We start from the raw sequence: 55,800 nt of genomic DNA, 5'->3' as shown, positions 1-55,800 counted from the left end.
CGGGTGCCTTGATGGAAGGCGTAATTGCGCAGCTGGGAGACGAAGGCGCGCGCGACATGCTCGTGAGTCTCGGTCAGGGACTTGGCCGGGCCGAACCGGCACCGGATCCGCATGCCTCGCGAGAAGAGGTCGCCAACGCGCTCGCGCAGCGCATGGACCAGCTCGGTTACGAAGCGGTCGCCACCGAGCGCGGCGGCGAAGCGCAGGTCGAGGCCTACAACTGTGTCTTCCATGCGCTGGCGCGCTCGCATCCCGACGTGTGCCGCTTCGATCTGGCCTTCATGGAGGCCGCGTCGGGACATCGCATCCATCACATGGAATGCATGGTTCGCGGCGGGCATGTATGCCGGTTCCGCATCGGCGACGCCAAGCCGCAGCCGCCGCAGGCCGATGGCGGAGACAATTGACGGAGCCGACAACCGATCATCACCCGATTGGGTGAGTGTCGACGCAGAGCGCTTGAAACCGGCCAGCGCGTAACCGCCAGCCGATTGCTTCAGCGCAGGCTACAGCGTAGAACCGATGCCCTCGGGAATGGGGGTGTCGCCATGAAGCGTCTCGTCGTCTCGTTGCTGGCCGTGGCCATCGCCGCCAGCGTGTCCTGCCGCAAGTCCGAAACACCATCGGCCGAAACGGCGCCGGCAAGCGCGCCGGAAACGCCACAACTCGTCGGCGCCACGCTGCTGGAAGGGCTGGGAAACTACCACTTCGCCGTCACCACGAAGCCGGAAGCGCAGCGCTGGTTCGATCAGGCGCTGATGCTCACCTACGGCTTCAATCACGACGCGGCCGAGCGCTCGTACCTGCGCGCGACCGAGCTCGACCCCGACTGCGCGATGTGCTGGTGGGGATCCGCGCTGGTGCTGGGGCCGCACGTCAACGCCGCGATGGATCCGGCCAACAACCCGATCGCCTGGCAGCGCTTGCAGAAAGCCATCGCGCTCGCGCCCAAGGCGACGCCGCGCGAGCAGGCCTACATTCGCGCCTTGTCGGCGCGCTATGCGCAGAACCCGCCGCAGGATCGCAAGCCGTTGGATGCCGCGTATGTCGAGGCGATGCGCAAACTGGTCGCCGATTTCCCCGACGACATCGACGCAGCCACCATGTACGCGGAAGCGATGATGGACACGCAGCCGTGGGACTACTACGACGCGAAGCTGCAGCCCAAGGGCCATACCGCCGACATCGTGTCCACGCTCGAATCGGTGATCAAGCGCAATCCCGATCACGCTGGCGCGCTGCATCTGTACGTGCACGCGGTGGAAGCCTCGGCCGATCCGCAGCGCGGCGCGGCGGCGGCCGATCACTTGCGCACGCTGATTCCCGGTTCCGGGCATCTGGTGCATATGCCGGCGCACATCTATTCGCGGGTCGGCCGCTGGCACGATGCCGTGTTGGCCAATCAGATCGCGATCAAGGCCGACGACGCCTATCTGGCGATCTGCCGCGGCAACACCAAGGGCGTGTACCCGCTGGGCTATGTGCCGCACAACCATCACTTCCTGTGGTTCGCCGCGAGCATGGAGGGCACGCAGGCACTGGCGAAATCCGCCGCCGAGCACACCGCCGAGCGCACGAACCTGCCCGACCTCATGCGCAAGCCCGGCTTCTCCGGTTTGCAGCAGTACTGGATGACGCCGTGGTTCTATCGCGTCCGCTTCGGGCGCTGGGACGAAATCGCCGGCGTGGCCAATCCGGCGCCCGACCTGCCTTACGTCACCGCGATCTGGCATTACGCCGAGGGCATGGCGGCCGTGCGGCAGAAGCGCCTGGACGAGGCCGACCAGCACCTCAAGGAACTGCAGAAGGGCGCGGCCGATCCGGTGATGGAGACGCTCACGATGTGGGATCGCTATCCCTTGTCGCACGCCGCGCATATCGCCGAACGCACGCTGGCCGGCGAACTCGCCAATGCCCGCGGCGACCACGACGCCGCGATCAAGGCACTGCGCGAAGCGGCCGCGATCGAAGACCGCATTCCCTACGACGAGCCGCCCGGCTGGCATGCACCGACGCGGCAAACGCTGGGCGCGCTGCTGCTCGAAGCCGGCAAGCCGGCGGAGGCAGAGAAAGCCTATCGCGAGGAACTGCAGCGCAACCCGGACAATGGCTGGTCGCTCTATGGCCTGGCGCAAAGCCTGCGCGCGCAAAAGCGCGAGGCCGAAGCGCGCGAGGTCGACGCGCGCTACACCAAGGCGTGGCAGAACGCGGATATCAAGCTGACCGCGTCGCGCATGTGAAGCCGGTTCGCAGCGAGGTCACGTGGCGACCTCGCTGCGATGATCGCCGCTGCTCAACGCAGGCCGAACTTCACCAGCTCCGCGCCTCCGTTGCTGGAAGGCGCGTCCACGCGTACTGAACCGAGATTGGGGCAGTAGTACTTGTACTCGACCACGCCGGGCTCCAGCGGCGTCGACTCGCCGGTCTTGATGCAGCCCTTGAAGCGCCCGAGGCTGGTGGCAACCACGATATCGACGGCGCGGATGATGGCTTCGTCCTCGGCTTCGCCCGGCGAATATTCCTGGCGATAGCGCTTGCCCACCTCGGGCCGCGCGAACATCACGATGCCCGCCTCGGCATTATGCCCGGCTACCCACGAGCCTTCGCGGCTGCTGCCGATGCGATGGCCGTTGTCGTCGTACTCGTACTCGACCGTGTCTTCGCCCAGGTACCAGACGTTGCCGCCGTTGTCCTGCGCGTACCAGTCGGAGGTGTATTCGAGGACCAGGCCGCGCTGACCCTTGCAGTCTTCGTCGAGGTACACGATGTCGCGCACCTCGCGTGCGGCCAGTCCGGCGTAGGCGCCGGTGAAGTCGCGCTTGGCACGGTCGGTCACGATGACGTCGTTGACCTTGCAGTCGCCGTCCTCCAGCTCGTAGAACACGGTGAAGGTATTCGGCTTCATCGGTAGCAGCCAGTTGTCGATGCGCAACGGCGTGCTGAAATTCTCGATGCGGAACTGCGGCTTGATGAGTTCGGCGGACATTGCAGGCAGGGCGGCACTGAGGGCGAGCACAGCGGCCGCCGCGCGCGGGATGACGTTCACGTCAGGAGCCTCCGGACGGGGAGTCGAACGTAGTCCTAGGGCTGCTAGGGGGTTGCGAAAACGTCGTAAAGCCCCTCGTCACCCATTTGAAGCTCTACAGCAACGGCAGAATGCGCCGGTGTGGCGAGCGCGACGCTAATGCCGCGCATCCTGGCGGCTGGAGCCGGAGCTCTCGTCCGCCGGAGCGGGCGACGAAAGCCGGCTATCGACATCCACCACGCCACGCATCGCCGCTACCACCGCGATCACTTCGTCGATTTCGTCGTCGTGCGCGTGGCCGGTCAACAGGACATGCCCGTCGCGCACCTGCACCTCGATCTGGCCGGGATGATCGAGCACATGGCCAAGCTTGGAACGAATCCGCTCGCGCAGGACCTCGTCGTCGATGGGTTCGCTGGACATCGCATCGCGCGTCCGCGCCGCCGCGCCGCGTACGCGATCCGCGGCGCGCTTGGCCTGCGCTGCGGCGAAATCCTCGAAGTGGTGCGCTCGGGCGACCCGCTGGTCCCGCGCCAGCGCACGGCGCCGGCGTCCGGCGACCGGGTCGAAGTAGTACATGGCGGCCGCGCCCGCGGCGAAGGCGACGACGATCTTGAGGGCGGCGTTCATGGGAGGTCCTCCGGTGAATGATCGGGGAAGGGTGTCACGGCATACGCAAAGTTCGCGCGAACACCGTGGCAACAGCACCATGGGCTTGGAGTACGCGGTTGCGGGCCCCATTTAGCGATCAGCCCGATTCATGCCGTGCCGGACCTCATTCCGAGGGCCGGACGCACAGGAGTCCCCCATGAGCGAATACCGCAAGACCCCCGAAGCCGTTGCCCGCCTGACCCCGGAGCAGTACGCCGTCACCCAGGACAGCGCCACCGAGCGCCCGGGCACCGGCGCCTACCTGCACAACAAGCAGCCGGGCATCTATGTCGACATCGTTTCCGGTGAGCCGCTGTTCGCTTCTTCGTCGAAGTACGAGTCCGGCTGCGGCTGGCCCAGCTTCACCAAGCCGATCGCGCCGGCCCACATCCAGGAAGTGCGCGACACCTCGCACGGCATGATCCGTATCGAGGTGCGCTCGACCCACGGCGACAGCCATCTCGGCCACGTCTTCAACGACGGGCCCGCCGACCAGGGCGGGCTGCGCTACTGCATCAATTCGGCGTCGCTGCGCTTCATCCCGCGCGAGGAGATGGAGGCGGCCGGCTACGGCGACTATCTCGACCAGGTGGAGGACGTGCGATGAGCAACGAACTGAGAGGACTGGAGCGCGCGATCCTCGCCGGCGGCTGCTTCTGGGGCGTGCAGGACCTGCTGCGCAAGATGAACGGCGTGGTATCCACGCGGGTGGGCTACAGCGGCGGGGACGTGGCCAATGCGACCTACCGCAACCACGGCACGCATGCCGAGGCGGTGGAGATCGTCTTCGATCCGGCGCGCATCGGCTATCGCGACCTGCTGGAGTTCTTCTTCCAGATCCACGACCCGACCACGCGCAATCGCCAGGGCAACGACATGGGCACCTCCTACCGGTCGGCGATCTTCTATACGACGCCCGAGCAGGAGCGGACCGCCTTCGACACCATCGCCGACGTGGACGCCTCCGGCCTCTGGCCCGGCAAGGTCGTCACCGAAGTCGCGCCCGCCGGCGATTTCTGGGAGGCCGAACCCGAGCACCAGGATTACCTGTTGCGCTACCCCGAGGGCTACACCTGCCATTTCGTGCGGCCGGGGTGGAAGCTGCCGCGGCGAGCGACGGCGGGCTGACTGGGTCCCGGGCGGGAAGGTGGGCTCGATTTCCGCCTGCCCGGGCGCCGCGAGCAGGCCCGCCCTGGGATCAGTGGTTGCTGAGACTGAACGCCCCTGCTTAGGGGATTTGCGCTTCTGGCCCGCAGCCGGTACCTTTCGCGCGCTGAGTTCGTAAGGGTCACCCTGAATCGTGGCCCGATGCTGTAGGCCCCGGCTTCCGCCGGATGCTCGCTACAACGTTGTACCCGCTTCTCCTTGCAACCAGCTTCCTGTCGCCCGTCATTCGGCTGGCGGCTCATTTCATCCGTTCAAGGAGTAGCAACATGTCCGACCGTGAATTCGGTACCGTCAAGTGGTTCAACGATGCCAAGGGCTTCGGCTTCATCAGCCGTGAGAACGGCGAAGACGTCTTCGTCCATTTCCGTTCCATCCAGGGCTCGGGTTTCAAGAGCCTGCAGGAAGGCCAGAAGGTGAGCTTCACCGTGGTCAAGGGCCAGAAGGGCCTGCAGGCCGACGCCGTCCAGGCGGTCTGAACCCTCTCCAGCGCAGCTTCGGTTGCGCGGATCAAAAAGCCCGGCTTCGGCCGGGCTTTTTTGTTGCCGCAATTCTGCGCGCTTGAGTCAGTCCGCCTTGCGCAGGTGATGCTGCGGCTGCGCGCACACCAGCACGGCATCGGGCGCGATCACCGTGCCGGCGGCGTGGATGCGATCGTGCGGCTGCAGCGACTGCACGTCGCCGAGCGGCTCGGCTTTGCAGCGGTTCCAGCGCGCCGGCAACTGCACCTGCACGGTGCCTTGCGTGGCCGTGGCGACGCGGACGATGGCGTTGCCGTCGTAGGCCCAGGGGGCGGTATCGACGGCGAGGATTTCGCCTTCGATCGTGGCTTCTTCGCCGAGGGTCCAGGCATACGGCGCGGCCGTGGTCGCACAACCTGCCGATGCGAGGGTGATGGCGAGCAGGGCGGTGCGGCCGAATGTTGCGATGCGATCTGACATGGAAAGCTTTGCGGTAGGAGGTGGCGCGTACTTTACGGGTGGCCGGCCGCCGCGAGCCGCGGCGTGTTCGGAAATGGGACGTGCGTTGACAAGCCCGCCGAAGTGCTCCGATCATCCGGCCACGGGTAGCTCACTGGACTGAGAGGGCGCATATGCGCAGTCCCACGGACGGTCCCGCTTTTGACGTGCCTGACTTTCGCGTTCTCTTCGAGCGCGCACCAGGTCTGTTCCTGGTGCTGCGGCCCGACGCCGGCTTCACCATCCTGGCCGCCAGCGACGCCTACCTGCGCGCCACGCTCACTCAGCGCGAGCAGATCGTAGGGCGCGGATTGTTCGACGTCTTTCCGGACAATCCCGACGATCAATCGGCCAACGCCACGCATAACCTGCGCACCTCGCTGCAGCGCGCGCTGCAGCAGCGCGCGCCCGACACCATGGCGGTGCAGAAATACGACATCCGTCGTCCGGACAGCGAAGGCGGTGGATTCGAGGCGCGTTACTGGAGCCCGGTGAACACGCCGATCTTCGCGCCTACCGGCGAGCCGCAGTACGTGATCCACCGCGTCGAGGATGTCACCGGCTACGTGCAACTCTCGCAACAGGGCGCGGCCATGGAGCGCGAGATCGTCGAGCGCAGCCGCGAGCTGGCGGCCGCAAACGTGCAACTGCGCGAAGCGAACGAACGCCAGGCCGAACTGGATCGGGCGAAGACGGCGTTCTTCGACAACATCAGCCACGAATTTCGTACGCCGCTCACGCTGATCCTGGGCCCGATCGAAGACGCGATCGGTCAACCGGCAAGGACGCTGCGCGGCCGCGAACTGGAGGCCGTGCATCGCAATACCTTGCGACTGCTGCGGCTGGTCAACAGCCTGCTCGACTTCGCCCGGCTCGAGGCCGGCCGTTTGCGCTCCACGTTCGAGCCTACCGACCTGGCCGTGCTGACGGCGGGACTGGCCGGCTCCTTCCAGTCGTTGCTGGCGTCTGCCGGCCTGGTTCTTGCCGTCGATTGCCCACCGCTGCCCGAGCCGATCCACGTCGATCGCGGGCAGTGGGAAAAGATCGTGCTCAATCTGATGTCGAACGCGTACAAGTTCACCTTCGCCGGCGGCATCGCCGTGCGCCTGCGTTCCACCCCGACGCACGTCGTGCTGACGGTCAGCGACACCGGTACGGGCATTCCGGAGCACGAGTTGCCGCGCGTGTTCGAGCGCTTCCATCGCGTCGAAGGCGCGCGCGGACGCAGCTTCGAAGGCTCCGGCATCGGCCTGGCCTTGGTGCAGGAACTGGTGCACCTGCATGGCGGCACGGTGCGCGCGCACAGCATCGTCGGCGAAGGCACGACCTTTACGGTAGAGGTGCCACGCGGCAGTGCGCATCTGCCCGCCGAAAGGATCGGGTCCGGCGATGCATTCACCCTTAGTGCGTCCGCGGGTATTGCGGCGTATGAGGCGTCGCAATGGACGGCCGCCGCGCTGACAGAAGTACCGGCGTTCGACATCGCGCACCAGGCGGCGCCGGGTCGTCGCGCGCGCGTGCTCGTCGCCGACGACAACGCCGACATGCGCGAATACCTGATGCGCCTGTTGTCGCCGCGCTGGGACGTCGAAATGGTCACCGATGGCGCGGAGGCGCTCGCCGCTGCGCTGCGTCGGCCGCCCGACCTCGTGCTCAGCGACGTGATGATGCCGCGCATGGACGGCGTGGCCCTCCTTGGCGCGTTGCGCGCGGACGCGCGGACCGAGACGATTCCGGTCGTGCTGCTGTCGGCGCGTGCCGGCGAGGACGCGATCGTGGCCGGCATGGAAACCGGCGCCGACGACTACCTGGTCAAGCCGTTCTCCGCGCGCGAACTGATTAGCCGCGTAGGCACGCACCTGGAACTGTCGCGCATGCGCCGCGCTGCGGTGGAAGCGGCGCGCGAGCTGGCCGACACGCGCGCCGGGCTGCTGGACGACCTGCGCTACAAGAACCAGGAGCTGGAAGCCTTCGGCTATTCGGTCTCGCACGACCTGCGCGGCCCGGTCCGGGCGATCGACGGCTTCAGCAAGATGCTGCTGGCGGATTATGGCGAGGTGCTGCCGCAGGACGCGAAGGAGATGCTGGGGTTCGTCGGTGCCGCGGCGCAGCGGATGAATGCCCTGATCAACGACCTGCTCGCTTTGACGCGCGTGTCGCAGGGGCATCTCAGCGTGGGTCCGGTGGATCTCACGGCGATGGCGCAGCTGATCGCGACGACCTTGCAGCAACGCGAACCCGAGCGTTCGGTCGAATTCGACATCGCGCCGGGTTTGGTCGCCTCCGGCGATATGCGCCTGCTGGAAATCGTGCTGGAGAATCTGCTCGGCAATGCCTGGAAGTTCTCCTCGCGATGCAGCGCGGCGCGGATCGAGGTGGGCACGGAGTTGGTGGAAGGAGAAACCGTATTCTTCGTGCGCGACAACGGTGCCGGCTTCGATATGGACAAGGCGCCGAATCTGTTCGTGCCGTTCCAGCGCCTGCACTCCGAGGCGGAGTTCCATGGCACGGGGTTGGGCCTGTCGATCGTGCATCGCGCCATCGCGCGGCACGGCGGACGAATCTGGGCGACGGCCGCGATCGATCAGGGCGCGACGATGCGCTTCACGTTGGGGACGCAACCGGCGCCCGAGGCGCACGAGCCCAACGGATCCCGGCTCGCGCTGGGATGAGCAGTCGGCGAGCTGAATAGCAGTGGCCTATCGCTGCTGAGTCCCGCACCCACGCGGCGGCCTGCCGGGTGTGCGACCGGCGGCACACTCATCTCCCGATCGAGGCATTCGTGCGCGCGCCGATACGCACTACCATGGCGCCGTAGCCGGTGGAGGAGCCATGGTCGCAAAAGTAGTTTCGTGCCGTGCGGGTGTCGCGCTGGCGTTTGCCGCCCTGCTGGGCTTGCAGGCACATGCGGCGGAGCCGGCGAAGCCAAAGCTTTCCACCAGCGCCGCCAAGGAATCCGCCGCCGATGATTACGCGTCGGAAGCCAAGACGCGACAAATGCGTGAGGCTTCCATCGCGATCCAGCAGCGTTTACGCGCGGAGCAACGCAAGCGCGAGCAGGCGCAGCGCGAGCAGACGCGCAACGAGCGTTGCGTCGGAGGGCAACGCATGCGGCGCGTCGCCAATGGCTGGGTGGGTGTGGGCAACTGCTGAGTCCGTTGCCGGATTTCAGGCGCCGGAAATCCCCATCGTGCCGCTGCCCACGTCCACTTCGTTGAGCGAGCCCAGGCGACGCGTCTGGCGTGCGCGCTCCAGTGCTTCGTCGATCTGATCGCGGTGGGGGTTGGCTTCCCAACGCTCGACCTTGAACACGTCAGCGCGCGGGTTCTGCCGGATGATGTCGGCATCCTGCAGCCACTTCCAATCGCCGGGCATGAACTCGTGGTGCATGGCGAAGGAGCGCGCACTGGCGTAGCTGTGCGAATAGATCAGGTTCATCGGGTGCCTCGGCGGTAAGGATTCGGATCTATTCCGACCGTCCGCCGGTGGCGCTGTCATTCCCCCGCTCGGGGGAGGCCCGCAAGGCGGCTGGATACGCTGGTCAATTTCGTTGTACGCGCAGCGAAGGCCCCGATAAGGGGCCTTCGCTCTTACCCCTCGCCCCGCTTGCGGGGAGAGGGACAGCGCTGCGCAGCAGCGCAGGGTGAGGGGACGTATATAGCTCGCGGGCGTCAGTAACCCAGCGCCTGCACGATCAAACCGGTCGCGACATCGACCAGCAGATAGCGATCATCCATCGGACGCACCCAGCGATACCCCGGCGGCGGCGCGGTCAGGCGATAGACGCGGTAGTCGTCGACGTAATAGCGCGGATCGACATCGACCCAGACGATACGGTCGCCGCGTTTCCAGGCCTTCTTCTCCCAGCCCTCGTGGCGGCCGTTGTCGTGGCGGCCTTCCGCCTTGGGGCCGTGGCCCCGGTGGCCTTCATGGCCGTGGCCCTTGTCGGCGAAGGCCGGAGTGCAGAAGGCGGCCGCCAGTGCGGCGGCGATCACGGCGCGCTTCATGTGCGTGGTGTTCATGCGATTGCTCCTGGGTAGGTACCCGCCGGAACTTTAGGGCGGCGACGGTGAACGCGAGGGCAGGCGGCACTGAATGGTGTGCAACGGTTCAACGATGCGTACGCGGCGTGAACGTCCGCGCCGTACGCGTCGTCAGAGCTGCATTCACGATGGAATCGGCATCGCATTGACCGGCGCGGCACGGATACCGCGTCAAACCGAATACCACCACGAACTATGGCCGCCGCCCCGCGGCGCGTCAGGAGGCAGCCGCGATGGATGCACGAGTGCCGCTGGCGGTCGCTTCGTTCCGGTCCGTTTTCATGCCGCGGCATAAGCGGGCTTGGTGGCTGACCTTTTTGCTCTGCCTGGCGTGGATGTCGCCGCTGCCCTGTCTCGCGCAGGGCTCGCTCGTCGCCTGGGGCCTGAGCCTCGATGGCCAGACCACGCTGCCCGATAACGGCGCCGATTTCATCGCCATTTCAGCCGGACACCTGCATAGCCTGGCGGTGCGCGCGGACGGCACGGTCGTGGCCTTCGGCGCCAACACGTTTGGACAATCCACGGTGCCACCCGGATTGAATGGCGTGACCGCGGTATCCGGGGGGCTGTTGCACAGCCTCGCGCTGCGCGCCGATGGCACGGTGGTCGCGTGGGGCAACAACGCGCTGATGCAGGCGCAAGTACCGCCGGGCTTGAGCGACGTAATCGCGATCGCTGCCGGTGGCCAACACAACCTGGCATTGAAGTCGGACGGAACCGTCGTCGCCTGGGGCAACGATCTGGAAGGACAATCGACGGTGCCGCCCGACCTGAACAATGTCGTTGCGATCGCAGCCGGGCTTTTCCACAGTCTCGCGCTCAAGTCCGACGGCACCATGGTGGCGTGGGGCAGCGACATGGACGGCGAGACCGATGTGCCGCCCGGCTTGAACAACGTCGTCGCGATCGCGACCGGCCGGACGCGCAGCATCGCGCTGCGCGCGGACGGCACCGTGGTGACGTGGGGCGCTATCGACGAACCGTATCCGGTGCCCGATGGCCTGACCGACGTGATCGCGATCGCCGGAGGCGTCCATCACGTCCTGGCATTGCGCGCGGATGGCACGGTGGTGGCGTGGGGATTCGACAGCGACGGACAGGTCACGATCCCGCCCGGCTTATCCGGAGTCACCCGCATCGCCGCGGGCAGTTATCACAACCTCGTGCTGCGCGACGCGCGCTCGCCCGAGGCCGCTGTGCGCGCGCTGCGTGCCGACGTGGATGCGCTGCAGGAGGTGCCGATCATGCCGGCGCTGCGGACCAGGCTCGACCATGTCGCGGCGGCGCTCGCCACCGACAACGCGCGCAAGGCTTGCCAGGCGCTGCAGAGCTTCGCGAGCTTCGTGCAGATGCAGTCCGGCAAGCAGCTCAGCGGCGCACAGGTGGACTACTTCAGTGCGCAGGCCGGCGACATCCGCGGCCTGGTCGGTTGTCAGTGAGCGTGTAGCGGATCAAAGATCTTCGTCGTCCCCGCCGCCGGAGAGCACCTTGCGCTGCATCATGTCGAGGTAAGCATCGGCCTCGGCCATGCTGGTGAAGATCTCGCTGAGCGGCACGGCCTTGACCACGTCGAAGACCTTCTGGATCTGCGGCTGCGGATTGACCACTAGCACCTTGCCCTGGCGCGCGGCCAGCGCCTTGCGCGCCAGCAGGATCGAACGGATGCCGGCCGAGCTGATGTATTCGAGCTGGGCCAGGTCGAGCACCAGCGAGGGCACGTTCGACGCCAGCAAGGGTTTGAGCTGGCGGTCGAACTCGGCATAGGTGTTCGTATCCAGGCGTCCGCTCAGCGAGACGCGCTGGCAGCCGCTGGACGGCGGGTCGATGCGGAGGGTGAGGTCCATGGCGTTCTCCTTCCTGTGATGTGGCTTCAGTCGTTCGATGGGTTGCGCAACAACACCACGCGCAGCACGTTGTGGCGGGCTTCGCGCAAGTAGCTGATCTCGTCGGCGAGTGTGCGGACCAGATGCACGCCGAGGCCGCCGATCCGGCGCTCCTCGATGCAGCATTCCAGGTCCGGCGAGGGGTGTTCGAGTGGATCGAAGGGATCGCCGTCGTCGCGGAAGTGCAGGGTGATGCGGTGCGCGTCGATGTCGATCTCGACCATGACTTCGTGCTCGCTGCCGGGCGGGCGGCCATGGTCGATGGCGTTGCATACGACTTCTTCGCTGATCAGCAGGACGTCGTGCGCCGTGGCGCGCGGGGTGCCGGCGCGCATCAGCGCCTGGTCGATGGCGGCGAACAGGCTGGGCAGCAGCTCGCGGTCCTGGGGGGCGCGCAATCGGATCTGCATACGGCTATCCCTTTCGCGGCGGAGTGGCGGTCCAGCGCAGGGCCAGGACCGTGATGTCGTCCGACTGCGGCGCGCCGGCGGCGAACCGGTGCACGTCGGCGACCAGGTTCGCGCACAGCGCGCCGGCATCGGCGTCGGGTTGCAGCGACGCGCGCAATCGCTGCGCGCCGAAGGGCTGGTTGTGCGTATCCAGGGCTTCGGTGATGCCGTCGGTATAGGCCACCAGCGTATCGCCGGAGTGCAGGCGTCCGTGCCACAGCGCGTAGTGCTCGGGCGCGTCGATGCCGAGCGGCGGGCCGTTGTCGAGTTCGACGAACTCGCAACCGCCCGCGGCGCGCAGCAGCAGCGGCGGATCATGGCCGGCGCTGGCGAGCGAGAGTTCGCCCGTGCGCGCGTCGATCACGCCGCACAGCACGGTCGCGAACATGCACGCGTCGTTGCCATCGATCAGCCGGCGCGCGGCCCTGGTCAGCGCGTCGGCGGGCGAGCCGCCCAGGGCCGCGGCGGTTTCCAGCACGGTCGTCGTGCGTGCCATGAACAAGGCGGCGGGCACGCCTTTGTCGGAGACATCGCCGATTGCGAACCACAGCGTCTGGCTGTCGCGTTCGAAGAAGCTGTAGAAGTCGCCGCCCACGGCCGTGGCCGGTTCCAGCAGCGCATTGGCCTGCAGATGCCAGTCGTCGCTGCCCATGCGGCGCGCGCCGGGCAGCATCGCCAGTTGAATGTGGCGCGCGATGCCGAGTTCGCTTTCCAGCTTTTGCCGCGCCGCGCTCATGTCCTGGATCTCGACGATTTGCTTTTTTATCGAGCCGCGCGCGTTGTCGAAGGCGCGCGCCATCACCCCGACTTCGTCGCGGCGTTCGGTCTGGCGCAGCGGATAGTCGAATTCGCCGGCGGCGAAGTGGCTGGCCGAGCCGGTGAGATCGCGCAGTGGCGTGGTGATGCGCCGGGCCATGCGCCGCACCGCGAGCGTGGCCAGGCCGAGCACGATCAGCGCTATCGCCGCCAGCAGGGAAGTGGTGCGCTTGAGGTGGCTGAGGATGACCTGATGCGACAGCGCCAGCTGCAGGCTCCAGCCGGTGTCGCCGATCGGCTGCAGTACCGAGAAGCGCGTATCGCTGCCGTCGGGCAACTCATGCGTGAATTCGATGCGCTGCTGCGCCTGGCGCGCGGCTTCCATCGGCTGCAGGTCGCGGCGGTTGCGTTCGGCGATGTAGCGCGCGAGCGTCATCTTCAGCGCGACGCCCGGATCCGGATGCAGTACCACCGTGCCTTGCGGCGCGAACAGTGCGGGGCGCTGTCCCTGGATGCGCCGTAGCGGTTCGATCAGCTCTTCCCAGCGCGCGACGGGCACGTCCAGGCTGACCATGCCCAGACGCGTGCCGTCGCGGCCGCGCAGGGGCAGGTTGAGCGTGGTCATCCAGCGCCCGCCCGCGGTTTCGTTGTAGTACGGCTCCGACCACCACGGCGCGTCGGCGGCGAGCGTGCGTCGATACCAGGCTTGCGCGCGTACGTCGTAACCGGTCGCGAGCAGGTCGCGGTCGCCGACGCCGCGTTTCGCCACGCCGGCGTAATAGGCCATGGGCGCGCCGTCGGGCAGGACGCCGGGCTCGACCGCGATCAGGCCGCCCACGGCGCTGGCGTCGGCTTCGAGCATGGCTTCGAGCAGGCGAACCGTGGCTTCGCGGTTCGGGCCCAGGCTGTTGAACAGACCGATGATGCCGTCGCCGGTGATCCGTACCGAGGTCATCGACGCGCGCACACGGTCTGCGGCCTGCGCGGCTTCGTAACGCGTGCGTTCCTGCGCGTTATGCACGATCTGCTGCTGCGCGATGGCGAAGGCCGCGACGAATCCGACCGCGAGCAGCGCCCCGACCAGCGCGCCGAACCACAGCATCATCCGGGTGCGCAGGCTGTCCTGCCACGGCACGGCCGGCAGTTCGTCGGCCTGCGCGTGCGACGGCCCGAGCACGGGGCTGTGCGAGATCCGATCCATCGGCGACTCCCCAGGAGACGGCCCGAGCATACGCCCGCCGTGCGGCCCGAGTACGGGCTCAGCGGCACATTCCACGCTGGGCCGCGCGCGGATCGGACGGCGCCGGGAACGTCCCGCCAGCGGGATTTTCATTCCCCCAATCGGGGCCTTTTCCACGCGCTGGGCATACCCACCCTTTTATGCGCGATGGCTGCGAAGCATGCCGTCGTCCCCACTCCTCACCCACGAAATATTCAGGAACCCCCATGAGCAAGCTTGCAGGCAAAGTCGCCGTCGTCACCGGCGCATCCAAAGGCATCGGCGCCGCCATCGCTTCGGCGCTCGCCGCCGAAGGCGCCGCCGTCGTCGTCAACTACGCGTCCAGCAAGGAAGGCGCCGAAGCGGTCGTGGACCGCATCAAGGCCGCGGGTGGACGCGCGGTCGCGGTGCGCGGCGACGTGTCGCGGCAGGCCGAGGCCGAAGCCATCATCGACACCGCTGTGCGCGAATTCGGCGCCATCGACATCCTGGTCAACAACTCCGGCGTGTACGGCTTCGCGCCGCTGGAAGCCATAACCGAAGAAGATTTCCACCGCCACTTCAACATCAACGTGCTCGGCCTGCTGCTGACCACGCAAGCGGCCGCCAAGCACATGCGCGAAGGCAGCAGCATCATCAACATCGGCTCGGTCGTTACGCGCATCACGCCGCCTGGCAGTGCGGTGTACACCGGCACCAAGGGCGCCGTCGATGCGATCACCGGCGTGCTCTCGCGCGAACTGGGACCGCGTGGCATCCGCGTCAACGCGCTCAACCCCGGCATGATCGAAACCGAGGGTACGCACAGCGCCGGCTTCATCGGCTCGGACTTCGAGAAGGGCACCGTCGCGCAGACTCCGCTGGGCCGCATCGGTCAGCCGAACGATATCGCTTCCATCGCGGTATTCCTGGCGTCGAACGATTCCTACTGGCTCACCGGCGAGCAACTGCTGGCGAGCGGCGGCGTGCGCTGACCGTCCGCTGCACTCCCTTCTCCCCGCTTGCGGGGAGAAGGTGCCGAAGGCGGATGAGGGGGGCGAGCGCAGTAGCTGCTTTGCGCCGGCAACCGCCACCCGCGCGGGGGATGGCCCCGACCCTGTCGGCGGGCCTACAACGGCCCACCCCACAGACGAGGAGTTGCCATGAACCGCCTTCACGTGTTCGCCGGTTTCCTGCTGGTAGCGGCACCGCTCGCCGGGACCGCCCAGGACCTGGCCGTCACCGCCGGTAAGAACGCGAAAGTGGTGATCGACAACGACAAAGTGCGTGTCATCGAACTGCAGATGCCCCCTGGCACCAGCACCGGCATGCACTCGCACGGCGACAACCTGGTGGTGTTCCTGTCGGGCGGGTCGGCAACGCAGACCATGGCGGACGGCTCGACCAAGCAACTGAATCGCAAGCCGGGCGAGGTGCTGTGGAGCGATCCGGTGACGCACGACACCAAGAACACCGGCAAGACGACGGTGAAGACGCTCATCATCGAGCTGAAGGAACCGGCGGCGAAGTAACGGAGCGCCCGGCGCCGCCTGCGTCTCAAACCGCGGCGGCGCTCTCCGGCCGGCTGCGCACGTGCAGGACGACGCGGTTGCGCCCTTCGTTCTTGGCGCGGTACAGCGCTTCGTCGCAACGTTTGAGCACGCCATCCAGATCGAGATCGAGGGCGTCCATCATCGCCACGCCGATGGAGGCGGTGAACTGGATGCTTTGGCCGTCGGGTGCGGCAACGCGCGTGGCCTGCACCGTGCTGAGCAGCAGTTGCGCGACGGTCAGTGCGGCGGCCTGCGAGGTGTCGGGCAAAGCGATCGCGAATTCCTCGCCGCCCAGGCGGCCGAAGATCGCAGCGGCAGGCAGTTGCGCCTGGCACATGTTCGCGAACGCCTTGAGCGCCGTGTCGCCGACGGCGTGGCCGTAACTGTCGTTGATGCGTTTGAAGTGGTCGATGTCGACCATCATCAGCGCCAGGGGCGTGCCATCGCGCGTGGCGCGCACGGTTTCGCGATCGGTGCAGTCGTAGAAGTGGCGCCGGCTGAGCACGCCGGTCAGATGATCGGTGTTGGCCAGCCGCAGGATCGCGTCGCGCTGCGCCTCCAGGTCTTCGGTGCGCACGGCGACCAGCTCTTCCAGGCGCTCGCGATGGGCGCGCAGTTCGCCCTCGTGCACACGCCGGATCGCGAACTCGCCGACGAGGGTCTGGCGCATGCGATTGATCGAGTCGGCGACTTCGTCGATCTCGTCGGGCGGCCCGCCCGTGCCTTTGTCCAGCACCAGCGGTTGCTCCAGTGTGTCCAGATGCAGGCTGCGCGCGTATTCGGCCATATTCGCGAGGTGGCGCGTGACCCAATAGCGGAAGAGAAATAGCATCAGCAGAGCGCCGACGGCCAGGGCCGTGGTCACCGTCAGCGCGCGCGACAGCGCGCGGGATTTCAGTTCCGCGAGGATGGCGCGATCGTCCATCTCGACTTCCAGTGTGCCCATGGGATAAGCATGGTCGCCGCGCTTCACCAGCGTGTAGCTGCGCCGCGCCACGGCCTTCGCGGGGCGCTGGCCGCGTTCGCGGACCTGGCCGCCGTCGTCCTGCAGGCGTACCCAGGCGACGCTTTCGGTATGCGCGATGCCGTCGAGCAGCAGATCGATGCGCGCCGAATCCACCTGCCAGACGCTGTCGGTCAGACTGGGCACGATGTTGCTGCCGATCTCGTCCAGGCGCTCGTTCAGGTGCGCGACTTCGGTCTGGTAGACGGAGCGCAACTGCGCCGCTGTCATCAGCAGCGCCAGCGCCAGCGCAACGGCGCCCGCAGCCATGACCAGGCGGCGACTGACCGACCGGCGCGCACGGACTTCGTGGCCCGATACGTTCATGGCGCCCGTCCCGGCTGCGCTTCCGCGGGCTGCCACCAGCTGGCGCCCGGCACGGGCGTAGCAGGCGACAGCAGCGGATTGGCGAGTTCCAACACGCGCCGCTGCGACAGTTGCAGAGAGGCCAGCCGTTCGCCATAGGCCTGTTCGAACAGACGCTGCAGACTGCCGTCGCGCTCACTGAGCTGCAGGCCGGTGGCCAGCGCGTCGGCCAGCTCGATGTTGTCCGGGTGCACGAAGAAATACAGCGCCGAGGGATAGTGCAGCAGCAGCGTCGGCTCGACCGCCAGGCCCAGGTCCGGGCGCGCGGCAAGTTCGTCGCCGACTTCCGCGACCGAGCGCGGCAGATAGTCGATGTGGCCGCGCGAAAGCATCGCGAACAGGCCGTCATAGCTGCTGCCGGGCGTGACCTGCAGCCCGTTGCTGCGCAGGATGGACAGATCGGGCCAGTCGTGGCCCTGGACACCGAGCCTGCGCGCCAGGTCCTGCACGCTGCGCACTTGTGCGAACGACGCGGCGGCGTCGCGGCGCACCAGCAGAACGCGCCAGCCGATCAGGCCGCGATCGATGGGGAAGCGAACCGGCCGCAGCTCCTGTTCCCGCTCCCGGGTCAGCACCGACCATGCGACATCCAACGTACCGTCGCCGACCAGCCGCAGCACGCGCAGCTGCGAAGCCTGGGTGTTGGCGGCCTCCAAAGTGTAGCGCCGTCCGCTGCGCTCCAGCGCCAGTTGCAGCACCGCGATGGGATAGCCGCGACGCGCATCGGTCACGGATTCCTGCGCCGGATAGCGCACCCGAATCGGTGCAGTCGAGGAGGCGGGCGCCGCTAGCGCAGGCCAAGCCGCCAGCAGCAGTGCGAGCGACACGGCCCGCGCCGCGGCGAGCGCGTGTGAACGAGCGCAATGGCCGATCCTTCGCATTCCCGTACTGACCTCGATGCACGGGCCGACGCAACAAGGGTAATGCAAAAAGCGGCTGGGGCGATTGCGCGTCCGGCCCAGCTTCGAGCGTCCGTGGCCGCGATGGCAACCGCTCCCGCGCAGGCGTAGATTCGGCGCATCGAAGCGGGACTTCGGGCATGGCCAGCGGCGATCGCAATTCCGTGCTGTCATCGGCGGCGGAGTCCGCCAGCGCCGACGCGCGGGGCGACTCGGCGTCGCTGGCGGAGATCCTCGCCCAGGTGTCGCGCGAGGCACTGCAGGGCGAGGATCTCGATGCGGTGCTGCGCGGCATCGTCGATTGCATCGCGCAACGGCTGCCCGTGGCGATCGCCAGCATCATCCTTCTCAACGACGTAGGCACGCACTTCGAGCGCGAGGTCTACGCCGGCGATCTGTTGCTCACCCAGCCCGGCCTCGGCGAGGACTGGCCGGTGACGATCGGCGCCGCCGGACGTTGCGTGCGCACCGGCGAATCCTTGCTGGTCACCGACGTCGACAGCGATCCGGATTACATCTCCGGCAACCCTTCCGTTCGCGCCGAATACATGGTGCCGATCCGGCATCGCGCGCGCCTGCATGGTGTGCTCAACATCGAAAGCCGGGACGCCAGTTTCTTCACCGCCGATATCTGCGCCGTGTTCGACGCGGTGGCCGATCAGATCGCCGGTGCGATCCATCTGGCGCGCATGGCCGAGCAGCTGGAGGCGGCCAACCGCAAGCTGCAGCAGTTGTCGCTGATCGATGGACTGACCGACATCGCCAACCGGCGGCGTTTCGACGAGCAACTGGAAGCGTATTGGACGCGGTTCGCGCGGGAGCGTCAGCCGCTCGCGCTGCTGCTGGTCGATGCGGACCGCTTCAAGGCCTTGAACGATGCCTGCGGGCATCTGTACGGCGACGAATGCCTGCGCCAGCTCGCGCGGCTTTGCGCGCAGTTCGCCGAGGGGCAGGGGGATCTGGTCGCGCGCTACGGCGGCGAGGAACTGGTCCTGCTGTTGCCTTACCGCGACCAGGCCGCGGCAGAAGCCATCGCCGAGCAACTGCGCGCGCAGGTCGAGCAGGAGGGCATGGCGCACCCCGGTTCCACCGTGGCGCCGGTGGTCACCGTGAGCATCGGCGTGGCGGCGCTGATACCGCAGCCATCGCGCTCGCCGCAGCAGTTGATCGCGACCGCCGACGCCGCGTTGTATCGGGCGAAAGCGGGCGGGCGCAATCGAGTGGAAGGCCCGCCGGTATCTTGCGAAGACTGAAGCGCAAAAGGATCCGGGCTTCTGCCGGATCCACGCTTCTATGCGATCTGCTCGTGCCCCACCGCGTGCTGCGGCTTGTCCGCGCCGACGCGTTGACGCACCGCGTCCATGTCGCGGATCGGACGAACTTCGATGGCGCCGGTGCGCGACCAGGGGAACTCCGAGGCGATGCGCACGGCGTCCTCCAGGCTATCGGCCTCGATGATGTTGAAGCCGGCGAGCATTTCCTTGGTTTCGGCGAACGGCCCATCGACCACCGTGGTGCGGCCACTGCGGGTGCGGATGGTGCGCGCGGTCGCCGGCGCTTCGAGCTGGCGCGAACCCACGAGCTTGCCTTCGGCGTGCAGTTCGTCGGCGTGCTCGAAGCAGCCGCGCATCATCGTGTCGTATTCGCCCTGGGGGACCGCGTCGAGTAGGGCCGTATCGGCATAGACCAGCATCAGGTATTGCATGGGGGACCTCGGCTCGAAGGGTGGGGCCCGCGAAGGGGTAGCGGATGCGGGTATTGTGTGCGCAGGGCGTGACAGAGCGCACGATACCGCCCTCGGGGACCGCCGCGCATGGGACTACCGGCACACGTGGCCGGGCCAGGCGCCGTGAATACTCGTCCGCTGCCTCCTTGGGCCAGGAGCCAATAATGATCAACAGGATATTCCCCAGCCGGGTCGACAACCGCTTTCGCGGCAACCCGCTGGCGCTGTGGCTGTTCGTTCCCCTCGCGCTGATGAAGGTCGTGCTGGGCACGGTGCACATCCTGCGCGCCGATGGCGGCGCCCAGTCCGTATCGACCATGCCGCTGGACACCTATCCCGCCGGTGCCGCGCAAAACATCATCGCGCTGATGGCGCGCATGGGCGTCGAGCAGATCCTGTTGGGCTTGATCTTCCTTATCGTGCTGTTTCGCTACCGTGCGCTGATTCCATTGATGTATCTCATCGCGGTCACGCACTTCGCCCTGTCCGAAGTCGTCGCGTCCATGAAGCCGTTGGCGCTCGCCGGCGTTTCCGGCGCGAGCACGATGCACCTGATCATCGGCGTGGCCAGCATCGTCGGCCTGCTGCTGTCGTTGTGGGGACGCGGCTATCGCCGCGCGCTCCTGTCGTGATGTCTGTGTATCACCCATGCGCCGATCGGCGTATCCACCGAGGACTTTCAATGCGTATTGCGATACTCGCCGCGGCTCTGCTCGCCAGTTCCAGCGCCGTCGCTGCCGACAACCCGTGGCACGCCAAGGCGCGGGAGCTGCTGGGGCATTCCGTCGGCATTCCCACGGTCGCCGGGCGCGGCAAGGTGCCCGAACTCGCGCAGTACCTGGCCGGCCAGTACAAGGCGGCGGGCTGGGCGGATAGCGACGTGCAGGTAATGCCCTACGACGCGACGCCGGAAAACAAGACCGCCGCGCTGATCGTGCGCTGGCCCGCGGCCGCCAAGACCACCGCCAAGCCCATTCTGCTGATGGCGCACATGGACGTGGTGGAAGCGCGCGCGGAAGACTGGTCGATGGATCCGTTCACGATGGTCGAGAAGGACGGTTACTTCTACGGCCGCGGCACCAGCGACGACAAGATGGGCGTGGTGTCGGTGACCACCGCGCTGCTGCAGCTCAAGGCCAAGGGCTTCAAGCCCAAGCGCGACATCGTCGTGCTGTTCACCGGCGACGAGGAAACCACCGGCCAAGGCGCGCTGTTGGGCGCGACAAAATGGCGCTCGATGCTCGATGCCGAATACGGCCTCAACGCCGACGGCGGCGGTGGTGGCTTCGCGCCGGACAAGAAGCCGATCGGCTTCACCTTCCAGACCGCGGAGAAGACCTACGCGGACTACACCTTCACCACGCACAACGCGGGCGGCCACAGTTCCAAGCCGCGCAAGGACAACGCCATCTACGAGTTGTCCGATGCGCTCACGCGCCTGGCCGGCTACCGCTTCGAACCCAAACTCAACGACACCACCCGCGCCTACTTCACCGAAAGGCAGAAGGGCGAAAAGGGCGCGCTGGGCGATGCGATGCGCGCCTGGCTGAAGAATCCGGCCGACGGCGCCGCCGCCGATGCGATCGAAGCCGATGCCGGCGAAGTCGGCCTGACCCGCACGCGCTGCGTCGCGACCATGCTCACTGGTGGACATGCGCCCAATGCGTTGCCGCAGATGGCCAAGGCGACGGTCAACTGCCGCATCCTCCCGGGCGTGTCGCCCGATGCGATTCGCGACGAGCTGCAGAAGATCGCCGGCGAAAAGGTCGAAGTCGCGCGCCTGGACAACTACAAGACCTCGCTGGATTCGCCGCTGCGCGCGGACGTGCTGAAGGCATACACCGACAGCGTGCACGCGATGTTCCCGAAGTCGCCGGTGATTCCGGAGATGAGTACCGGCGCCAGCGACGCGCGGCCGTTCCGCGAGAACGGCATTCCGGTGTACGGCGTCGACGGCTCGTGGGGCATCGTGCCGGACGACATGCGCGCCCATGGCCGCGACGAACGCCTGCCGGTGAAGGCGCTCGACGACGATGTCGATCATTGGGTGCGGATGTTGAAGGCGCTGGCGGGCTGATCCGCGCTTCCCCTCATCTGCCCTTCGGGCATCTTCTCCCCGCACGCGGGGAGAAGAGGTTTTATCCAGCCCCGGGGCGCACGTGCAGCCCGAGCGCGGTCGCCACCACCGGCAGCGACTCGTCGTCGCGCTGGTGGGTAATGAAGCCGGCGTGGTGTTCGCCGCCGGCTTCGTAGGTCCATAGCGTGTAGTGGTGTTCGCGCAGCCGGTCGAAGGCGGTGGCGATCAGCGCCGGCACTTCCGCGTCGGACAGGAAATCCTCGTCGCCGGGGTCTTCAACGCCCCAGTCGATGCGCAGGTTGAAGCGCGAAGCCAGCTCGTCGAGCACCTCGATCAGACCGCCGGGATCCTCGTTCTCGACGAAGAAGCCGGCCTTCCAGTCGATCACGTCGCGCAGGGCCTCGGCGGCCTCGGTCCCTTCATCGAGTGCGTCGCGGCAAGCAGCGAACTGCTGCATTGCCGAGGATTCGTCGTCCGGGTTGATCAGCAGCAGCAACTGCCACGCCAGCGATTCGATCGCGGCGTCCTCGTCGATGTCGGCTTCCGGGTCGAAGGCGCGGGCGAAGTTGTCGTCCGGGTCGTATTCGCGTTGGGTGCTCATGATCACGCCCTCCAGGCGCCGACAGCATAGGCCTTTCCGCAAGCGCCGGTGCCTCGACCGGGCAGAAACCGACACACGGTACGTCGCGTCGGGCCGGTATGCTGCAGGCGACATCCCTTCACATGCCCGCCGATGAACTGGATCGACCTGCGCAGCGACACCGTCACCCGTCCCACGCTCGCGATGCGCGAGGCGATGCTGCGCGCCGAGGTCGGCGACGACGTGTACGGTGAAGATCCGACCGTCAACGCACTGCAACAGCGGCTGGCGGACGAGCTGGGCTTCGAGGCCGGACTGTTCGCGCCCAGCGGCACCCAGGCCAACCTGTTGGCGCTGCTCGCGCACTGCCAGCGCGGCGACGAATACATCGTCGGCATGGATGCGCACACCTACAAGTACGAAGGTGGCGGCGCGGCGGTGTTCGGTTCGATCCAGCCGCAGCCGATCGTGCATGCCGGCGACGGCACGCTGCCGCTGGAGACGATCGAGCAGGTGATCAAGCCGCGCGATCCGCACTTCGCGCGCACGCGTCTGCTGTGCCTGGAGAACACCTGGCACGGCCGCCCGCTGCCGCATGCCTACCTGGGCGACGCGCGCGCGCTGTGCGACCGGCACGGACTCGCGCTGCACCTCGACGGCGCGCGCCTGTACAACGCCGCTGTCGCCGACGGCGTGGCGCCGCGCGAGATCGCGCGCCATTTCGACAGCGTGTCGGTGTGCCTGTCGAAAGGCCTGGGCGCTCCGGTGGGTTCGGTGCTGCTCGGCACACGCGTCCTGATCGACGAAGCGCGGCGTTGGCGCAAGGTCGCCGGCGGTGGCATGCGCCAGGCGGGCCTGCTGGCCGCGGCGGGTCTGTATGCGCTCGAGCACAACGTCGCGCGCCTCGCCGACGACCATCGTCGTGCGGCCGTATTGGCCGCGGGGCTGGGTGAGGTGCAGGGGATCGTCGTCGCCGCGCAGCACACCAACATGGTGTTCATCGATGTGCCGGCGTCGCGGCTCGCGGAACTGAAGCAGCGGATGGACGCGGCGTCGATCCGCCTGTCGATCGGGTACGCGCCGCGGGTGCGCCTGGTGACGCATCTGGACATCGGCGATGCCGATATCGCGCGGACCGTCGAGGCGTTCCGGGGATTCGGACAGGCGATCGCGTAGCCGCAGCGATGATGCGGTGCGGCGCGGCTATGCGCCGGAGAGTGGCGGTCGTTGGCCTGCGATTTGTCTGAGATCACGCCCGGCTTTGCCCGATTGTTGCAGGCGTAACGGAGTTTTCCCGGCACTTTCCGTCGCCGGCCCGTGCAGCTGGGCCGGCTAGTCATACTGCGCAATACCAGTGTGCCCCCCGAACCGGGGGGGCGCATACCTGTCGGGGCATTGGTTCACTTGGGCTGTCGAACGGCTGCGGGGGGCGCAGTCGGGCGTTTTGCGCTCCAGCGCGATTCTTCAGTCCAGAGGGGCCGGTCTGCATGTATATGAAGCAAGGGTTGCTGCCGTTGGCAGTGTTGGTGGCGCTGGGGATCGGCGAAGCAGGTGCGGCGGGAAGCCAGACGTCGGTCCAGCGCGCCATGGATCACATCCGCAACAACCGCAGCGCGGCCCGTGTTTCGGCCAATGACCAGTTCCTCGCGCGCGATGTCGTCGTCGATGCCGACGGCGGCGAGCACGTGCGCTTCGACCGCACCTACGCCGGTCTGCCGGTGATCGGCGGCGACCTGGTCGTGCATTCGCGCCAGGGCTCGTACAAGTCCACGAGCGTGGGCCAGGGCGCGGCGCTCAATCTCTCCATCAAGCCGACGCTGCAGGGCGACGACGCCGTGGTCGCGGCTGGCGTGGAGTTCGGCAGCCGCTTCCTCGGCACGCCGGAGCGCACGCTGGTGGTCTACGCGCGCGGCAAGCAAGGCGCGCAGCTCGCGTACCGGGTGCGCCTGTACAACGCGGGCGCCGACATGACCTACATCGTCAGCGCGCGCAACGGCGCGATCCTGGATCGCTGGAGCAATCTCGAAACCGCGGCGGCTACCGGTTCGGCGCGTACGCTGTACTCGGGCAACGTCGGCATCGGCACCAATTCCGTCCTCATCGGCGGCTACGAGCTGCGCGATCCGCTGCGCGGCAAGAGCTACACCATCGATGCGTCCAACAGCCGCACCTCCGGCCAGGTCTACAAGGACGCGGACAACACCTGGGGCGACAACAGCAACAACGACCCGGCCACCGCTGCGACCGATGCCCACTACGGCACCGCGGTCACGTGGGACTACTACCTCAACGTGCATGGCCGCAACGGCATCGCCAACGACGGCAAGGGCGCCTACAACCGCGTGCACTACGGCATCACCTACAGCAACGCGTACTGGAGCGACGGCTGCTTCTGCATGACCTACGGCGACGGCGACGGCGTCAACATCGGGCCGCTGGTCTCGCTCGACATCGCCGGCCATGAGATGAGCCACGGCGTCACCGCGCGCACCGCCGCCCTGATCTATTCCGGCGAATCCGGCGGCTTGAACGAAGCGACTTCGGACATCCTCGGCACGATGGTGGAGTTCTACGCCAACAACCCGCAGGACACGCCCGACTACATGATCGGCGAGCGCATCTTCAAGGCGTACGTGCCCGGAAGTCCCAATCCGCGCGTGCTGCGGGCGATGTTCAATCCCGCCGCCGACGGCCGCTCGCCGAACTGCTATGTGAGCACTATCGGCACGCTGGACGTGCACTACTCCTCTGGCGTCGCCAACCACTTCTACTACCTGCTGGCCGAAGGCAGCGGCGCGAAGACCTACAGCGGCGTCAATCACACCTCGCCGACCTGCAACAGCTCGAGCCTGGCCGGGATCGGCCGCGACAAGGCACAGCGCATCTGGTACCGCGCGTTGTCGGTGTACTTCACGTCCACCACGGACTACGCCGGGGCACGCGCGGCCACGATCAGCGCGGCCAAGGACCTGTTCGGCATCAGCTCGGCCGAAGCCAGCGCCGTCGCCGCGACCTGGTCCGCGGTCGGGGTCAACTAAGACTGCCTGCAACCCACGGACGGGGCCGATCGCCGGCCCCGTCCTCGCTGTCATTCCTATAATCAAAAAGCGCCAGGGGAAGAAATGATCGGTTCCGTCCGGTACGCCGGCACGCGCGGCAAGCGCCATGCGACTCCCGTAGTCGCGCCCATGACTCGAGCGATTCGCAGTGCCATGGCCGTATCGGTCGCGGTGCTGGCGTTTTCGGCCCCCCAGGCCGTATTGGCCGCTGGCGTCTGCAGCCACGATGCTTTCAGCAGGACGCATCTGTGCGGTGGGGAGATGTTCCGCGCGGACGCCGCTAACGGCGCGGCAGCCCCCGTCGATCTGACCCAGGTCGTCGACCGGCAGATGCCGGCCAGCGTGTATGCGGGCGATGTTCTGTCCGGCGCGGGCGGCGTGAGCGGGGTATCGCCGACGGCGCCGGGTTTCGCCACCGTCATGACGCTCGCGGAATCGGTGGACGATCCGACCTGGGTCGACAACGGCGGCGCCTTCGCGGAGCCGACGCTCGCCGCGCACCCGTTCTCCAGCGCGGGCGACATCGCTACCGCGAGCGCGGCACCGACGGCCTCAGCTGCGATGTCGAACTCCACCGACATTTTCGTCAGTGGGAATCCGGCGATCGGTCTGGATCTTGCCGACGACGCGACCGCGATCGACAACACCGCGACGATCTTCGCTGACGCGTACGGCAGCTACACCTCGACCTATGCGACCGGCATCCGCGCGCGCGCCGGTCTGTACGACAGCGATGTCGCCAACAGCGGCCTGATCATGGCGCAGGCCAACCCGGCCGGCTTCCTCAGCTACGCCACGGGCGTGTTCAACCACGCGCCGGAAGGCGATGCGCACCTGAGCAACGACGGCGACATCCACGCACACGCCAGCGGCGCGGAGTGGGTGTTCGCATTCGGCGTGTACAACATCGCTTCGACCTACAACGACGAATCGACCGTCGACAACGCCGGCATGATTCACGCGTCGGCGAACGCCACGGGCGGGGCGGACTTCCAGCGCGCCTGGTCGGCGGGCGTCCGCGCCTCCAGCGGCTACGCGTATAGCGGCTATTACGGGCCTTCCGCGCCGTCCGGCAACGACTATGTGCGCATCACCAACAACGGCTACATCATCGCCGACGCCAGCATCGACGGCAGCGGCAGCAATGCGTTGGCCTGGGGTGCGGTGGCGCAGTCGCTGAATGCCGACGGTGTCGCGCTGGTCGAAAACAACGGCACGATCGACGCCTACGTACACGCGACCTCGGTCGGCGGCGCGTATGCGACCTTCGCCGATGCGATGGGCGCCTACGCCACTGCCGACGAGGGCATGGCGGCCATCAGCAACTATGGCGACGTCTTCGCCACCGCCATCGTCGATGGCTTCGGCTACGCCCGTTCGATCGCGGCGAAAGCCGGATACCTCAGCTCCTACAACGAGCAGGCCAGCATCGAGAACCAGGGCCGTCTGTTCGCCCGCTCGCAGGCCAACGCCGGCTATGCCAGCGCCATCGGCGCCTCCACGGGCGAGCTTGACGGCTCCGACTACATCCAGATCCACAACGCGTACGGCGCGGGCGTCTACGCCAGCGCGGGCGTCGATGCCTACGGCATCGCCAAGACGACCGGCATCAGCGGGCGCAGCGATCAGGGTGCCTATGTCGTCAACGAAGGTGCCGTCGTCGCGTTCGCGAGTCTGAGCAACACCGCGAGCACTTACAGCCGCAGCTACGCGCTGTCCACGGGCGTGCTGGCGACGAGCAATCAATCGGGGGAGGCCCGGGTGGCGAACCTGGGCGATGTGGCCGCGATCGCGATCGCGGGCGGTACCTATGCGAATAGCACCGTCCAAGCCATCGGTGTCGAGGCCAATGGCTACGATGTCGCGGCGCTCGACAATGCGAACTTCATCCAGGCGTATGCGTCCAGCCTGGGCGACGCCTATTCCTACGGCGCCATCAGCAGCTCGCAGCACGTGAGCTATCTGAACAACACCGTCGACGGCACGATAGTCGCCGTGTCCGATGCCGGCGGCTACTCCGTCGCCGTGGGCGCCTTGGCCAGCGGTCACGATTCCACGACGCTGACGAACTACGGCGACCTCATCGCGCAAGCCATCAGCGACTATGGCGATGCGCAGGCCTTCGCGGGCATCGCCTACGGCAGCTACAACGGCATCGGCCTGCTCATCAACGGCGGCGATCTCAACGCGCGGGCCATCTCGGGCGATGGCGGCACGGCGCAGGCCACCGGCGCCTATGCGGCGGCCAACGTCGCCAGTGTGTTCAACGACGCCAGCAGCTTCGCCATGGCCATTGCCGGCGCGGGCGGCACGGCCGAGGCCCATGGCGCGCGCGCCTACGGCATGTACTCGGCGGTCTCCAACTACGGCGACGCGACCGCAATCGCCAGCGCCGATACGGGTGGGTCCGCGAGCGCCCGAGGTACGGAGGCTTTCGGCTATTACGGTTCGACCGTCTACAACGCCGGCACCGTCCTGGCCAATGCCAGCGCGACCGGCGGCGTCGCCGAGGCGATCGGTTCCTATTCGATCGGGGCGATCTTCAGCGCCTACACCACCAACACCAGCTCGATCACCGCGGTCGCGAGCGGCGACGTCGCCAGTGCCGACGGTGTGCTGAACGCGTCGACGTACATCGGCAATGCGGTCACGATCAACTCGGGCGACATCACCGCGGTGGCCCAGGGCGGCATCGCGCCGTATGGCGAACGCGAAGCCGTCGCCTTCGGCGTGTACAACTTCGCCTTCGTCTACGACTCGATCGTAGACAACCAGGGAACCATCTCCGCCGCCGCGATCGCCACGGCGGACATCGCCGGTACTTATGGCTTCCTCAGCGCGAGCGCGGTCGGTGCGATGGCGCTGAACCAGTACGCGTACGGCACGACGGCGGTCTACAACTCGGGCACGATCAGTGCGGCGGCGCTGACCAGCCAGGGCTATGCGTCCTCCTGGGGTGCGGTCGCGCAGGCCGCCCAGATGTATGGCGCGGTGGCGATCGAGAACGACGGGCTGATCACCAGCTACGCGCATTCCGACATCGGCGTGGGCGTGGCCATCGGTGCCTACGCCAACACGCTGGCCGGCACCTCGGAAATCGTGAACCACGGCGACGTCATCGCCGTATCGCGCGCCGAGCGCGGCATCGTCAACGTAGTGGTCGACTACTCCTACGCGACCGGTGTGCAGGCCAACAGCATCGCCTATGGCGCCGGCGAGTCGATCGTCAACAACTACGGCAACATCGAAGCGCACGCGTCCTCGTTCGGCGGCATCAGCGGCGCCAGGGGCATCCAGGCCTACGGTATGGAGGCGCTGGTCAACAACGCCGACGGCGCAACCATCGTTGCCACCGGTCGCGCCGATCTGTTCGGCGGCGGCTTCGCCACCGGCATCGAGGCGGCCGCCGTCACCAACGTGGAAGTCGTCAACGACGGTGACATCCTGGCCTACGGCCACGCCAACGCCTACAGCGACAGCCTCTACGGCTTCTATGGCGCCAGCAGGGCCATGGGCATCTATGCCACGGCCAACTTCCAGGGCGATGCCTCGATCACCAACAACGGCGACATCAACGCGATAGCGATTGCCGACCACAGCGTCAGCTTCTATCAGGGCGGCGCCGGTGCGACGGGCATGAGCGCCTACGCCAAGTACGATGCGAACGTCGTCAACAACGGCGACATCAACGCCATCGCCATCTCGGAGCTGGGCGTCGCCGCCGCTTACGGGGCCGTCTCGCAGGGCAAGTACACGGCGAACCTGATCAACGCCGCCGGCGCCAGCATCTTTGCCTACGCGTCGGTCGGCAGCCTCGCCAGCGACAACACCGGCGGGCGTGCGGTTTCCTTCGGCACTCACATGTTCCGTGGCGCCGACGAAGCCCTCACCTACAACGCAGGCACGATCGTTTCCCGTGCCGTCGCGACGGCCGATGGCGGCCCGAATGCCTCGCGCGGGCTGGCGATGGCCTTCGGCAGCTCGGTCGGCTACAACTCGGGCATCGAGCGCGCGGCGCTGGTCAACCGCGGCGACATCGACGCCAGCGCGGATGCAGCGTTCGGCTATGCCTCGGCCTACGGATCGTTCGTCCAGTCGCAGTACGCATCGGCGACCACCAATGCCGACAGCATTCGCGCGACCGCGACGGCAGACAACGGCGATGCCTTCGCGGTCGGCAGCTACTCGGTCAGCGCGCACGAAGGCTACACCGTGCAGTGCGACGCATACGGCTGCGATTGGGCCAACGCGGTCTATTACATTGACGGCGGTGAGTCGACCATCGACAACAGCGGGCTGATTGCAGCCTCGGCGACGGCCCACGGCGGTACGGGTCACAGCTACGGTGCGGTGATGCTCGGCGGGCTCGTCGCCGGGATCACCAACAGTGGCACCCTCAGTGCCCGCACCGATGCCGACGATGCCACTGCGGTCGGCAGCATCGCCAACAGCTTCTACGGCTACGCCAGCGTGGACAACAGCGGCACCCTCGCCGCGCTGGCCACCGGCGACATCGCCGATGCGATCGGCGTGACGGTGATGGGCGCCTACGGCTCGGTCGACACAGGCTACATGGCGGCAGTGCTCTCCAACCGGAACCGCATCCTCGCCGTGGCCGACGGCAACACCGCCACTGCGACGGGCGTGGAAGCCAGCGGCCGCTACGATGGCGTGAGCGTGGACAACGCCGGCACCATCTCCGCGGCCGCCTATGGCAGCGACGCCACGGCCATCGCCGTGTCGATGACCTCCGCAAGAAACAACGTGCTGGTCAATTCCGGAACCATCGCGGCCTTCGGCGACGGCGAACGGATCGCGATCTCCTCGGGCGGCACGGCCACGTCCGACCTGCGCAACCTGGGTTCGGTGATCGGCTCCATCCGTGCGGGCGACCAGGACGACAGCTTCGACAACGCCACCGGCGCCACCTGGTGGGCCTTTGGCGACTCGGACTTCGGCGCGGGCGATGACCACATCGTCAACCGCGGCACGATCGTGATGAACGATTCCTCGATCCGTCTGGGCGGCTACAGCAGCGGGAACACGTTCGACAACCTCGGAACGATCCTCGTGTCCGGCGCCGCCAATGTCATCGAAATGGACAACCCGTTCCCGGTCTACAACAACGGCATCCTCAACTTCGTCGATGGCGCACCCGACGACGCGCTCACCATCGTCGGCGACTTCGCCGGCGACGGCGTCCTCAACATCGACGTCAGCGGCCTGCACACCTCCGCCGATCAGATCTACGTCGAAGGCGGCGTGATCAATGCGACGCAGACCATCAACGTCAACCTGCTGGATCTGCCGAATGCGCCGGAATTCGAAATCCCGGTGATCACCGCCACCGGTTCGGTGACCGGCAGCTTCACCTTGGGCAACGTGCATTACGTGCCGATGGGCTTCGTGTCGATGGACTTCGATATCCATCAGACCACCCACATGGTGGCGCTGGGCATGGAGGTCACCGGCCTGAGCGGCGCCGGTTCGGTCGCTGCCGACATCGCGCCAGGCGTGCAGAGTTTGATGAATGCGCAGGTCGGTACCTGGCGCCAGCGTGCGGGCTTCGTGCCGGAAATGGGCACGGCCGGACTGTCGCCGTGGGTGCGCGCGTTAACCGACAGCGGCGACGTCGATCCGCGCCACAGCGCCAACTTCGGCCCGGGCGGTGACTTCGGTTTCCATCAGTCGAACCACGGCTGGGAATTGGGGCTGGATACGCGTCCTTCCGAACATCTCGCCATCGGCGCGCTGATCGCGAAGGTCGACGGTAGCCAGAGCGTCGAGGGTGCGGGCAGCGATCGCTTCGACGGCAAGACCTTCGGTCTGTATGCGACCTGGATGGGCGACAACGGCTTCTATCTCGACGTATCGCATCGCTGGACGGGCATCGACGCGCGCCTGCGCACGTCGGAAGGTCGATACACCACGCAGGCTTCGGCGCAGGCATTCAACGTCGAGGCGGGCTTGAAGGCGTGGACGTTCGGACGGATCAACCTGGTCCCGCAGCTGCAATACACGCATACCCGCGTCGGCGACATCGACGCCCTGCGCAACGGCGCCACGGAATTCCGCAACGACGGCGGCGTGTCGACCCGTGGCCGCATCGGCGTGGCGTTCGATACCTCGTTCCAGAGCAAGGGCTACTCGTTGACCCCGTATGGCTCGTTGAACGCGGTGCGTGAATTCGACGGCGAGTACGACCACACGATCAATGGCGCGCTGACCGGCACGACCAGCACCGACGGCACCAGCGCGATGGTCGAAATGGGCCTGGGCCTGCGCCGCGACCGCTTCTCGGTCACCGGGGGAGTGAACTGGACCGACGGCGGCGCCGTGGAGAGCGTCACCGGCGCGCAGCTGGTCATGCGCTACAGCTGGTAAACGCGGCCGATCCGGCGGTGCATTCCGCCGGATCGGCCGATGTAACACCCGACAGACCGCGTTAGTGCGGCCCGTCGGCAAGCAGATCGTCAGACGCGCCCGCGGGCATGAATCCCGGACGCAAGGAGTGAAGGCAGTGGCAGTAGATAACACGCGCGACAAGGAAGCCGGCGAACTCAACGAAAAGGAAGGCGGCGAATCCTTGTTGCAGACCGTGGATCCCGGCGCTCCGGAAGCGGCGGCCACGGTGGCGAAATCTCCGGAACAGCGCGCGGCCGGCAAGCCGCCACTGAATCTGATGAACCTCAAGGTCGAGAAGTCCTGTTCGCGCGGACTGGCCGGCTGGCTGTCCACGAACCGGATTTCGCTGGCGATCTCGTCCTACCAGTCCGGCCGCCTGTATCTGGTCGGCAGCGACCCGCATGGCCGGGTGTCGTTCTTCGAGCGCATCTTCGAGCGCGCGATGGGCATCGTCGGCAACGCGCAGCGCATCTACCTGGGCGGGCTGTACCAGCTGTGGCGCTTCGAAAATGCGTTGCGGCCCAACGAGCTCATCCACGGCCAGTTCGACAAGTGCTACGTGCCGCGCAATGCGCAGACGATCGGCGATCTGGACATCCACGAGTTGGGCATCCGCAGCAACGGCAAGGTGGTCTTCGTCAACACGAAGTACTCCTGCCTGGCCGAGCTGAGCCAGACGCACAGCTTCAAGGCGATCTGGAAGCCGAAGTTCATCAGCAAGCTCGCGCCGGAGGACCGCTGCCACCTCAATGGCCTGGCCATGGTCGACGGCCGCCCCAAGTACGTGACCGCGGTGTGCAAGAGCGACACCGTAGACGGCTGGCGCGATCGCCGTCGCGACGGTGGCGTGGTGATCGACATCGAGACCGACGAGATCGTCTGCGAAGGCTTGTCGATGCCGCACTCGCCGCGCTGGGCCAACGGCAAGCTGTGGGTGCTCAACGCCGGTACCGGCCACCTGGGCTGGGTGGACTTCGAGACGAAGAAATTCGTGCCGCTGGCGTTCGTGCCCGGTTTCGCGCGCGGATTGTCGATCATCGGCAATGTCGCCGCGGTGGGGCTGTCGAAGCCGCGCAACCAGCGCTTCGAGGGTCTGCAGCTCGACGAGGAGCTGCGTTCGCGCGATGCCGATCCGTGGTGCGGCGTGCAGATCATCTCGCTCGGTACAGGCGACGTCATGAACTGGATCCGCTTCGAGGGCGACATCACCGAGATCTTCGACATCAGCTTCCTGCCCAACGTGCGCAATCCGATGCTGGTCGGCCTGCGTACGCCGGATATCCGCGAGCTGATCACCTTCGAGGAAGATTTCGCCGCCGCAGAGGTCGCGCCATGAGCACGTACAAGAATTTCGCCGCATTGGCGCTGCTGTGTGTCGTCGCGCCACTCGCTGCGGCGCCGGCCAAGAATCGCCCGCAGGCCGCGACGGATGCCCCTGTGGTGCTGTCGCCCGCCGTGGTCTTCGCTGCCTGGGACAGCGACAAGAACAAGCAGCTTTCGCCGGAGGAGTTCAATGCCGGCTGGGCGCGCATGGAACGGATCGCGGCGCTGCGCCAGCTCAAGGCGCAGTTCGACCGTCACGACGCCAACAAGAACAGCGCCCTCGATGCCGCCGAGTACGCCGCACTGGCGCTGATCCGCAACGCGGGCGCGTCGGCGCCGCCCATCGCCCGTTTCGACGGCGACAAGAGCGGCGGCCTGGACTTCAAGGAATACGTGGCGCTGGTGGCGGCGCTGGGCGCGAACAACGGCGGCGCCGCGGCGCCCGCGCAGGTCGCGGACGCCCCCGCCAAGTGACGGTTGCGTCGCCATTGCCAAACCCGCGCCGTGCAGTCCCGAACAACGAGGTCATAGTGTCAACCGAGTCCGCTTCAATCGAATTCGTCTCCGTCTGGAAGCAGGTCACCCCGGAGCTGCAGGCCGAGCTGGTCGCCTTCTGGGCCGCGCACAACGCGATCCCCGAGGCCAGCGTCGCCGCCGCGCGCGCCCGCCAGGCGGTGTGCATTGGCCGCGACGCCGAAGGGCGCATCGTCGCCGTGGGCACCGCCTTCCTGCGCGTGCTGCAGCGGCTGCGCCAGCCGATGTACTACTACCGTCAGTTCTTCGCACCGGACGTGCGTGGGCTGGGGCAGGCCATGTCGTTCTACAACCGCGCCCGGCAGATCCTGCAGGCGCACAACGCCGCGCTGGCCGCGCCGGAGAGCCTGGGCGTATTGCTGGAACTGGAGAGCGCGCTGCTCGCCAAGCACTACGACCAGGCTTATGTGGCCGCGGCCGACTCCACCTTCATCGGCTATTCGCCGCGGGGCCTGCAGCTGCGGGTCTCGTATTTCGAAGGCGCGCGCCTGCTGGCTCCGGCCCGCCTGGCCCCGCGCGGACCGACCGGCTCGCTGCCGTAGTCGGTTACGCTAGCACCGACGTTCCGACGGCCTGCCAACGCTGTCATGTCCGAGTCCGAATTCGTCCTGAAGACCACGCCGCCGCGCATGCCGCGGCTGGCGATGGAGCGGCCGCGCCTGGTGCAGTACTGCAACCGCATGCGCGACTGCGCGGCGGCGGCGGTCGTCGCACCCGCCGGCTTCGGCAAGACCACGCTGTTGCTGCAATGGCGCCAACGCTGGCTGGAGCAGGGCGCGCGCGTGGCGTGGCTGAGCGTCGATGCGCAGGACGATCCGGCCCGCTTCACCGTCGGGCTGCTGCAGGCGACGCGCAGCGCCTGCGCCCTGCGCGATGCCGCGCCGAAGGGTAGGGCGGGTCTGGAGGCGTTGACCTGGATGCTGTCCGAAATCGCCCACAACGGCGCGTGGACGGTGATCGTGATCGACGACGCCGAACGCCTCCCCGAAGCCACGGTACGGCAGTCGCTGCAGTACCTGCTGCTCAATGCGCCCTCCAATCTGCACGTGGCGATCGGCTCGCGCGTGCCTTTGTCTCTGCAGACCGCCGAGCTGGTCGCCAAGGACAGCTTCATCCAGTTGTCGGTGCAGCACCTGCGCCTGCAGTTGGAGGAGTCGATGGATATCCTGGAAAGGCGGCTCGGCCCGCGCCTGAGCGTGGACGAGCGCGCCAGCGTGCACGACGCGACCGAAGGCTGGCCCATCGGCCTGCAACTGGCGATCGCCGCGATCGAGCACGAAGCCGATGCGGCCGCGGCCGTGCGCACGCTTTCGGCGCGCCGCGGCAGCCTGCAGGACTACTTCGTCGAATCGCTGCTCGCCGCGTTGCCGCGCCATGCCGCCGATGTGCTCACGCGCATCGCCATTCTCGATCACTTCAACAGCGAGCTTTGCGAGGCGGTGTCGGGCATGCCGTCCGCCGAGTTGCTGGAGCAGTTGATTCGCGAAACGCCAATCATGATGGTCGGGGAGCGCGAAGGATGGCTGCGCCTGCATCCGCTGGCGCGCGACTTCCTGCGCGGCCGCTTCGAGCAATTGCCCGAAGCGGAGCGCTGCGATCTGCACGCGCGCGCTTCGCGCTGGTACATGCAGCGCGAGCGTTTGCACGATGCCGCCAATCACGCGCTCGCCGCCGGCGACGAGGCGCTGGCGCAGGAGTACGCCGCGCGGGCGCTGTGGATGCTGGGCGCGTTGGGCAAGGTCGATGAGGCGCGCGAGTGGCTTGCTCGGCTCCCTATGGAACTGCTGTCGCGTGATCCCGAGCTGCGGCTGGGCGCGGCGGTGGTGCTCGCCTTCAGCGACCGCAACGCCGAGGGGCTGAAAATCGCCACGGACGTACTGGCCGATCCCGCCACGCCGCCGGAACTGGCCGTCGTGGCCCGGCGCGTGGCATCGACGTCGGCGGTCTACGCGGATCAGCTGGGATTGCTCGAAAACATGCTGGCCGTGTGGCCGCCCGTGCCCGCCAACGTGAATGTGCTGTACACCGCCAATCGTCTCAACGTCGGCGCTTTCGTGGCGTTCCATCGTGGCGACACGGAACGGACGCGGATGTTGCTGGCGCAATTGGCGGCGTTGGGGCGTGAGGGATCGCTGCATTTGGCGCATGCGTTGTCGCGGATGCTGGTCGGTCTGAGCCATCTGTGGGACGGCAACCCGCGTCTGGCGGAAGAGGAGATGCGGCCCGCCTTGCTGCTCGCCGAACGCGAGGAGGGACGCCGCAGCATGATCGCGTGCCTGCATGCGTCCGTCCTGGCTGCTGCGCTGTTGCAGTTGGATCAGCCGGCGGCTGCGGAGGCGCTGCTTGCGAACCGGCTCGACGTCATCGAGCGCTGTGGCTTCCCCGACAACATCCTGGTGTCCTATCGCACGCTGGTTTATGCGGCGCTGGCGCAGAGCGACGAGCGCCGCGCTTTCAGCGTGCTCGACAGCCTGGACGCGGTCGCGCACCGGCGCGGGCTGCCGAGGTTGCGTGTGCAGAGCCTGGCGGAACGGATCCGGCTTCTTGCGCTTCGGCAATGCCATCAGACCGCGGGCGAATTCATGGTCGAGCTCGATGCGCTCGCCGCGGCATTCGAACAGGAGGGGCTGCGGCCGTTCCTGCCGCAGTACCGGCTCGTGGTGGCTGTCGCGCGCAGTTACATCGCGCTGGCGCGCGGCGACTGCGACGAGGCCGAGCGTTCGCTGGATGCGGCGGCCATTCTGGCCAACAGCTTGCACCGGGGGCGCGATGCGCGCGCGATCAAGGTCTTGCGTGCGGTGGCGGCACGGCAGCGCGGCAGTGATCAGGCGCTGCCTTTGTTGATGGAAGCGATGAGTTTGGCGTCGCTGTCTGGTAACGCGCGTCTGCTCGCCAACACGCATCCGCTGGCGCTGGAAATGGCCGTTGAATTGAAGGAGGGTGCATTGCTGCCCAAGGAATCGACACGTCGCCCCGCGATCGAGCGTGGCGCCTCTTCGCAGTCGGGGCTGTTGACGACCAAGGAGTCCGAGATCCTGCGTCTGCTTCAGCGCGGAATGTCGAACAAGCGCATCGCGCTCACCTTGGACATCGGCGGTGAAACCGTGAAGTGGCATCTCAAGAATCTGTACGCGAAGTTGTCGGCTGTTTCGCGTGAGCATGCTGTTGATCGTGCGCGGTTGCTGGGGTTGGTGCAGTAGCGGCTCTGGGGGAAGCCCCCTGGTGCATTGTCGGCGGGCGGGGCGACGCCGGTGGGTCTGCGTGACACGCCGTGAATCCGTCCATGGAGGCTTGGTCGGCGGCATCCATGCCGCCGACAGTCACGCAGACCCACCGGCGCCGCCCCGCCCGCCGGCGCACCAAGGGCTTTTGCTGTTCCGCCCTGTGCAAAAAACCTCACCGAGTGCCGTCAGCTTGCAACGCGACCTCTTCGCGAGCGGCATCATCGCGCCTAGCATCCGTCGTGCCATGCAACCGGGCATTGGAATCCAGCGGCTGACGCGCTTCATCCATTGCAGGCGGTGCAGGTTTCGTAGACTTGGCTGTGGCTGCGGCGTGCTCCGCCGCGGACTGCTGTTCGGCGGATTGGATCAAAGCAGCCATCACCATGTTCATCAGGCTCTTGCGAGCCTGCGGTTTTTGCGCCGCGGTCGCCAAGGTCTGCTGATCGGATAGAGCGTCAGCGGCCGAACCGCTTTCCTGCGCCATGAGCGTCGCGGGCAAAAGGCACCAGGTCAGTGCCGCCAGTGTCGTCAATCTGCGCATGGGCTGCTCCTGGGGAACGCCGCGCATTGCGGTAACGCCAGCCTAGGTGGGGGTGCAGGTGATACGCGTGAATCCCCGTCGCAATCGCCTGAACCATGCAGCTATTGCGCATGACCGGTCGCCCTGCGCTCAGCAATGTGGTGTCCGCGTGAGTCCGGCATAAGCCGAAGGTGACGGAAACCACAAAAAACTGTGCGCGATCTGGCGCCGGCCTAGGCCGGAAGTCATTGCCGTCGGGTCATTCGCGCACTGCTACCATCGGCCGCTGCAGTCCCTCCTTTCCATCAGGTCTCGCATGAACCACACATCCGCCAGGAGCGCCTTCGCCGCTTCCCTGCTGTCCCTCTCCATCGCATTGGCATTGCAACCCGCGTTGGCCGCCACGCCTAAAGCGCCGGCGTTCGACGCCAAGCGCCTGTCCGAAGAAGTCAAAGTGCTGTCCTCGGACGCATTCGAAGGCCGCGGTCCGGCCACGCCGGGCGAGACCAAGACGGTCGAATACGTTTCCGCGCAGATGCAGGCCGCCGGCCTGCAGCCGGGCGGTGACATGAAGGACGGCAAGCGCACCTGGACGCAGGCAGTGCCGCTGCTGCGCGCCGAGATCACCGGCACGCCGGCGTTGTCGATGAGCGAAGGCGGCAAGGCACAGCCGCTCACCCAGGGCGAGCAGATCGCCGTGCGCGCCGCGCTCAACGGCGACAAGCACGTCACCATCAAGGATGCGCCGCTGGTGTTCGCCGGCTACGGCGTGAAGGCGCCGGAGCGCAATTGGGACGACTTCAAGGGCATGGACGTAAAGGGCAAGATCCTCGTCGTCCTGATCAACGATCCCGACTTCGAAACCGGCAAGGGCGACTTCGGCGGCAAGGCCATGACCTATTACGGCCGCTGGACCTACAAGTACGAAGAAGCCGCGCGCCAGGGCGCCGCCGGCCTGCTGATCGTGCATGAGACCGATCCGGCCTCCTACGGCTGGGCGACGGTGAAGAACTCCAACACCAACACCATGTTCGACGTCGTGCGCGACGATCCCAAGGCGGTGCACGCGCCGCTGGAAGGCTGGATCCAGCGCGACTTCGCGGTGAACCTGTTCAAGCAGGCCGGCCTCGACTTCGACGCGCTGAAGAAGCAGGCGCAGACGCGCGACTTCCAGCCGGTGGAGATCAAGGGCGCGAGCTTCAGCGCCGACTACGACGTCGACTCCAAGGTCATCACCTCGCAGAACATCGTTGGCCTGCTGGAAGGCAGCAAGAAGCCCGACGAGTACGTGGTCTATAGCGCGCACTGGGATCACCTCGGCGTCGGCCAGCCCGATGCCAAGGGCGACCGCATCTACAACGGCGCGGTCGACAACGCCACCGGTACCGCCGCACTGATCGAACTGGGCCGCGCCTTCGCGCACGCCAAGAAGAAGCCGGAACGCTCGCTGGTGTTCCTCAACGTCACCGCGGAAGAGAAGGGCCTGTTGGGCTCGGAGTACTACTCGTCCAAGCCGCTGTATCCGCTGGGCAAGACCGTCGGCGTGATCAACATGGACGCGCTGGACCCGCACGGCCCGGCGCGCGACTTCAACATCTCCGGCAGCGCCAAGCTCGAACTGCTCGACCAGCTGGTCGGCACGGCGAAGAAGTGGAACGTGCGCTACTCGCCCGATCCGAAGCCGGAAGCCGGCCACTTCTTCCGCTCCGATCACTTCCCGTTCGCCAAGCGCGGCGTGCCGGCGATCTCGTTCGGTTCGGGCGACGACCGCATCGACGGCGGTGTCGCCGCCAGCAAGGCCTGGAGCGAGAGCTACACCCGCGATCGCTACCACCAGCCGGCGGACGAGTGGGAAGCGAGCTGGCCGTTCACCGGCATGGCGCGCGACCTGCAGATTCTCTACACGCTGGGCAGCGATCTGGCCAATTCGAAGGCGTGGCCGAACTGGGCGCAGGATTCGGAATTCCGCGCCGCACGCGACACCACAGCGGATCAGCGCAAGTAACGCGGCCGACCGCAGTACCCGAAAAGCCCCGCCGACCGGCGGGGTTTTTTGTGCTTGAGCAGAACCACCCGATCAGGGGATGTCCGCGCGCAGGGCCTTGATTGTGTTCGCTCGAAGCGGATGACGAGCCGCGGTCATGGCCGTTGCCGCGCCAGCGTCGCGTTCCTCGGGGTGCCCCCGCCCGCATGGGCTCCAGGAAGCGCACCATGAACGCTCGACTCGTAGCGACTGCACTGGCCGCGGCCGTCCTCGCCGCGCTCGCGTCCTGCCAACGCGCCACGCCTCCGGAAACCGCCGCACCGGCCGCGACCACCGCACCTGAAACCGCGGCGGCGCCCGCATCCGCGCCGGTCAAGGCGGCCTACACCGACCTCGAACAACTCGCCCAGCGCGTGGTCACCCAGAGCGCCGCGGTCAAAGAGGGTGAGGTCGTCCTCATCAACGGCCGCACCAGCGACGCGGAACTGCTCGAGGATATCGCCGTCAACGTGCGCAAGGTCGGCGGCTTCCCGCTGATCGAATACGGCAGCGACCGTCTCGACAAACGCCTGTTCTTCGACGTGCCCGACAAGTACGACACGCAGGCCAATACGCTGGGCAGCAAGCTGGCCGACGCTGTCGACGTAGTGATCTCGGTGAGCAACAACGCGACCGAGAACCTGTTCGAAGGCGCCGATCCCAAGCGCATGGCCGCACGCGGCAAGACGGGCGAACCGGTGATGCAGAAGTTCCTGCGCAAGGTGCGCAACGTCGAGATCGGCAACAACCTGTATCCCACCTCCTGGCGCGCCGACCGCTACGGCCTGCCCGAGGACGAACTGGCGAAGACCTTCTGGAACGGCGTCAACCTCGACTACAGCGAGCTGCAGGCACGCGGTGCGCAGGTGAAGGCCGCGGTCGCCGCCGGCAACGAGGTGCACATCACCAACCCCAACGGCACCGACCTCAAGTTGAGCGTGAAGGGCCGGCCGGTGCTGGTGAGCGACGGCGTGGTCACCGCCGAAGACTTGAAGGGCGGCGCCGCGGCGGCCGCGGCCTACCTGCCGGCGGGCGAGGTCTACACCACACCGGTGGCGGGTAGTGCGGAAGGCAAGGTGGTGAACTCGCGCACCTACTTCCGCGGCAAGGAGGTAAACAACCTCACCCTTACGGTGAGCGGCGGCAAGGTCACCGCGATGAGCGGCGAAGGCCCGGGCTACACCGATCTGAAGGCGGAATACGACGCCGTCGACGATGCGCGCAAGGACTTGCTGAGCTTCTTCGACCTGGGCATCAATCCGAACGTGACGCTGCCCGCGTCGAGCAAGGTCGGGACCTGGGTTCCGGCCGGATCGGTGACCGTCGGCACCGGCGTGAACGTCTGGGCTGGCGGCGACAACTCGGTGCCCTATGGGCTGGTGCTGTTCCTGCCGGGTAGCACCGTCACGCTGGACGGCAAGACCATCGTCGAGAACGGCGCGCTGAAGTTATAGATCGGCCGCACTGCCCAGCCACAAAAGCAAAGGCGGCCTGCGGCCGCCTTTGCTTTGTCGGAAGTCGATGTCTTCCTAGCGCGCTGCGCTACGCCGCTCCATCGGCGGCAGTTCGCGTGCCAGCCAGCGTTCGAGCATGCGCTTCTCGAAGCGCAACGGATCGCTTTCCCGGCCCACGGTCGAATCCATCATGAAGCCGGCATCCATCAGCTTGCGCTCGCCCTGCGCGATCACCGCGCCATTGGCGTCGGTGCGCGTGAACGTCAGGGTGATGCGCGGCGGGTAGATTTCGCGCACGAAGCGGGTGTCGTAGAACTCCGGCCCGTGCCACGGTTCGAAGTCGCCGGCCCGGTCGACATCGGTGATGTTCACGTCCAGGCGTTCGCCGGCCGGCAAGCGGCGTCCCGCGTACTCGCGAATGTGCTTGGCGAGTTGTGCGACCCAGTCGCCGCGACGCGACTCGATGCGGTTATGGCTGTAGCGGATCTCGGTGAAGCTGGCCGGGTCGGCCCAGCTCACGTTGATCGGGCCCTGTTCGGGCAGGCTGCGCGGCGCATCCGGGTCGGTGACCATGCGCAGGCGCGCGGACGCGTCATTCGGAGCGAGCAGGCCGGCGGTAGCCAGGCCGATCGCGAAGACGGTGGAAACAACGGCTTTGGCGTTCATGACGCACTCCCGGTGGTACCGATAGCGCATTGTCCTCCTGCGCGGAGCGGTTGGCAGCCCGGTGTGGCGCCCAATCGCCCGGCGGATGCCGCCTGTTCATGCGCAAGTTCGAGATGGATCGTTAACGCGTACTCACCCGGGCCCTTTCCCCGCGCTAACACGCCGGTTCCCACAATGGCGGGCGGTCGTTTAAGGCCGCTAGTCGGCGGCCATGGGAGACCAGCATGAACAATGCAAAGCGCAAGAACACCCATTCATGGCGCATGGGTGCCGTCCTTCTGGGAGCGCTGGCGATCGCTGCGCCGGCGTTGGCGGATGACCCCGGAAGCATGTTCAAGATGATGGACACCAACGGCGATGGCATGGTCTCCGCGGACGAGCACGCCGCCGCCGTCACCAAGATGTTCGGCGAGATGGATGCCAACGGCGACGGCAACGTCACCGCCGCCGAGATGGATGCGCGCCACGCCATGAAGGAGCCGGCCAAGGCGAAAGGCGGCATGACGTCGAACGACGCAGCCATGGAGCAGCACGAGATGTCGTCGGCGGACAAGATCGCGAAGATGGACACCAACGGCGACGGCATGCTGTCGGCCGCCGAGCACGACGCGGGTGCCAAGGCGATGTTCTCGGAGATGGACACCGACGGCAATGGCAGCCTGTCGCGGAAGGAAATGATGGCCGGGCATGCGGCGATGAAGTCGGAGAAGCACGAGCACAAGACGCCATGACGTCGGTGCCTGACTGATGGGGCCACCGGAACGGCCGGATACCCAACCCTCACGACCGGGGCCGGAATCACCGGCCCCGTCTAGAGCGTTCACTGGAATGACCAACGACGGCGACAGGCCCGCCCACGGGACGCGTCGTCCCGGATTCCCGGGCTAATCACTGTGCGGGTGGGCGGGTAACCTGCATGTTTCCCCACTCCGGAGCTGCCCATGACCTTGTCGATGTACGACGCTTCCATCCCCGTATTCGTGCGCGTTCTGCGCAATCTCGACCAGGTGCTCGCCAAGGGTGAAGCGCATGCGCGCGACAAGGGCGCCGAGCCCGACACGCTGCTGCAGTCGCGACTGATCTTCGACATGCTGCCGCTGGTGCGCCAGGTGCAGATTGCCACCGACATGGCGACGCGCGGTGCGTCGCGTCTGACGGGCCAGGAGCCGCGCAGCGTCGCGGACGATGAAACCACGTTCGAACAGCTGCATGCGCGCATCGCCGGTGCGATCGAACATCTGCGCAGCTTCACGCCTGAGCAATTCGCCGGCAGCGAAACGCGCACGGTCGCGTTCAAGACGCGGCGTGGCGAGATCAGCTTCGACGGGCAGAACTACCTGCTCGCCTACGTGCTGCCGAACCTGTTCTTCCACGCGACGACCGCCTACGGCCTGCTGCGGCAGGCGGGCGTGGCGATCGGCAAGACCGATTTCCTCGGCGAAGGCTGAGCGGCACGCGAGCGTCGCCGCCGTGCGGCGGCGACGCACTGTGCGCCGTCACTTCACCGGAATCATCAGGTGCTGGTACGGCGTACCGGCCCACATGACGTAGGGCACCGAGGTATCCGGGTCGGCGCCCTTCGGATACATGTCGTAGAAGGCGGGATCGGCGCCGACGATCATCACGTGCGCGCCGGTCTTCACCCAGTGGTTGGTCGTCGTGGGTGCCTGCGCATAAGGATCGGTGTTGCTCGCGTCCGTGCCGCCCGCGAGCATGTACATGAAGCCGATCTTGCCGACCGTGGGGTCCTTGTGGCCCATCCAGGCATTCGCCCATTCCATGGCGCTGGCGTCCATGCACATGGGATCGGGGCCTGGCGTGGCTGGGTTGTCGGGCATGCAGGTGAAGCCGTTGCTGCCTTCGCGCAACGTGCGCATGCCGTCCTTCTCCATCGCGACGATGGTGGCGTTGGCCGCTACCTTTTTAGGCGCGGCCTGCATGGCGCTGGCAATCAGTTTCTGGTCGGTGGCGCCGCTCTTGGCGGCACTGTTGCCGGCCCAGGCATTCGCGCTCATCGCTGCAACCAGCAGCACGAGCGCCGCGTTCGTTCTGGACATGGTGAAACTCCCAGCAGAATGGGGATTCCCTCGCGCTGCATTGTGGTGCGCGCGCCATCGCCCGGCTTCCCCCGGATGGGGGAAGCTCACACTCCGTCGACATTGCCCAACTGGTGATGACCTGCAGCGACGGCAGTTCACCGTCGATTCGCGCCCGGCTGCGAACACTGCAGCCTCCCCCATCGCAGGAGTGACGGATGACGAGTCGCAAGTTGAACAGCAAGGTGAGCCCGGCGCTGGTAATCGTGCTCGGCGGCGCGCTGGCCTGCCTGGGCGGCGTTGCGGCCGCGCAGACCCAGCCGGGACTGACCGAGGTCCAGGTGCGCGCCAAGCTGGAGGCTCAGGGCTATACCAAGGTGAACGATGTGAAGTTCCGCGACGGCGTCTGGAAGGCCGATGCGCGCAGCGCCGACGGCAACCGCGTCGACGTACGCATCGATCCGGCCACTGGCGAGGTCTATCCCGATGAGCAGGTCGCCAATCTCAAGGAGGCCGACGTGCGCGCCAAGCTGGCCGCCGCCGGCTACACCAACGTACACGACGTCGATTATGAGGACGGCATCTGGAACGCCGAGGCGGACGACCCGCAGGGCAAGGATGTCGAAGTGAAGATCGATCCGAAGACCGGCAAGGTGATCGGCAAGGAAAAGGACTGAAGTCTGCCCTGAGCCATAAACGAAAAAGCCCCGCGATTGCGGGGCTTCTTCTTTGCTTCCATCGCGGCTCAGTGATGCAGCAGAATGTCCGCGATGATGCCGGTGGCCACGGCGACCAGGATGAAGCGTCCGTCTTCGTCGCGCACCCAGCGGTGGCCGCGGGGCGGCTGGCGCAGGTGGTAGTACTCGTAGTCGTCGACGTAGTAGCGCGGCTCCATGTACACGACTTCGATGCGCTCGCCGCGGCGATATTCGCGATGGTGGTGCCGGTACTCGCGGTAACCGTCGTCGTCATCGTCGTCATCGTCATGGTCGTGATGATGGCGGTGACGGTGGTGATCGCCGTCCGCCAGCGCCACTGACGCAGTCAGCAGCAGCGAAGCGAACGAAGCGGCGAGTACCAGGCCTTTCAGAGTCGGACGTTTCATATGTTCCTTTCGCAGCCGGCTCAGTGGTTCAGCAGGATGTCCGCGATGATGCCGGTGGCGACGGCGACCAGGATGAAGCGGCCGTCGGGATCACGGATCCAGCGGTGGCCCGGAGGCGGCGGCGCCAGGCGGTACACTCGGTAGTCCTCGACGTAGTAACGCGGCTGCAGGTAGACGACATCGACGTGGTCGCCCTTGTGCCAACCCTTGTGCTTGCCCGGCGGATGATCATCGTAATCGCCATGACGGTCGCCGTCGTGGTCGCCATGCCCGCGGCCATGGCCCTTGGCGATAGCGCCGGTGGAGAGCGACAGCAGCGCGATCGAGGCTGCCAACAGCAGCAGATGCTTTCTCATGGATTCCCCCTCGTGGATGTGGTGGCCCGATGGTAGGCGGGCCGGTTCGTGCGGTGGCGCAAAGTTCAAGGCGGAGTGCGCGAAACATGACCGCCGTCGCCCATTCGCGCGGCGGATGTTGGCCCGTATTCATCGAACCGGGCCTGAAGGCACCCGGGTCCTGGCAATGGATTGACCCATGACCGGGACGATTCTTCCCTGGGATCGCGGCTTATCAGGGACAGGTGCGCCCACTAGCCTGTGTCCATTCCCGCTCCGCTACAGGACCTCCGCCATGCTTACCCCGCGCCAGGCCCAATTCGCATTCGTCCCTTTGATGGTCACGATCATGTCGTCCACCATCAGCTTCGTCATGACCACACTGCATCACGGCTGGCAGCCGGGCCTGCTGCAGGCCTGGCTGAACAACTGGGGCATCGCTTTCCTCGTTGCGCTGCCGGTCGCGTGGGTGGCCGTGCCGACGGTGCGCGGATTGCTCGCGCGTCTTACCAGCGACGCGTCGGCCCCGCGCCCTGCTGTCATGAAGCGTGATGTCGTGCGCCGCGAACTAGGTTAAGTTGGCGCGCCATGGCTGACGATTCCACACAGACCCGTACTCCGCTCCGAACCGTGCCAGCGACGGACACCGCCGTTTCGATCCGCGACATCAGCAAGACCTACGCATCGGGCCAGGTCGCGCTCAAGCACGTCGACCTCGACATCCACCGTGGCGAGATCTTCGCGTTGCTGGGTCCCAATGGCGCGGGCAAGACCACGCTGATCAGCATCGTCTGCGGCATCGTCAACGCCAGCACCGGCACCGTGCTCGCCGACGGCCACGACATCGTTCGCGACTACCGCGCCGCACGCGCCAAGATCGGCCTGGTACCGCAGGAACTGTCGACCGATGCTTTCGAGACGGTATGGGCGACGGTGGCGTTCAGCCGCGGCCTGTTCGGCAAGGCGCCCGATGCCGCCTACCTGGAAAAGGTGCTGCGCGACCTGTCGCTGTGGGACAAGAAGGACAGCAAGATCATGACGCTCTCCGGCGGCATGAAGCGGCGCGTGCTGATCGCCAAGGCGCTGGCGCACGAGCCGCAGATCCTGTTCCTCGACGAACCCACCGCCGGTGTCGACGTCGAGCTGCGCCGCGACATGTGGCAGATGGTGCGCACCCTGCGCGAGAGCGGCGTCACCATCATCCTCACCACGCATTACATCGAGGAAGCCGAGGAGATGGCCGACCGCATCGGCGTCATCAGCAACGGCGAGCTGATCGTGGTCGAGGACAAGCACGTGCTGATGCGCAAGCTCGGCAAGAAGCAGTTGACCCTGCAGCTGCAGGAGCCGCTGTCGGCCGTGCCCGAGGGTCTGGCGGGCTTCGGCCTGGAACTGGCCGACGAAGGCCACGCCCTGGTCTACACCTTCGACACCCAGCGCGAACACACCGGCATCGCGACGCTGATGCGCCGTCTCAACGAGCAGGGCATCGACTTCAAGGACCTGCACTCTAGCGAAAGCTCGCTCGAGGACATCTTCGTCAGCCTGGTGCACGGAGCGAACGGAGGCCGCGCATGAACCTCCATGCCGTCCGCGCGATCTACCAGTTCGAAATGGCGCGCACCTTCCGTACGCTGATGGAGTCGATCCTGTCGCCGGTGCTGTCGACTTCGCTGTACTTCATCGTGTTCGGCGCGGCGATCGGTTCGCGCATGGGCGCGGTGGACGGCGTCGGCTATGGCGCCTTCATCATCCCCGGCCTGGTGATGCTGTCGCTGCTCAACGAGAGCGTGTCCAATGCCTCGTTCGGCATCTACCTGCCGAAGTGGTCGGGGACGATCTACGAATTGCTGTCGGCGCCGGTGTCCACCACCGAGATCCTGTTGGGCTACGTCGGCGCGGCGGCGACCAAGTCGCTGTTGCTCGGCACACTGATTCTGGTGACGGCCCGCTTTTTCGTTCCGTACGAGATTGCGCATCCGTTCTGGATGGGCTGTTTCCTGGTGTTGACCGCACTGAGCTTCAGCCTGTTCGGCTTCATCATCGGCATCTGGGCCGGGAGCTTCCAACAGCTTCAGGTCATCCCGCTGCTGGTGTTGACGCCGCTGACCTTCCTGGGCGGCGCGTTCTACTCGATCAGCATGCTGCCGTCGTTGTGGCAGAAGGTCGCGCTGTTCAATCCGGTGGTGTACCTGATCAGCGGGATGCGCTGGAGCTTCTACGGCGTCAGCGACGTGAACATCGTGGTGAGCGCGGCGGCGATCGTGGGCTTTCTCAGCCTGTGCCTGGCGCTGATCGCCTGGATCTTCCGCACTGGGTACAAGCTGAAGGCTTAGCAACAGCGGCCCCTCATCCGGCGCTACGCGCCACCTTCTCCCCGCAAGCGGGGAGAAGGATCTAGCACGTCACTCGTTCGCTTCAGACGTCGGCGTGAGAAACCACGCCTCAACCGTCCCCTTCACCTTCATCGTCATCGGCTGGCCGCGGCGGTCCAGCGCCTTGCCGACCGGCAGCTTCACCCAGCCCTCGCTGATGCAGTATTCCTCGACGTTGTGGCGCTCCACGCCGTTGAAGCGGATGCCGATACCGCGCTCGAGGACGGCTTCATCGTAGAACTTGCTGCGCGGGTCGTTGGACAGGTGATCGGGAGGCGTGTCGGACATGGTCGTGCTCGGGGACGGCGTGGGCCCGCATTGTAGGGCGCCGCCACGCGGGCGGAAATCGGTGTCGGCTAGGACGCCTCGCCACGACCCTGCGCCTTGGCGCGGGCGATCACGGCCTTCACGAGTTCGCGCTCGCGATGCCGCGATATCGGCACGGCGCCCAGCGCGATCGCGCGTTCGCGCAGCTCGGCGGGGACGTCGTAGTGCGCACCGCTGGTCTTGTTCTGGAAGGTGCGGCGCGGAATGTCCAGGCGTGCGGCCATCGCGTGCAGTTCGTCCAGCGTGTCCGCCATCAGATGCGCCCAGCGCTGGCCGCGCCAGGGATGCACGGCGTCGTCTACATAGACCGTCATGGCCACAGTGTGCCACCGCGCGAACGCTGGCGCCGGATCGCGCGGACTATCATGCGCACATGTGCCTGATCGCAGCTGCCTGGCAGCACCACCCGCGCTACGCGTTGGCGCTGATCGCCAATCGCGATGAATTCCATGGACGCCCGACCGCGGCGGCCGGTCCCGATCCGGATGCGCCCGACGTCTACGGCGGACGCGACCTGCAGGCCGGCGGCAGCTGGCTGCAGGTGTCGACGCGCGGCCGCCTTGCCGCGGTGACGAACGTGCGGGCCGGACGCAACCCAGAGACCGCACCGCGTTCACGCGGCGCGCTGGTACGCGATTTCGCGCGCGGAGAGAGCGATGCAACGGCGTATGCCGCGCGGCTCGCGCCGATCGCGCAGGAACACGGCCGCTACAACCTGCTGACCTGGGACGGGCAGGCATTGGTCTTCGCCACCAATCACCCGCGCACCGAATCGCGGCCGGTGTGTCCTGGTATCCATGCGATGTCCAATGGCGCGTTCGATGCGCCCTGGCCGAAGAGCGGCCATGCGACGCGAGCGCTACGCACCTGGCTCGAGTCGCCGATGTCTTCGCGCGACATCGACGCGGCCGCGTTGGAGCCGCTGTTCGCAGCGCTGGCCGACACGCTGCCGGCGCCCGATGCCTCGCTGCCGGATACGGGTGTAGGCCTGGAAATGGAGCGCTGGTTGTCGCCGCCGTTCGTGCGCGGCGAGCGTTACGGCACGCGCTGCAGCACGGTGGTGCTGGTGGAGGCGGAGCGAATGCTGTTCGCCGAGCGCCGCTTCGGTCCGGATGGGGTGCCGCAGGGCGAGAGCTTCAGCGTACTTCAGCGCACGGGCTAGCGGAGAAAGAAAAGCCGCTCCTTGCGGAGCGGCCGGTATTGGGGGATCGGCAGCCGTCGCGGCCTTACCCCTTGATGCACACCACCTGCCGCAGCGTATGCACGATGTCGACCAGGTCGCGCTGCGCCGCCATCACCGCGTCGATGTCCTTGTAGGCGGCCGGTGATTCGTCGATCACGCCCGCGTCCTTGCGGCATTCGACGTGCGCGGTTGCCTCGCGGTGTTGCTTCAGCGTGATCTGCGCTCGGGCGGCGGTACGGCTCATCACCCGGCCGGCGCCGTGGCTGCAGCTGTGGAAGCTCTCCGAGTTGCCCTTGCCGCGCACGATGTAGCTGCGTGCGCCCATGCTGCCCGGGATGATGCCCAGCTCGCCTTCGCGCGCGCTGACCGCACCCTTGCGCGTTACCAACAGCGACTGGCCGAAATGCTGCTCGCGCTGGACGTAGTTGTGGTGGCAGTTCACCGCTTCCTTGTCGAGCTGGAACTTCGGCAGGCGATGCCGCATCTCGTGCAGCACGCGCGCCATCATCGCCTCGCGGTTGACGCGGGCGTAGTCCTGCGCCCACGACACCGCCTCGACGTAATCGGCGAACAGCGGCTCGTCCTCCAGGAAGAAGGCGAGGTCGCGGTCCGGCACATGGAAGCCGAGCACGCGCTTCTCCAGCTGCTTGCGCGCCAGTTCGATGAAGTACGTGCCGATCAGGTTGCCGGTGCCGCGCGAACCCGAGTGCAGCATCACCCATACGCGATCGCTCTCGTCGAGACAGATCTCGATGAAGTGGTTACCGCCGCCGAGCGTGCCCGCCTGCTTGTCGACCTTGTCGGGCCGGATCTTCGGGTGCTTGTCGCGGATCACCGCGAGCCGCGCCATCAGTTCCGACTGTGCGAGCCGGGTCTCGATGCTGTCGGGAATGCGGCGGTGGTCGCCGCCCGGGCCGTTGCCCACCGGCGTGCCGCGCTCGATCGAGTTGCGCAATTGCGCCAGATCGTCGGGCAGGTCGTTGGCCGTGAGCGTGGTCCGCACCGCGGCCATGCCGCAGCCGATGTCGACGCCGACCGCGGCGGGAATGATTGCGCCCAGCGTGGGCACGACCGAACCGACCGTGGCGCCGATACCCAGATGCACGTCGGGCATCACCGCGACCCATGGACCGACGAAGGGCAGGGCGGCGATGTTCTGCAGCTGCTGCCGAGCCTTGTCCTCGACCGGCACGCCGTGCACCCAGCCCTTGATCGGCGTGGTGGCGTGCTCGGAGTGAAGTAACTCGTAACTGTGTTGTGTACTCATATTGGAATCCTTTCTGGAAAGGCTCCGCGTGGCGAATCCTTTCGCCACGCGAAGTTTACTGCTTCAGGCTGACCAGCTGCTTCATGACGCCGTCCAGGCCGCCGAAGACGGTCAGCTTGTCGATCTTCTCGGTGATCTTCTCCAGCGCCTCCAGCTCCTTGAGACGCATGAGCACCGGGCTCTCCTCGATCAGCTTGGCCGTGTTGAGCAGGGAACGCGTGGCGTTCGCCTCCTCGCGACGACGGATCACGTTGGCCTGGGCCGCCTTCTCCGCCTGCACCACACTGTTGAGGATCTCCTTCATGTCGCCCGGGAGGATCACGTCCTTCACGCCGACACCGAGCACCTCGATGCCCAGCTCGCCGACGCGGCCACGCACGTAACCGAAGATGTCGGCGTCGAGCGAAGCCTTGTCGCCGAGCAGCTCGTCCAGCGTCTTGGCGGCGATCGCCTTACGCAGGCCGAACTGCAGCTCGCGGTACACGTAGTCGCCGTACTTGGCGACCTTGGTACGCGCGGCCACCGGATCGGTGACGCGGACACTCGCGGCCAGGTTCACACGCAGGCTCACCTTGTCGCGGGTCAGCAGCTCCTGGCCGGAAACCTCCATCGACTGCACACGCAGCTCGATCGTCTCCACGCTCACGTTCTTCTGGAAGTTCCAGAAGGCGTAGGCGCCCGGCGCGAGCGTACGCACCAGCTTGCCGTCGACGAACAGCAGGCCTGCGCTCTCCTCCGGCACGGTCACCGCGACGGCGATACGCTCGAGCACGCCGAGCTGACGCAGACGCTTGATCACGGCGGCATCGACCTCCAGGCCGTTGGCCAGCGGCACGGCTTGCACCGCGACGGACACCAGGCCCTTCCAGTACAGCTTGCGCGTACCCGGCGGCAGGACGTCCTCGAGCTTGCCGTTCTTCAGCACCAGACCGACTTCATCGGTGCCGAGATTGGCGAGCACGAAGTACCCGTCGAGCTTGTCGCCCAGTGCGGCGATCAGCACGTCGGTGTCGTTGCCGGCGTATTCGGCCTTGGCGATGTTGTGCACGCTGACATCGATCCGAGTGAACGGATCGAACCAGCGGTGCACGCCAGGCTGCAGCACGCCTGCGAATTGACGGTTGCGATACACCAGGCCGCGCTCGCCGTCACCGATCACGACCCTCTTGGTCCAGAACATTGGAAGTTCTCCTTGGTTGGCTCTGGTGGTCCGATCCGCTTTGGCTGCGCGATGGATCGGTTCTCGCGCGAATCCACTTCGCAAAAAGTGGAAAGGGAATAAGTGGAAGCGCCCCTGACGCCGAAGACGCGGAGCATTGCGCGCTGTCCGCAAGGCGACGACCGCGGTCCGCAGCGACGGCGATACAACGGCCGTGCTCTGCGCTTGTGCGATCGCCGGCTTGCCTCGAGGGCGCAGGCCCGGCGACTCCACCGCTGCGGAGTTCCGTTGCACATCGCACACGCGGTGCGGCGCTTGGCGAAACGCCGCACGGGGCGCTTCCTAGATGGGCTTTCGCCCGATAACGACTTAACAGGTCGTTTTGGAGCGGGATTCGAACCCGCGACTCTCGGTGTTTAAGACCGATGCTCTACCCAACTGAGCTATCCAGTGGTGGACGAACCGGATTCGAACCGGCGACCGTCGGCATATAAGTGCCGCTACTCTTACCGCTGAGCTATCGTCCGCTCGCGAAACACCTTCGCCCGATCCTCGGCATACGCCACGGCAGCGCCGCGCGCACCGGGCAGGGGTGTAAGCCTGCGCCGCTGCGAACCGTTCGAGCGATGTTCCGCATTGGCCTCTCGTCGAAGAGGCCAATTCGTACGCGACCGCATCCGCTGCCGCCCGTGCCGAAGCATCCAGGCACAGCGCATGAAGCGCCTTCGCGGTATTCCCTGCCTCGGGCCAGCACGCCCGGATGCTTCGGGATGCGCGATGCAATCGCGATAAACCTTTGAAAATCCCTTTGCGAACGGCAAAAACAAAACGCCCCCGGGTGGGAACCCGAGGGCGTTCGCGTTGCCTCGGGAGATCGGGGTGACCGATCTCCGCTGGCGGGATCAGTCGTGGTGGATGAAGCCCTTGTGCGCGCATTCGTCGCGCAACAGGCCGCACGCGGCCGGGCCGTGGCTATAAGGCCGCAGCGCAGTCGGGTTGGCGATGTGGAAGAAGGACGTCATGGAAGAATTCGTGTTCGAAAAAATCGCGCGATGGCGAAGGTCGCGCACCTTACGCGCGTGTTCGACGGTGCGCAAGCACGAATCCGACGAACGGTAGTCAGCAGCGATCAGGCGTCGCGCGCGAATCCGAGTTCACTGCGTTGTGCATCGGCAGTTGTTAGTGAGCTTCCGGTGCGCGCATCGTCCTTTCGCCCCATTGCGGCACGCGCCAACGCATGCTCTGCTCGATCCGCTCGCTCACGTCGCGCTGCAGCGTTTCGGTCATGCGGAAGTCGGCGGGCACGGCGCGCGAGAGGATGTCGGCCTTGCGCGTGCGTCGCTGGATCGCCGCGCGCAATAGCGATTGTTCCGCGCTCGCTACCGTGACCGATACCGCCGGCGCCGCGTAGACGTCGGTGCGGTTGCTCAGGTCGCCGGTGGTCTTCACGAAGAACGGCACGAAGACGTTGGCGCGGTTGGCCAGCGCCTGGTAGTCGCCGAGGAAATAGGCACCGCCTGCTTGCGGCGCACTGGTGAGGTCGAAGGACGCGGCGACGCGCGTCTCGCTCCAGCTGACGCCGCCGTCGCTGGATTTCGCCAGCCAGTAGTCCGCGGGCAGGCTGGCCGCGGCGGTGTTGTTGCGCAGGTCGTAGTAGCTGACGCCGACATCGCCGTTGGCGCGCGCGCGCACCGAGGGGGTGAATGCCGCCACGCCCGCCGTGCTGACCCGCGTCGGCGCCGACCAGGTGTTGCCGTTGTCGGTGGAGCGGGAGATCGCGATCGAGTCGAACGCGCCGCTGTTGAAACGCGCGTCCTGCCAGACCACGAACAGATGTCCGCTCGGCGCGACGGCGATCTGCGCCAGATCGGAGCCGTCGCGCACGGGGACATTGCTCTGTGGATCGCGCGTGCCCACGGCCAGCAGATCGGCGATGCGGATTGGCGGGGTCCAGGTCAGGCCGCGATCGAACGAGCGGATGACGTCGAGGTGGGCCGCCGTGGTGTTGGCGGAAATGCGATCGATCTGGGTGAACAGATTGACCAAGGTGCCGGTAGGCGTCACGACGATCACATTGCCCAGCGTCTGGCTCGAGGGGCCCGGGTCGTAGATCGAGCGCGCCGCATCCCAGCTCACCCCGCCGTCGATGGTGCGGGCGAAGTAGGTCGGGCCGCCGGCATCGCCCGCCACCAGGCGATCCCAGGTCGCATAGACGAAGCCGGCGTTGAACGGATCGGCGGTGATCGTGTTCTTGTCGTTGAAGAAGCCCGCGCCGTCGCGGATCAAGGTCGTCGGCCCGCTCCAGCTGGCGCCGCGGTCGGTCGAGCGCACCACCAGCATGGCGTTGACCGAGCCGGCTTCGAAAGAGCCGCCGGTGGTCGTCAGGCCCATCGCATAGGCGGTGCCGTCGGGCGCGAAGGTCACCCACGGATCGGTCGCGCGCGCGTAATCGCCGCCGTTGGCGAAGGTGCCGCCGCCGCAACGCGATACCGGCAGCGGTGTGCGGGTCCAGGTCTGGCCGCCGTCGGCCGACCGCGCGCTCATCAGGCCGCGCGAGGAGCCGTTCGACCAACGATCCTGCTGCCACACGCCGATGAGGTTGTTGGGGTTGCTCGGGTCGACGGCGAGGTAAGGCTCGACTTCCGAATTCTGGAACAACGTGCCGGTGCCCGCGCCGCCGTCGCAGTTGACCGTGAAGGTGGACGGCCCGGATGCCAGGTATTGCGTGTCCAGGCTGGGAGGCGGAGGGGGAGGGGGTGGCGGCGGTGGTGGTGTTCCGCCGCCTCCGCTGGCGCTGCTGCCGCCGCCGCCGCCGCAGGCGGAGAGCAAACATGCGGACAGCGCCGCGACGATGAAAAGGCCGCCGCAGGGCCGCCGCCAAGGAAGCACCGCCGCCGTACGCATCGTTGCTCTCCTTGCTCGGTTTTCGGACCGTCGCAGCCTGGCCTGGAGTCTAGACATGGCCGGCCGCGGCAGCCGCGGCGCGGGCCTTGCCGACAAGAAACGTCAGCCGCTGCGCTCGACGGCCGCGCTGGCGTCAGCTCAACGCGCCACCAGAGCCGGGGTCGCGTGGAAGCGGCGCGGATAGTTGCGTTCGTCGCTGATGTTGCTGACGACCTCGTCGGCGAGATCGGGCGCGGCATAGACGACATAGGCGATGTAGCCTTCGTCGCGCACGCCGACGTGGTGCAGCCGGTAACGGGCATGGCCGCCGCCGGTGTTCTCCGGATAGTGCAGCGGGGGGCGGTCGGTATCGAGATCGAGTTCGCTGTTGTCGACGGAACCACCAACGAAGAGGGCGCGCATTCCAGCACTCCTGCGGGATCGGTCGAACGATGATGCGCGCGCCGGTGTTGGTCCGGCGTTAACGACTACGGCAATGCGGTGTGCGGGCGCGGCTAGAATGCGCCGCTGGTTCATCTCGCTGAAAAGGTCGCGCGTGTCCGCCGACGATTCCGATCTCGCGCTCGAAACTCTGCTGCTTCCGCTGCTCGACGGCCCGCTGTCGTGGCCGCAGGAAGGCGGCGCATTGTTCCTGCGCGCGCGCGACGGCTGGCCGTTGCACCAGCGTGTCTGGCCCGGGCTGGTATGCGAACAGACCTTCAAGCCGGATGCCGATGCCCTGCTGCGCTCGGGGCTGACAGTGAGCGACGAGCACACGGATGCGCGCTACCCGATGGTTCTGGTACTGCCGCCGAGGCAGCGGGACGAGGCCAGAGCGCTGTTCGCGCGTGCCGTCGCCAGCGTCACCCCGGGCGGGCGCGTGCTCGCCTGCCTGCGCAACGACGAAGGGGCGAAGTCGGGCGAGGCCGACCTCGCGCGCCTCGCGGGATCGCTGAGCCAGTTGTCCAAGCACAAGTGCAGGGCGTTCTGGACCGGCCCGCTGCACGGCGCCGCGGATCCGGCGCTGCTCGCGGAATGGCGGCAACTGGACGCGCCGCGCCCGATCGCCGACGGGCGCTTCGTCAGCCGGCCGGGCGTCTTCGCCTGGGACCGCGTCGATACTGCGTCCGCCCTACTGGCCGCGCACCTGTCGCGGAATCTGCGGGGCACTGCGGCCGATCTCGGCGCCGGCTATGGCTATCTGTCGAGCGAATTGCTGGCGCGCAATCCCGGCATCGTCTCGCTCGATCTGTTCGAGGCCGAGCGCCGTGCCCTGGATCTGGCACGGACCAACTTGGCCGGCGAGGCCGGCCGCGTCGCGCTCGACTACCACTGGCACGACGTGACCACCGGCCTTCCCAAATCCTTCGATGTGATCGTCAGCAACCCGCCGTTCCACGCCCAGGGCCGGGCCGACCGGCCGGACATCGGCCGCCGCTTCATCGCCGTCGCCGCCGCGGCACTGCGTCCGCAGGGCCGCCTGTGGCTGGTCGCCAATCGCCACCTGCCGTACGAAGCGGAACTGGCGCGTCACTTCGGCAATGTGCGGGTGGTTGCGCAGGAGCAAGGGTTCAAAGTGTTCGAGGCGGC

The 55,800-nt window shown here is 66.9% G+C and carries 53 protein-coding genes and 2 tRNA genes (2 of these 55 only partly in view); 30 read left to right on the top strand and 25 right to left on the bottom strand.

The features are described 5' to 3' along the window. Together ACYVJ8_RS09020 and ACYVJ8_RS09015 are read left to right on the top strand one after the other, a co-directional pair. Positions 1-407: the 3' portion of a helix-turn-helix transcriptional regulator gene (locus ACYVJ8_RS09020; protein WP_460711510.1), read on the top strand. 262 nt of this gene lie to the left of the window's left edge; only the last 407 of its 669 coding nucleotides appear in the window; the start codon falls outside the window, past its left edge; its stop codon occupies positions 405-407. Positions 408-548: 141 nt separating this feature from the next. Continuing rightward, on the top strand, positions 549-2,240 hold the full coding sequence (locus ACYVJ8_RS09015; RefSeq protein WP_460711508.1) for a tetratricopeptide repeat protein: 1,692 nt from the start codon (positions 549-551) through the stop codon (positions 2,238-2,240). Between the two features lie 53 nt (positions 2,241-2,293). Here the strand turns inward: ACYVJ8_RS09015 and ACYVJ8_RS09010 are convergent, their stop codons facing one another. Together ACYVJ8_RS09010 and ACYVJ8_RS09005 are read right to left on the bottom strand one after the other, a co-directional pair. Next, complete coding sequence (locus tag ACYVJ8_RS09010) at positions 2,294-3,046, bottom strand: hypothetical protein (protein WP_460711506.1); 753 nt, start codon at positions 3,044-3,046, stop codon at positions 2,294-2,296. A 135-nt stretch (positions 3,047-3,181) separates the two neighbouring features. Next, positions 3,182-3,655 carry a BON domain-containing protein gene (locus ACYVJ8_RS09005; RefSeq protein ID WP_460711504.1) on the bottom strand — a complete coding sequence of 158 codons (474 nt, stop codon included), beginning with the start codon at positions 3,653-3,655 and terminating at the stop codon, positions 3,182-3,184. A 178-nt stretch (positions 3,656-3,833) separates the two neighbouring features. Between ACYVJ8_RS09005 and msrB the strand changes: the two genes are divergently transcribed. The 3 genes from msrB to ACYVJ8_RS08990 all read left to right on the top strand — a co-directional run bounded on the left by msrB (position 3,834) and on the right by ACYVJ8_RS08990 (position 5,319). Further along, complete coding sequence (msrB, locus tag ACYVJ8_RS09000) at positions 3,834-4,283, top strand: peptide-methionine (R)-S-oxide reductase MsrB (RefSeq protein ID WP_460711502.1); 450 nt, start codon at positions 3,834-3,836, stop codon at positions 4,281-4,283. After that, positions 4,280-4,804 (top strand): peptide-methionine (S)-S-oxide reductase MsrA, encoded by a 525-nt coding sequence (gene msrA, locus ACYVJ8_RS08995; RefSeq protein ID WP_460711500.1) that lies wholly within the window; start codon positions 4,280-4,282, stop codon positions 4,802-4,804. Before msrB ends, msrA begins: the two co-directional genes overlap by 4 nt. 305 nt (positions 4,805-5,109) lie before the next feature. Beyond that, on the top strand, positions 5,110-5,319 hold the full coding sequence (locus ACYVJ8_RS08990; protein ID WP_460711498.1) for a cold-shock protein: 210 nt from the start codon (positions 5,110-5,112) through the stop codon (positions 5,317-5,319). Between the two features lie 87 nt (positions 5,320-5,406). On the opposite strand, the gene ACYVJ8_RS08985 is transcribed toward ACYVJ8_RS08990, so the two are convergent. Then, entirely contained in the window at positions 5,407-5,781 is a 375-nt protein-coding gene (locus ACYVJ8_RS08985; RefSeq protein ID WP_460711496.1) for a hypothetical protein, read from the bottom strand. A 185-nt stretch (positions 5,782-5,966) separates the two neighbouring features. Here ACYVJ8_RS08985 and ACYVJ8_RS08980 point away from each other — a divergent pair, with 185 nt between their 5' ends. Together ACYVJ8_RS08980 and ACYVJ8_RS08975 are read left to right on the top strand one after the other, a co-directional pair. Next, positions 5,967-8,471, top strand: a complete 2,505-nt coding sequence (locus ACYVJ8_RS08980; RefSeq protein WP_460711494.1) for a hybrid sensor histidine kinase/response regulator — start codon at positions 5,967-5,969, stop codon at positions 8,469-8,471. 160 nt (positions 8,472-8,631) lie between these two features. Further along, entirely contained in the window at positions 8,632-8,952 is a 321-nt protein-coding gene (locus ACYVJ8_RS08975; RefSeq protein WP_460711492.1) for a hypothetical protein, read from the top strand. 15 nt (positions 8,953-8,967) lie between these two features. Here ACYVJ8_RS08975 and ACYVJ8_RS08970 read toward each other — a convergent pair whose 3' ends face one another. Next, positions 8,968-9,237, bottom strand: a complete 270-nt coding sequence (locus tag ACYVJ8_RS08970) for a hypothetical protein (RefSeq protein WP_460711490.1) — start codon at positions 9,235-9,237, stop codon at positions 8,968-8,970. A 233-nt stretch (positions 9,238-9,470) separates the two neighbouring features. Beyond that, positions 9,471-9,821, bottom strand: a complete 351-nt coding sequence (locus ACYVJ8_RS08965; protein WP_460711488.1) for an RcnB family protein — start codon at positions 9,819-9,821, stop codon at positions 9,471-9,473. A gap of 254 nt (positions 9,822-10,075) precedes the next feature. On the opposite strand from ACYVJ8_RS08965, the gene ACYVJ8_RS08960 reads away from it, so the two are divergent. Further along, complete coding sequence (locus tag ACYVJ8_RS08960; RefSeq protein ID WP_460711486.1) at positions 10,076-11,281, top strand: RCC1 domain-containing protein; 1,206 nt, start codon at positions 10,076-10,078, stop codon at positions 11,279-11,281. A gap of 12 nt (positions 11,282-11,293) precedes the next feature. Here the strand turns inward: ACYVJ8_RS08960 and ACYVJ8_RS08955 are convergent, their stop codons facing one another. Genes ACYVJ8_RS08955 through ACYVJ8_RS08945 form a run of 3 tightly spaced genes read right to left on the bottom strand, consistent with a single transcriptional unit; the run spans position 11,294 to position 14,131 of the window. Beyond that, positions 11,294-11,686 carry an STAS domain-containing protein gene (locus tag ACYVJ8_RS08955; protein ID WP_460711484.1) on the bottom strand — a complete coding sequence of 131 codons (393 nt, stop codon included), beginning with the start codon at positions 11,684-11,686 and terminating at the stop codon, positions 11,294-11,296. A gap of 26 nt (positions 11,687-11,712) precedes the next feature. Beyond that, entirely contained in the window at positions 11,713-12,135 is a 423-nt protein-coding gene (locus tag ACYVJ8_RS08950; protein WP_460711482.1) for an ATP-binding protein, read from the bottom strand. A gap of 4 nt (positions 12,136-12,139) precedes the next feature. Continuing rightward, positions 12,140-14,131 carry a SpoIIE family protein phosphatase gene (locus ACYVJ8_RS08945; RefSeq protein WP_460711480.1) on the bottom strand — a complete coding sequence of 664 codons (1,992 nt, stop codon included), beginning with the start codon at positions 14,129-14,131 and terminating at the stop codon, positions 12,140-12,142. A 245-nt stretch (positions 14,132-14,376) separates the two neighbouring features. Here ACYVJ8_RS08945 and ACYVJ8_RS08940 point away from each other — a divergent pair, with 245 nt between their 5' ends. Further along, positions 14,377-15,123 (top strand): glucose 1-dehydrogenase, encoded by a 747-nt coding sequence (locus ACYVJ8_RS08940; RefSeq protein WP_460711478.1) that lies wholly within the window; start codon positions 14,377-14,379, stop codon positions 15,121-15,123. A 168-nt stretch (positions 15,124-15,291) separates the two neighbouring features. Further along, on the top strand, positions 15,292-15,660 hold the full coding sequence (locus tag ACYVJ8_RS08935) for a cupin domain-containing protein (RefSeq protein WP_460711476.1): 369 nt from the start codon (positions 15,292-15,294) through the stop codon (positions 15,658-15,660). A 25-nt stretch (positions 15,661-15,685) separates the two neighbouring features. Here ACYVJ8_RS08935 and ACYVJ8_RS08930 read toward each other — a convergent pair whose 3' ends face one another. Together ACYVJ8_RS08930 and ACYVJ8_RS08925 are read right to left on the bottom strand one after the other, a co-directional pair. Continuing rightward, positions 15,686-17,011: a GGDEF domain-containing protein gene (locus ACYVJ8_RS08930; RefSeq protein WP_460711474.1), complete on the bottom strand. Its 1,326-nt coding sequence runs from the start codon at positions 17,009-17,011 to the stop codon at positions 15,686-15,688. Next, on the bottom strand, positions 17,008-17,877 hold the full coding sequence (locus ACYVJ8_RS08925; protein ID WP_460711472.1) for a substrate-binding periplasmic protein: 870 nt from the start codon (positions 17,875-17,877) through the stop codon (positions 17,008-17,010). Before ACYVJ8_RS08925 ends, ACYVJ8_RS08930 begins: the two co-directional genes overlap by 4 nt. 212 nt (positions 17,878-18,089) lie before the next feature. Between ACYVJ8_RS08925 and ACYVJ8_RS08920 the strand changes: the two genes are divergently transcribed. Next, positions 18,090-19,202, top strand: a complete 1,113-nt coding sequence (locus tag ACYVJ8_RS08920; protein ID WP_460711470.1) for a diguanylate cyclase domain-containing protein — start codon at positions 18,090-18,092, stop codon at positions 19,200-19,202. Between the two features lie 38 nt (positions 19,203-19,240). On the opposite strand, the gene ACYVJ8_RS08915 is transcribed toward ACYVJ8_RS08920, so the two are convergent. Continuing rightward, complete coding sequence (locus ACYVJ8_RS08915) at positions 19,241-19,654, bottom strand: YciI family protein (protein ID WP_460711468.1); 414 nt, start codon at positions 19,652-19,654, stop codon at positions 19,241-19,243. A gap of 185 nt (positions 19,655-19,839) precedes the next feature. On the opposite strand from ACYVJ8_RS08915, the gene ACYVJ8_RS08910 reads away from it, so the two are divergent. Both ACYVJ8_RS08910 and ACYVJ8_RS08905 read left to right on the top strand, forming a co-directional pair. Continuing rightward, positions 19,840-20,307 carry a hypothetical protein gene (locus ACYVJ8_RS08910; protein WP_460711466.1) on the top strand — a complete coding sequence of 156 codons (468 nt, stop codon included), beginning with the start codon at positions 19,840-19,842 and terminating at the stop codon, positions 20,305-20,307. After that, positions 20,307-21,752: a M20/M25/M40 family metallo-hydrolase gene (locus tag ACYVJ8_RS08905; protein ID WP_460711464.1), complete on the top strand. Its 1,446-nt coding sequence runs from the start codon at positions 20,307-20,309 to the stop codon at positions 21,750-21,752. The genes ACYVJ8_RS08910 and ACYVJ8_RS08905 overlap by 1 nt, the downstream gene beginning before the upstream one ends. A 61-nt stretch (positions 21,753-21,813) precedes the next feature. Here the strand turns inward: ACYVJ8_RS08905 and ACYVJ8_RS08900 are convergent, their stop codons facing one another. Then, positions 21,814-22,353, bottom strand: coding sequence for a DUF6630 family protein (locus ACYVJ8_RS08900; RefSeq protein WP_460711462.1), 540 nt, complete (start codon positions 22,351-22,353; stop codon positions 21,814-21,816). 132 nt (positions 22,354-22,485) lie between these two features. Here ACYVJ8_RS08900 and ltaE point away from each other — a divergent pair, with 132 nt between their 5' ends. The 7 genes from ltaE to ACYVJ8_RS08865 all read left to right on the top strand — a co-directional run bounded on the left by ltaE (position 22,486) and on the right by ACYVJ8_RS08865 (position 36,853). After that, complete coding sequence (ltaE, locus tag ACYVJ8_RS08895; RefSeq protein ID WP_460711460.1) at positions 22,486-23,508, top strand: low-specificity L-threonine aldolase; 1,023 nt, start codon at positions 22,486-22,488, stop codon at positions 23,506-23,508. Positions 23,509-23,825: 317 nt separating this feature from the next. Further along, a complete protein-coding gene (locus tag ACYVJ8_RS08890) occupies positions 23,826-25,370 on the top strand; it encodes a M4 family metallopeptidase (RefSeq protein WP_460711618.1) in 1,545 nt (514 codons plus the stop codon). A gap of 174 nt (positions 25,371-25,544) precedes the next feature. Further along, entirely contained in the window at positions 25,545-31,775 is a 6,231-nt protein-coding gene (locus tag ACYVJ8_RS08885; RefSeq protein WP_460711458.1) for a hypothetical protein, read from the top strand. Positions 31,776-31,911: 136 nt separating this feature from the next. Then, positions 31,912-33,132, top strand: coding sequence for a TIGR03032 family protein (locus ACYVJ8_RS08880; protein ID WP_460711456.1), 1,221 nt, complete (start codon positions 31,912-31,914; stop codon positions 33,130-33,132). Then, positions 33,129-33,593 (top strand): EF-hand domain-containing protein, encoded by a 465-nt coding sequence (locus tag ACYVJ8_RS08875; RefSeq protein ID WP_460711454.1) that lies wholly within the window; start codon positions 33,129-33,131, stop codon positions 33,591-33,593. Before ACYVJ8_RS08880 ends, ACYVJ8_RS08875 begins: the two co-directional genes overlap by 4 nt. Before the next feature lie 56 nt (positions 33,594-33,649). Continuing rightward, positions 33,650-34,195, top strand: coding sequence for a hypothetical protein (locus ACYVJ8_RS08870; RefSeq protein WP_460711452.1), 546 nt, complete (start codon positions 33,650-33,652; stop codon positions 34,193-34,195). A gap of 45 nt (positions 34,196-34,240) precedes the next feature. After that, positions 34,241-36,853, top strand: coding sequence for a LuxR C-terminal-related transcriptional regulator (locus ACYVJ8_RS08865; RefSeq protein WP_460711450.1), 2,613 nt, complete (start codon positions 34,241-34,243; stop codon positions 36,851-36,853). A gap of 196 nt (positions 36,854-37,049) precedes the next feature. On the opposite strand, the gene ACYVJ8_RS08860 is transcribed toward ACYVJ8_RS08865, so the two are convergent. Next, positions 37,050-37,418 carry a hypothetical protein gene (locus tag ACYVJ8_RS08860; RefSeq protein ID WP_460711448.1) on the bottom strand — a complete coding sequence of 123 codons (369 nt, stop codon included), beginning with the start codon at positions 37,416-37,418 and terminating at the stop codon, positions 37,050-37,052. A 295-nt stretch (positions 37,419-37,713) separates the two neighbouring features. Between ACYVJ8_RS08860 and ACYVJ8_RS08855 the strand changes: the two genes are divergently transcribed. Both ACYVJ8_RS08855 and ACYVJ8_RS08850 read left to right on the top strand, forming a co-directional pair. Further along, the gene (locus ACYVJ8_RS08855; RefSeq protein WP_460711446.1) at positions 37,714-39,402 is read left to right on the top strand and encodes a M28 family metallopeptidase; all 1,689 of its coding nucleotides are present in this window, start codon (positions 37,714-37,716) and stop codon (positions 39,400-39,402) included. 206 nt (positions 39,403-39,608) lie between these two features. Further along, positions 39,609-40,874, top strand: a complete 1,266-nt coding sequence (locus tag ACYVJ8_RS08850) for an aminopeptidase (protein ID WP_460711444.1) — start codon at positions 39,609-39,611, stop codon at positions 40,872-40,874. A 75-nt stretch (positions 40,875-40,949) separates the two neighbouring features. Here ACYVJ8_RS08850 and ACYVJ8_RS08845 read toward each other — a convergent pair whose 3' ends face one another. Then, positions 40,950-41,540 carry a DUF3016 domain-containing protein gene (locus ACYVJ8_RS08845; protein ID WP_460711442.1) on the bottom strand — a complete coding sequence of 197 codons (591 nt, stop codon included), beginning with the start codon at positions 41,538-41,540 and terminating at the stop codon, positions 40,950-40,952. A 224-nt stretch (positions 41,541-41,764) separates the two neighbouring features. On the opposite strand from ACYVJ8_RS08845, the gene ACYVJ8_RS08840 reads away from it, so the two are divergent. After that, on the top strand, positions 41,765-42,271 hold the full coding sequence (locus ACYVJ8_RS08840) for an EF-hand domain-containing protein (RefSeq protein WP_460711440.1): 507 nt from the start codon (positions 41,765-41,767) through the stop codon (positions 42,269-42,271). 210 nt (positions 42,272-42,481) lie between these two features. After that, positions 42,482-42,988: a DUF1993 domain-containing protein gene (locus tag ACYVJ8_RS08835; protein ID WP_460711438.1), complete on the top strand. Its 507-nt coding sequence runs from the start codon at positions 42,482-42,484 to the stop codon at positions 42,986-42,988. Between the two features lie 48 nt (positions 42,989-43,036). Here the strand turns inward: ACYVJ8_RS08835 and ACYVJ8_RS08830 are convergent, their stop codons facing one another. Next, positions 43,037-43,597 carry a hypothetical protein gene (locus ACYVJ8_RS08830; RefSeq protein ID WP_460711436.1) on the bottom strand — a complete coding sequence of 187 codons (561 nt, stop codon included), beginning with the start codon at positions 43,595-43,597 and terminating at the stop codon, positions 43,037-43,039. A gap of 197 nt (positions 43,598-43,794) precedes the next feature. Between ACYVJ8_RS08830 and ACYVJ8_RS08825 the strand changes: the two genes are divergently transcribed. Continuing rightward, positions 43,795-44,253 (top strand): PepSY domain-containing protein, encoded by a 459-nt coding sequence (locus tag ACYVJ8_RS08825; protein ID WP_460711434.1) that lies wholly within the window; start codon positions 43,795-43,797, stop codon positions 44,251-44,253. A 68-nt stretch (positions 44,254-44,321) separates the two neighbouring features. On the opposite strand, the gene ACYVJ8_RS08820 is transcribed toward ACYVJ8_RS08825, so the two are convergent. Both ACYVJ8_RS08820 and ACYVJ8_RS08815 read right to left on the bottom strand, forming a co-directional pair. Then, positions 44,322-44,681, bottom strand: a complete 360-nt coding sequence (locus ACYVJ8_RS08820; protein ID WP_460711432.1) for an RcnB family protein — start codon at positions 44,679-44,681, stop codon at positions 44,322-44,324. Positions 44,682-44,701: 20 nt separating this feature from the next. Next, a complete protein-coding gene (locus ACYVJ8_RS08815; RefSeq protein ID WP_460711430.1) occupies positions 44,702-45,037 on the bottom strand; it encodes an RcnB family protein in 336 nt (111 codons plus the stop codon). Positions 45,038-45,353: 316 nt separating this feature from the next. Here ACYVJ8_RS08815 and ACYVJ8_RS08810 point away from each other — a divergent pair, with 316 nt between their 5' ends. Genes ACYVJ8_RS08810 through ACYVJ8_RS08800 form a run of 3 tightly spaced genes read left to right on the top strand, consistent with a single transcriptional unit; the run spans position 45,354 to position 47,352 of the window. After that, complete coding sequence (locus ACYVJ8_RS08810) at positions 45,354-45,593, top strand: DUF2798 domain-containing protein (RefSeq protein ID WP_460711428.1); 240 nt, start codon at positions 45,354-45,356, stop codon at positions 45,591-45,593. A 53-nt stretch (positions 45,594-45,646) separates the two neighbouring features. Next, positions 45,647-46,594 carry an ABC transporter ATP-binding protein gene (locus ACYVJ8_RS08805; protein ID WP_460711426.1) on the top strand — a complete coding sequence of 316 codons (948 nt, stop codon included), beginning with the start codon at positions 45,647-45,649 and terminating at the stop codon, positions 46,592-46,594. Beyond that, positions 46,591-47,352, top strand: a complete 762-nt coding sequence (locus tag ACYVJ8_RS08800) for an ABC transporter permease (protein ID WP_460711424.1) — start codon at positions 46,591-46,593, stop codon at positions 47,350-47,352. The genes ACYVJ8_RS08805 and ACYVJ8_RS08800 overlap by 4 nt, the downstream gene beginning before the upstream one ends. Before the next feature lie 69 nt (positions 47,353-47,421). Here the strand turns inward: ACYVJ8_RS08800 and ACYVJ8_RS08795 are convergent, their stop codons facing one another. Together ACYVJ8_RS08795 and ACYVJ8_RS08790 are read right to left on the bottom strand one after the other, a co-directional pair. After that, positions 47,422-47,679 carry a DUF3297 family protein gene (locus ACYVJ8_RS08795; protein ID WP_460711422.1) on the bottom strand — a complete coding sequence of 86 codons (258 nt, stop codon included), beginning with the start codon at positions 47,677-47,679 and terminating at the stop codon, positions 47,422-47,424. A 68-nt stretch (positions 47,680-47,747) separates the two neighbouring features. Continuing rightward, positions 47,748-48,032 (bottom strand): DUF4031 domain-containing protein, encoded by a 285-nt coding sequence (locus ACYVJ8_RS08790; RefSeq protein ID WP_460711420.1) that lies wholly within the window; start codon positions 48,030-48,032, stop codon positions 47,748-47,750. A gap of 59 nt (positions 48,033-48,091) precedes the next feature. Between ACYVJ8_RS08790 and ACYVJ8_RS08785 the strand changes: the two genes are divergently transcribed. Further along, a complete protein-coding gene (locus ACYVJ8_RS08785) occupies positions 48,092-48,880 on the top strand; it encodes an NRDE family protein (RefSeq protein WP_460711418.1) in 789 nt (262 codons plus the stop codon). A gap of 64 nt (positions 48,881-48,944) precedes the next feature. Here the strand turns inward: ACYVJ8_RS08785 and ACYVJ8_RS08780 are convergent, their stop codons facing one another. From ACYVJ8_RS08780 to ACYVJ8_RS08755, 6 genes are all read right to left on the bottom strand, one after another. Beyond that, on the bottom strand, positions 48,945-50,168 hold the full coding sequence (locus tag ACYVJ8_RS08780) for an RtcB family protein (protein ID WP_460711417.1): 1,224 nt from the start codon (positions 50,166-50,168) through the stop codon (positions 48,945-48,947). A gap of 55 nt (positions 50,169-50,223) precedes the next feature. After that, entirely contained in the window at positions 50,224-51,348 is a 1,125-nt protein-coding gene (locus tag ACYVJ8_RS08775; RefSeq protein WP_460711415.1) for a slipin family protein, read from the bottom strand. A gap of 362 nt (positions 51,349-51,710) precedes the next feature. Beyond that, positions 51,711-51,776, bottom strand: a tRNA-Leu gene (locus ACYVJ8_RS08770). A gap of 2 nt (positions 51,777-51,778) precedes the next feature. Continuing rightward, positions 51,779-51,853, bottom strand: a tRNA-OTHER gene (locus ACYVJ8_RS08765). A gap of 653 nt (positions 51,854-52,506) precedes the next feature. Then, the gene (locus ACYVJ8_RS08760) at positions 52,507-54,231 is read right to left on the bottom strand and encodes a sialidase family protein (protein ID WP_460711413.1); all 1,725 of its coding nucleotides are present in this window, start codon (positions 54,229-54,231) and stop codon (positions 52,507-52,509) included. A gap of 138 nt (positions 54,232-54,369) precedes the next feature. Then, positions 54,370-54,633: a hypothetical protein gene (locus ACYVJ8_RS08755; protein WP_460711411.1), complete on the bottom strand. Its 264-nt coding sequence runs from the start codon at positions 54,631-54,633 to the stop codon at positions 54,370-54,372. Between the two features lie 97 nt (positions 54,634-54,730). Here ACYVJ8_RS08755 and ACYVJ8_RS08750 point away from each other — a divergent pair, with 97 nt between their 5' ends. After that, positions 54,731-55,800 carry the 5' portion of a class I SAM-dependent methyltransferase gene (locus ACYVJ8_RS08750; protein WP_460711409.1) on the top strand. The gene runs 7 nt beyond the window's last position, so the window shows 1,070 of its 1,077 coding nt (coding positions 1-1,070); its start codon is at positions 54,731-54,733; its stop codon lies beyond the right edge, outside the window.

The sequence above is a fragment of the Lysobacter terrae genome, assembly GCF_054782215.1.
The sequence above is the reverse complement of the archived record's forward strand: the minus strand, read 5'-3'. Positions and strand labels throughout refer to the sequence as shown.

Coding starts and splice junctions, on each gene's coding strand:
- ACYVJ8_RS09005 (WP_460711504.1), bottom strand. CDS start 3,655: ATGAACGCCGCCCTCAAGATCGTCGTCGCCTTCGCCGCGGGCGCGGCC.
- ACYVJ8_RS08755 (WP_460711411.1), bottom strand. CDS start 54,633: ATGCGCGCCCTCTTCGTTGGTGGTTCCGTCGACAACAGCGAACTCGAT.
- ACYVJ8_RS08830 (WP_460711436.1), bottom strand. CDS start 43,597: ATGTCCAGAACGAACGCGGCGCTCGTGCTGCTGGTTGCAGCGATGAGC.
- ACYVJ8_RS08890 (WP_460711618.1), top strand. CDS start 23,826: ATGAAGCAAGGGTTGCTGCCGTTGGCAGTGTTGGTGGCGCTGGGGATC.
- ACYVJ8_RS09015 (WP_460711508.1), top strand. CDS start 549: ATGAAGCGTCTCGTCGTCTCGTTGCTGGCCGTGGCCATCGCCGCCAGC.
- msrB (WP_460711502.1), top strand. CDS start 3,834: ATGAGCGAATACCGCAAGACCCCCGAAGCCGTTGCCCGCCTGACCCCG.
- ACYVJ8_RS08900 (WP_460711462.1), bottom strand. CDS start 22,353: ATGAGCACCCAACGCGAATACGACCCGGACGACAACTTCGCCCGCGCC.
- ACYVJ8_RS08910 (WP_460711466.1), top strand. CDS start 19,840: ATGATCAACAGGATATTCCCCAGCCGGGTCGACAACCGCTTTCGCGGC.
- ACYVJ8_RS08945 (WP_460711480.1), bottom strand. CDS start 14,131: ATGGATCGGATCTCGCACAGCCCCGTGCTCGGGCCGTCGCACGCGCAG.
- ACYVJ8_RS08970 (WP_460711490.1), bottom strand. CDS start 9,237: ATGAACCTGATCTATTCGCACAGCTACGCCAGTGCGCGCTCCTTCGCC.
- ACYVJ8_RS08855 (WP_460711446.1), top strand. CDS start 37,714: ATGAACCACACATCCGCCAGGAGCGCCTTCGCCGCTTCCCTGCTGTCC.
- ACYVJ8_RS08960 (WP_460711486.1), top strand. CDS start 10,076: ATGGATGCACGAGTGCCGCTGGCGGTCGCTTCGTTCCGGTCCGTTTTC.
- ACYVJ8_RS08860 (WP_460711448.1), bottom strand. CDS start 37,418: ATGCGCAGATTGACGACACTGGCGGCACTGACCTGGTGCCTTTTGCCC.
- ACYVJ8_RS08975 (WP_460711492.1), top strand. CDS start 8,632: ATGGTCGCAAAAGTAGTTTCGTGCCGTGCGGGTGTCGCGCTGGCGTTT.
- ACYVJ8_RS08875 (WP_460711454.1), top strand. CDS start 33,129: ATGAGCACGTACAAGAATTTCGCCGCATTGGCGCTGCTGTGTGTCGTC.
- ACYVJ8_RS08935 (WP_460711476.1), top strand. CDS start 15,292: ATGAACCGCCTTCACGTGTTCGCCGGTTTCCTGCTGGTAGCGGCACCG.
- msrA (WP_460711500.1), top strand. CDS start 4,280: ATGAGCAACGAACTGAGAGGACTGGAGCGCGCGATCCTCGCCGGCGGC.
- ACYVJ8_RS08760 (WP_460711413.1), bottom strand. CDS start 54,231: ATGCGTACGGCGGCGGTGCTTCCTTGGCGGCGGCCCTGCGGCGGCCTT.
- ACYVJ8_RS08835 (WP_460711438.1), top strand. CDS start 42,482: ATGACCTTGTCGATGTACGACGCTTCCATCCCCGTATTCGTGCGCGTT.
- ACYVJ8_RS08815 (WP_460711430.1), bottom strand. CDS start 45,037: ATGAGAAAGCATCTGCTGCTGTTGGCAGCCTCGATCGCGCTGCTGTCG.
- ACYVJ8_RS08845 (WP_460711442.1), bottom strand. CDS start 41,540: ATGAACGCCAAAGCCGTTGTTTCCACCGTCTTCGCGATCGGCCTGGCT.
- ACYVJ8_RS08930 (WP_460711474.1), bottom strand. CDS start 17,011: ATGAACGTATCGGGCCACGAAGTCCGTGCGCGCCGGTCGGTCAGTCGC.
- ACYVJ8_RS08915 (WP_460711468.1), bottom strand. CDS start 19,654: ATGCAATACCTGATGCTGGTCTATGCCGATACGGCCCTACTCGACGCG.
- ACYVJ8_RS08800 (WP_460711424.1), top strand. CDS start 46,591: ATGAACCTCCATGCCGTCCGCGCGATCTACCAGTTCGAAATGGCGCGC.
- ACYVJ8_RS08920 (WP_460711470.1), top strand. CDS start 18,090: ATGGCCAGCGGCGATCGCAATTCCGTGCTGTCATCGGCGGCGGAGTCC.
- ACYVJ8_RS08850 (WP_460711444.1), top strand. CDS start 39,609: ATGAACGCTCGACTCGTAGCGACTGCACTGGCCGCGGCCGTCCTCGCC.
- ACYVJ8_RS08940 (WP_460711478.1), top strand. CDS start 14,377: ATGAGCAAGCTTGCAGGCAAAGTCGCCGTCGTCACCGGCGCATCCAAA.
- ACYVJ8_RS08905 (WP_460711464.1), top strand. CDS start 20,307: ATGTCTGTGTATCACCCATGCGCCGATCGGCGTATCCACCGAGGACTT.
- ACYVJ8_RS08965 (WP_460711488.1), bottom strand. CDS start 9,821: ATGAACACCACGCACATGAAGCGCGCCGTGATCGCCGCCGCACTGGCG.
- ACYVJ8_RS08795 (WP_460711422.1), bottom strand. CDS start 47,679: ATGTCCGACACGCCTCCCGATCACCTGTCCAACGACCCGCGCAGCAAG.
- ACYVJ8_RS08955 (WP_460711484.1), bottom strand. CDS start 11,686: ATGGACCTCACCCTCCGCATCGACCCGCCGTCCAGCGGCTGCCAGCGC.
- ACYVJ8_RS08950 (WP_460711482.1), bottom strand. CDS start 12,135: ATGCAGATCCGATTGCGCGCCCCCCAGGACCGCGAGCTGCTGCCCAGC.
- ACYVJ8_RS08780 (WP_460711417.1), bottom strand. CDS start 50,168: ATGAGTACACAACACAGTTACGAGTTACTTCACTCCGAGCACGCCACC.
- ACYVJ8_RS08985 (WP_460711496.1), bottom strand. CDS start 5,781: ATGTCAGATCGCATCGCAACATTCGGCCGCACCGCCCTGCTCGCCATC.
- ACYVJ8_RS08865 (WP_460711450.1), top strand. CDS start 34,241: ATGTCCGAGTCCGAATTCGTCCTGAAGACCACGCCGCCGCGCATGCCG.
- ACYVJ8_RS08885 (WP_460711458.1), top strand. CDS start 25,545: ATGGCCGTATCGGTCGCGGTGCTGGCGTTTTCGGCCCCCCAGGCCGTA.
- ACYVJ8_RS08785 (WP_460711418.1), top strand. CDS start 48,092: ATGTGCCTGATCGCAGCTGCCTGGCAGCACCACCCGCGCTACGCGTTG.
- ACYVJ8_RS08840 (WP_460711440.1), top strand. CDS start 41,765: ATGAACAATGCAAAGCGCAAGAACACCCATTCATGGCGCATGGGTGCC.
- ACYVJ8_RS08820 (WP_460711432.1), bottom strand. CDS start 44,681: ATGAAACGTCCGACTCTGAAAGGCCTGGTACTCGCCGCTTCGTTCGCT.
- ltaE (WP_460711460.1), top strand. CDS start 22,486: ATGAACTGGATCGACCTGCGCAGCGACACCGTCACCCGTCCCACGCTC.
- ACYVJ8_RS08790 (WP_460711420.1), bottom strand. CDS start 48,032: ATGACGGTCTATGTAGACGACGCCGTGCATCCCTGGCGCGGCCAGCGC.
- ACYVJ8_RS08990 (WP_460711498.1), top strand. CDS start 5,110: ATGTCCGACCGTGAATTCGGTACCGTCAAGTGGTTCAACGATGCCAAG.
- ACYVJ8_RS08810 (WP_460711428.1), top strand. CDS start 45,354: ATGGTCACGATCATGTCGTCCACCATCAGCTTCGTCATGACCACACTG.
- ACYVJ8_RS08775 (WP_460711415.1), bottom strand. CDS start 51,348: ATGTTCTGGACCAAGAGGGTCGTGATCGGTGACGGCGAGCGCGGCCTG.
- ACYVJ8_RS08825 (WP_460711434.1), top strand. CDS start 43,795: ATGACGAGTCGCAAGTTGAACAGCAAGGTGAGCCCGGCGCTGGTAATC.